At 55.3% G+C, this 57,671-nt stretch carries 48 protein-coding genes and 1 riboswitch (1 of these 49 running past the window's edge); of the genes, 34 read left to right on the top strand and 14 right to left on the bottom strand.

The annotated features are described in order from the left end of the window. The 5 genes in view from Poly51_RS24620 to Poly51_RS24640 are tightly spaced (at most 44 nt apart) and all read left to right on the top strand, a layout consistent with a single transcriptional unit that may run on beyond the window. On the top strand, window positions 1-346 hold the 3' end of the coding sequence (locus Poly51_RS24620) for a proton-conducting transporter transmembrane domain-containing protein (protein WP_146461085.1). 1,274 nt of this gene lie to the left of the window's left edge; only the last 346 of its 1,620 coding nucleotides appear in the window; its start codon lies beyond the left edge, outside the window; the stop codon is at window positions 344-346. A 44-nt stretch (window positions 347-390) separates the two neighbouring features. Further along, entirely contained in the window at window positions 391-2,982 is a 2,592-nt protein-coding gene (locus Poly51_RS24625) for a YbcC family protein (RefSeq protein WP_146461087.1), read from the top strand. A gap of 8 nt (window positions 2,983-2,990) precedes the next feature. Beyond that, window positions 2,991-5,216, top strand: coding sequence for an ATP-binding cassette domain-containing protein (locus tag Poly51_RS24630; RefSeq protein WP_146461089.1), 2,226 nt, complete (start codon window positions 2,991-2,993; stop codon window positions 5,214-5,216). A 21-nt stretch (window positions 5,217-5,237) separates the two neighbouring features. Next, window positions 5,238-6,587, top strand: coding sequence for an HlyD family secretion protein (locus Poly51_RS24635; protein WP_146461091.1), 1,350 nt, complete (start codon window positions 5,238-5,240; stop codon window positions 6,585-6,587). 17 nt (window positions 6,588-6,604) lie between these two features. Continuing rightward, the gene (locus Poly51_RS24640; RefSeq protein WP_146461092.1) at window positions 6,605-8,371 is read left to right on the top strand and encodes a TolC family protein; all 1,767 of its coding nucleotides are present in this window, start codon (window positions 6,605-6,607) and stop codon (window positions 8,369-8,371) included. A gap of 36 nt (window positions 8,372-8,407) precedes the next feature. Here the strand turns inward: Poly51_RS24640 and Poly51_RS24645 are convergent, their stop codons facing one another. Both Poly51_RS24645 and ilvA read right to left on the bottom strand, forming a co-directional pair. Beyond that, the gene (locus tag Poly51_RS24645; protein ID WP_146461094.1) at window positions 8,408-9,454 is read right to left on the bottom strand and encodes an L-threonylcarbamoyladenylate synthase; all 1,047 of its coding nucleotides are present in this window, start codon (window positions 9,452-9,454) and stop codon (window positions 8,408-8,410) included. 115 nt (window positions 9,455-9,569) lie between these two features. Then, window positions 9,570-11,117, bottom strand: coding sequence for a threonine ammonia-lyase, biosynthetic (ilvA, locus tag Poly51_RS24650; protein WP_261344130.1), 1,548 nt, complete (start codon window positions 11,115-11,117; stop codon window positions 9,570-9,572). 240 nt (window positions 11,118-11,357) lie between these two features. Between ilvA and ppc the strand changes: the two genes are divergently transcribed. Beyond that, window positions 11,358-14,135, top strand: coding sequence for a phosphoenolpyruvate carboxylase (gene ppc, locus Poly51_RS24655; RefSeq protein WP_186775786.1), 2,778 nt, complete (start codon window positions 11,358-11,360; stop codon window positions 14,133-14,135). Window positions 14,136-14,142: 7 nt separating this feature from the next. After that, window positions 14,143-15,051, top strand: coding sequence for a glycoside hydrolase family 18 protein (locus tag Poly51_RS24660; RefSeq protein WP_146461099.1), 909 nt, complete (start codon window positions 14,143-14,145; stop codon window positions 15,049-15,051). A 181-nt stretch (window positions 15,052-15,232) separates the two neighbouring features. Here the strand turns inward: Poly51_RS24660 and Poly51_RS24665 are convergent, their stop codons facing one another. Continuing rightward, a complete protein-coding gene (locus Poly51_RS24665) occupies window positions 15,233-16,126 on the bottom strand; it encodes a cobalamin B12-binding domain-containing protein (RefSeq protein ID WP_146461101.1) in 894 nt (297 codons plus the stop codon). 280 nt (window positions 16,127-16,406) lie between these two features. On the opposite strand from Poly51_RS24665, the gene Poly51_RS24670 reads away from it, so the two are divergent. Continuing rightward, window positions 16,407-17,507, top strand: a complete 1,101-nt coding sequence (locus Poly51_RS24670; RefSeq protein ID WP_246114745.1) for a sigma-70 family RNA polymerase sigma factor — start codon at window positions 16,407-16,409, stop codon at window positions 17,505-17,507. 150 nt (window positions 17,508-17,657) lie between these two features. Here the strand turns inward: Poly51_RS24670 and Poly51_RS24675 are convergent, their stop codons facing one another. The 3 genes from Poly51_RS24675 to Poly51_RS24685 all read right to left on the bottom strand — a co-directional run bounded on the left by Poly51_RS24675 (window position 17,658) and on the right by Poly51_RS24685 (window position 21,406). Then, complete coding sequence (locus Poly51_RS24675; protein WP_246114746.1) at window positions 17,658-18,167, bottom strand: ExbD/TolR family protein; 510 nt, start codon at window positions 18,165-18,167, stop codon at window positions 17,658-17,660. A 635-nt stretch (window positions 18,168-18,802) separates the two neighbouring features. Continuing rightward, on the bottom strand, window positions 18,803-19,714 hold the full coding sequence (locus Poly51_RS24680; protein WP_146461106.1) for a hypothetical protein: 912 nt from the start codon (window positions 19,712-19,714) through the stop codon (window positions 18,803-18,805). A gap of 186 nt (window positions 19,715-19,900) precedes the next feature. Further along, window positions 19,901-21,406 carry a hypothetical protein gene (locus Poly51_RS24685; protein WP_146461108.1) on the bottom strand — a complete coding sequence of 502 codons (1,506 nt, stop codon included), beginning with the start codon at window positions 21,404-21,406 and terminating at the stop codon, window positions 19,901-19,903. A gap of 591 nt (window positions 21,407-21,997) precedes the next feature. Between Poly51_RS24685 and Poly51_RS24690 the strand changes: the two genes are divergently transcribed. Both Poly51_RS24690 and Poly51_RS24695 read left to right on the top strand, forming a co-directional pair. After that, on the top strand, window positions 21,998-22,399 hold the full coding sequence (locus tag Poly51_RS24690; protein WP_146461110.1) for a BlaI/MecI/CopY family transcriptional regulator: 402 nt from the start codon (window positions 21,998-22,000) through the stop codon (window positions 22,397-22,399). Further along, window positions 22,383-26,429 carry a M56 family metallopeptidase gene (locus tag Poly51_RS24695; RefSeq protein WP_186775788.1) on the top strand — a complete coding sequence of 1,349 codons (4,047 nt, stop codon included), beginning with the start codon at window positions 22,383-22,385 and terminating at the stop codon, window positions 26,427-26,429. The genes Poly51_RS24690 and Poly51_RS24695 overlap by 17 nt, the downstream gene beginning before the upstream one ends. A gap of 11 nt (window positions 26,430-26,440) precedes the next feature. Here the strand turns inward: Poly51_RS24695 and Poly51_RS24700 are convergent, their stop codons facing one another. After that, on the bottom strand, window positions 26,441-27,088 hold the full coding sequence (locus tag Poly51_RS24700; RefSeq protein ID WP_146461113.1) for a hypothetical protein: 648 nt from the start codon (window positions 27,086-27,088) through the stop codon (window positions 26,441-26,443). A 53-nt stretch (window positions 27,089-27,141) separates the two neighbouring features. After that, a riboswitch (SAM-I-IV-variant riboswitch) is annotated at window positions 27,142-27,250 on the bottom strand. 108 nt (window positions 27,251-27,358) lie between these two features. Next, the gene (locus Poly51_RS24705) at window positions 27,359-27,823 is read right to left on the bottom strand and encodes a hypothetical protein (protein ID WP_146461115.1); all 465 of its coding nucleotides are present in this window, start codon (window positions 27,821-27,823) and stop codon (window positions 27,359-27,361) included. A gap of 179 nt (window positions 27,824-28,002) precedes the next feature. Between Poly51_RS24705 and Poly51_RS24710 the strand changes: the two genes are divergently transcribed. The 6 genes from Poly51_RS24710 to rpoN all read left to right on the top strand — a co-directional run bounded on the left by Poly51_RS24710 (window position 28,003) and on the right by rpoN (window position 33,979). Continuing rightward, window positions 28,003-29,031, top strand: coding sequence for a zinc-dependent alcohol dehydrogenase family protein (locus tag Poly51_RS24710; protein WP_146461116.1), 1,029 nt, complete (start codon window positions 28,003-28,005; stop codon window positions 29,029-29,031). Window positions 29,032-29,121: 90 nt separating this feature from the next. Continuing rightward, window positions 29,122-30,063 carry a 4-hydroxybenzoate octaprenyltransferase gene (locus tag Poly51_RS24715; RefSeq protein WP_146461118.1) on the top strand — a complete coding sequence of 314 codons (942 nt, stop codon included), beginning with the start codon at window positions 29,122-29,124 and terminating at the stop codon, window positions 30,061-30,063. Between the two features lie 82 nt (window positions 30,064-30,145). Continuing rightward, the gene (gene mqnE / locus Poly51_RS24720; protein ID WP_146461675.1) at window positions 30,146-31,288 is read left to right on the top strand and encodes an aminofutalosine synthase MqnE; all 1,143 of its coding nucleotides are present in this window, start codon (window positions 30,146-30,148) and stop codon (window positions 31,286-31,288) included. Window positions 31,289-31,366: 78 nt separating this feature from the next. Then, window positions 31,367-31,726, top strand: a complete 360-nt coding sequence (locus tag Poly51_RS24725) for a YbaB/EbfC family nucleoid-associated protein (RefSeq protein WP_146461120.1) — start codon at window positions 31,367-31,369, stop codon at window positions 31,724-31,726. 5 nt (window positions 31,727-31,731) lie between these two features. Further along, a complete protein-coding gene (gene recR, locus Poly51_RS24730) occupies window positions 31,732-32,331 on the top strand; it encodes a recombination mediator RecR (RefSeq protein WP_146461122.1) in 600 nt (199 codons plus the stop codon). Between the two features lie 148 nt (window positions 32,332-32,479). Beyond that, window positions 32,480-33,979 carry an RNA polymerase factor sigma-54 gene (gene rpoN / locus Poly51_RS24735; protein WP_146461124.1) on the top strand — a complete coding sequence of 500 codons (1,500 nt, stop codon included), beginning with the start codon at window positions 32,480-32,482 and terminating at the stop codon, window positions 33,977-33,979. A gap of 70 nt (window positions 33,980-34,049) precedes the next feature. On the opposite strand, the gene Poly51_RS24740 is transcribed toward rpoN, so the two are convergent. Both Poly51_RS24740 and Poly51_RS24745 read right to left on the bottom strand, forming a co-directional pair. Then, complete coding sequence (locus tag Poly51_RS24740; RefSeq protein ID WP_246114747.1) at window positions 34,050-34,730, bottom strand: ThuA domain-containing protein; 681 nt, start codon at window positions 34,728-34,730, stop codon at window positions 34,050-34,052. A gap of 201 nt (window positions 34,731-34,931) precedes the next feature. Continuing rightward, window positions 34,932-36,338: a DUF4912 domain-containing protein gene (locus Poly51_RS24745; RefSeq protein ID WP_146461128.1), complete on the bottom strand. Its 1,407-nt coding sequence runs from the start codon at window positions 36,336-36,338 to the stop codon at window positions 34,932-34,934. Between the two features lie 696 nt (window positions 36,339-37,034). On the opposite strand from Poly51_RS24745, the gene Poly51_RS30715 reads away from it, so the two are divergent. From Poly51_RS30715 to atpC, 10 genes are all read left to right on the top strand, one after another. Further along, window positions 37,035-37,214 carry an AtpZ/AtpI family protein gene (locus tag Poly51_RS30715; RefSeq protein WP_186775789.1) on the top strand — a complete coding sequence of 60 codons (180 nt, stop codon included), beginning with the start codon at window positions 37,035-37,037 and terminating at the stop codon, window positions 37,212-37,214. Between the two features lie 53 nt (window positions 37,215-37,267). After that, entirely contained in the window at window positions 37,268-37,840 is a 573-nt protein-coding gene (locus Poly51_RS24755) for a hypothetical protein (protein ID WP_146461132.1), read from the top strand. Further along, window positions 37,837-38,859 (top strand): F0F1 ATP synthase subunit A, encoded by a 1,023-nt coding sequence (atpB, locus tag Poly51_RS24760; RefSeq protein ID WP_146461133.1) that lies wholly within the window; start codon window positions 37,837-37,839, stop codon window positions 38,857-38,859. Before Poly51_RS24755 ends, atpB begins: the two co-directional genes overlap by 4 nt. 109 nt (window positions 38,860-38,968) lie before the next feature. Continuing rightward, window positions 38,969-39,220, top strand: coding sequence for an ATP synthase F0 subunit C (gene atpE / locus Poly51_RS24765; RefSeq protein WP_146461135.1), 252 nt, complete (start codon window positions 38,969-38,971; stop codon window positions 39,218-39,220). Window positions 39,221-39,340: 120 nt separating this feature from the next. Next, window positions 39,341-40,057: a F0F1 ATP synthase subunit B gene (gene atpF / locus Poly51_RS24770; protein WP_146461137.1), complete on the top strand. Its 717-nt coding sequence runs from the start codon at window positions 39,341-39,343 to the stop codon at window positions 40,055-40,057. 29 nt (window positions 40,058-40,086) lie between these two features. Then, the gene (gene atpH / locus Poly51_RS24775; protein ID WP_146461139.1) at window positions 40,087-40,716 is read left to right on the top strand and encodes an ATP synthase F1 subunit delta; all 630 of its coding nucleotides are present in this window, start codon (window positions 40,087-40,089) and stop codon (window positions 40,714-40,716) included. Between the two features lie 119 nt (window positions 40,717-40,835). Continuing rightward, window positions 40,836-42,359, top strand: coding sequence for a F0F1 ATP synthase subunit alpha (gene atpA / locus Poly51_RS24780; RefSeq protein WP_146461141.1), 1,524 nt, complete (start codon window positions 40,836-40,838; stop codon window positions 42,357-42,359). Between the two features lie 73 nt (window positions 42,360-42,432). Continuing rightward, window positions 42,433-43,323, top strand: coding sequence for an ATP synthase F1 subunit gamma (gene atpG / locus Poly51_RS24785; RefSeq protein ID WP_146461143.1), 891 nt, complete (start codon window positions 42,433-42,435; stop codon window positions 43,321-43,323). Between the two features lie 95 nt (window positions 43,324-43,418). Then, a complete protein-coding gene (gene atpD, locus Poly51_RS24790) occupies window positions 43,419-44,876 on the top strand; it encodes a F0F1 ATP synthase subunit beta (protein ID WP_146461144.1) in 1,458 nt (485 codons plus the stop codon). A 2-nt stretch (window positions 44,877-44,878) separates the two neighbouring features. After that, window positions 44,879-45,268 (top strand): ATP synthase F1 subunit epsilon, encoded by a 390-nt coding sequence (gene atpC, locus Poly51_RS24795; protein ID WP_146461146.1) that lies wholly within the window; start codon window positions 44,879-44,881, stop codon window positions 45,266-45,268. 50 nt (window positions 45,269-45,318) lie between these two features. On the opposite strand, the gene Poly51_RS24800 is transcribed toward atpC, so the two are convergent. The 4 genes from Poly51_RS24800 to Poly51_RS24815 all read right to left on the bottom strand — a co-directional run bounded on the left by Poly51_RS24800 (window position 45,319) and on the right by Poly51_RS24815 (window position 49,830). Continuing rightward, complete coding sequence (locus Poly51_RS24800) at window positions 45,319-46,551, bottom strand: MlaD family protein (RefSeq protein ID WP_146461148.1); 1,233 nt, start codon at window positions 46,549-46,551, stop codon at window positions 45,319-45,321. 3 nt (window positions 46,552-46,554) lie between these two features. Continuing rightward, a complete protein-coding gene (locus Poly51_RS24805) occupies window positions 46,555-47,409 on the bottom strand; it encodes an ABC transporter ATP-binding protein (RefSeq protein ID WP_146461150.1) in 855 nt (284 codons plus the stop codon). After that, window positions 47,406-48,275 (bottom strand): MlaE family ABC transporter permease, encoded by an 870-nt coding sequence (locus tag Poly51_RS24810; RefSeq protein WP_146461152.1) that lies wholly within the window; start codon window positions 48,273-48,275, stop codon window positions 47,406-47,408. Before Poly51_RS24810 ends, Poly51_RS24805 begins: the two co-directional genes overlap by 4 nt. Window positions 48,276-48,408: 133 nt before the next feature. Then, window positions 48,409-49,830 carry a sigma-54-dependent transcriptional regulator gene (locus tag Poly51_RS24815; protein ID WP_146461154.1) on the bottom strand — a complete coding sequence of 474 codons (1,422 nt, stop codon included), beginning with the start codon at window positions 49,828-49,830 and terminating at the stop codon, window positions 48,409-48,411. A gap of 387 nt (window positions 49,831-50,217) precedes the next feature. On the opposite strand from Poly51_RS24815, the gene Poly51_RS24820 reads away from it, so the two are divergent. From Poly51_RS24820 to Poly51_RS24855, 8 genes are all read left to right on the top strand, one after another. Next, the gene (locus Poly51_RS24820) at window positions 50,218-50,862 is read left to right on the top strand and encodes a response regulator (RefSeq protein WP_146461156.1); all 645 of its coding nucleotides are present in this window, start codon (window positions 50,218-50,220) and stop codon (window positions 50,860-50,862) included. A gap of 353 nt (window positions 50,863-51,215) precedes the next feature. Beyond that, entirely contained in the window at window positions 51,216-52,832 is a 1,617-nt protein-coding gene (locus Poly51_RS24825; RefSeq protein WP_146461159.1) for an ATP-binding response regulator, read from the top strand. Beyond that, window positions 52,822-53,229, top strand: coding sequence for a response regulator (locus Poly51_RS24830; RefSeq protein WP_146461162.1), 408 nt, complete (start codon window positions 52,822-52,824; stop codon window positions 53,227-53,229). Before Poly51_RS24825 ends, Poly51_RS24830 begins: the two co-directional genes overlap by 11 nt. After that, window positions 53,226-53,627, top strand: a complete 402-nt coding sequence (locus tag Poly51_RS24835) for a response regulator (protein ID WP_146461164.1) — start codon at window positions 53,226-53,228, stop codon at window positions 53,625-53,627. The genes Poly51_RS24830 and Poly51_RS24835 overlap by 4 nt, the downstream gene beginning before the upstream one ends. Before the next feature lie 95 nt (window positions 53,628-53,722). Next, window positions 53,723-54,256: a response regulator gene (locus tag Poly51_RS24840; protein WP_146461166.1), complete on the top strand. Its 534-nt coding sequence runs from the start codon at window positions 53,723-53,725 to the stop codon at window positions 54,254-54,256. A 243-nt stretch (window positions 54,257-54,499) separates the two neighbouring features. Continuing rightward, entirely contained in the window at window positions 54,500-55,351 is an 852-nt protein-coding gene (locus tag Poly51_RS24845) for an RluA family pseudouridine synthase (RefSeq protein ID WP_186775790.1), read from the top strand. Window positions 55,352-55,682: 331 nt separating this feature from the next. Further along, entirely contained in the window at window positions 55,683-56,747 is a 1,065-nt protein-coding gene (locus tag Poly51_RS24850; protein ID WP_146461170.1) for an AAA family ATPase, read from the top strand. Next, window positions 56,737-57,618: a DUF58 domain-containing protein gene (locus tag Poly51_RS24855; RefSeq protein ID WP_146461678.1), complete on the top strand. Its 882-nt coding sequence runs from the start codon at window positions 56,737-56,739 to the stop codon at window positions 57,616-57,618. Before Poly51_RS24850 ends, Poly51_RS24855 begins: the two co-directional genes overlap by 11 nt. Window positions 57,619-57,671: the final 53 nt, after the last annotated feature.

A 57,671-nucleotide genomic window follows, 5' to 3' on the forward strand; every position in this document is an offset into this window, starting at 1 on the left:
CACGTTGGCGATCGCGTTAACGTTCTGGTTGGTCCAAACCTTTGCTACCCGAAAGGCTGGCTCGATTCTGATCGGGATCGCAACAACGATTGGGTTGTCCACTCTGTATTCGGCGACGTTCTTCGCAACAGACCGTTTGGTTTCGCCATTTGTGCCGACCGTCGACTCGGCACCCTCCTGGGTCGTGGTTGTGATGGTGGCGATCACATTTGTGGGAATGTTCTATCTCAGCCACTCCGGTGCAAGCCGATCAATCGGCGGTTGGCGCTCGTCGTTGTACGTCCACGCAACCAATGGATTTTATGTCGATGCGTTCATCCGGCGAATCGTCGGATTCAGAGCTTAACGTTCAACTCCTGACCCGCACGTTCTTTCACTTCAGCAGCAATCATGTCCCCCACTTTATCGATCCCCTCGGTCGCTGACCCTAGTCTCGCAGCCTCATCCGCACATTCGGCGCCTTGGTCGGATGGCGGGGCACGGATCCGCGAAATTCTTGAACAAGTCTGCAGTTCCATGACAGCCGTTTGGCCGTTGAAGGACTATGTCGCGGTCAACCCGCTGGGAGGCTTTACCGAACATCGTTTTCTCGACGCTCGAAAGAAACTGCGAGTCTATTCGGACTGCGAGACGCTGATGCCGCTTGCGTATTACGCCAACGAACTCAAGCAAGGACGATTGACGGTCGAAGCAATCGAACTAGCGATAAAGGAACTTGCAACCGATGAATCGATCGCAAACGCGAACCTAACTTCGGAATCGATGGTAAAGCAACTCCGTTCATTTGATCCGTTGCCGTTGTTGGTTCAGCCGACGGGTACGTCAACCAACAAAGATCGGTCGCTTCGAACCATCTCGGAATTCGTCGACGGTCAAAAGGGGACGGATTGGACAACGACCATCCGCGAGGAAGTATCAAAACACTGCGCCGCTCACTACGATGACGGTCAAGCGGCATGGCAAAGCCCATGGAAAGATCTGCCGCTGTATCAGGCATGGTTATCCGCAGCATCACGAGATCGCAAAATTGAGATCCTGGGACTGCAAGGATTTCGAAAATTTGTGACCGCGATGCCAGCGACGCCGGAGGAATCGATCGCGATGTGCCTGAACTCGCTCGGCGTTCCATCGCCGTTGTGGGAAGGCTTTCTGAGTTGTCAGATGCAATCCGTGTCAGGGTGGGCTGCGTGGGCAAAGTTCCAAGTTGACATGGCAAGTCGAAAGGATGAGCTGTCGACCGACTTGATTGCATTGATCGCGATGCGACTTGCCTATGACGTTGTCCTTGCCAATCAAGCGACGGTTTCCGTGCCGTGGGACGCGATGGCGGCGGGCGATCAAGATCAAGTCGACGTGAGTTCGTCAGGGGCATGGTCGAACCGAGACGATATTGCCCTTCGACACCTGTTACTTCGCGCTTGCGAAATCGAATTTCGCGAGCGACTTCTCCTTCGGTTGAACGTTTTGCCCGATGTACCGGACACCGCAGTTCCGTCGTCGACGGTTGCCCAAATGGTATTCTGTATCGATGTTCGGTCCGAGCGGATGCGACGCCACCTGGAAGCGACCAGCAACCGTGAAATCGAGACATTTGGCTTTGCGGGCTTCTTCGGCTTGCCGATCGAGTTTGTTCCGATCGGATCCTCATCGGGGAACGCGCAGGTACCGCTTTTGTTGTCCCCGAAATTCCAGGTTCACGAAGGACTGCGGGGCTCTGGTGAACAAGCAGCGTTGGACTCGATTGCTCACCGAACCACCATTCGCGGTTTCCGTCAGGCGTGGAAGCGATTCAGCACTTCGGCGGTCGGGTGTTTCGCGGCCGTTGAAACAGCAGGGTTGCTGAATGGTTTCTCACTTTTGAAACGCACGCTTCGTTGGGATCTTGGCTTGTCCGACGGCCACCGTTTTGACGGAGTTGCGAAGGCGGACCGCGAACATTTGGGGCCGATGCTGTGTGGGCTCAACGCACAGGGCATCACAACCACTCACCAAGCCGATATGGCGGAAGGCGTCTTGCGAGGAATCGGCCTGACCAAAAACTTCGCTCCGCTTGTCGTCTTCTGTGGCCACGGCAGCCGAACGGACAACAATCCATTGGCCGCCGGACTTGACTGTGGCGCGTGTGGCGGGCATACCGGTGAATCGAACGCGCGATTCGCCGCGATGCTGTTGAACCAACCGTTCATTCGAACGAATTTGGCCGAGCGAGGTATCGAGATTCCCGACGGCACCCGTTTCGTTGCCGCGTTGCATAACACGACCAACGACGAGATCGCATTCTTTGAAACCGACGAGCTGCCGGAGGAATCGCTTGGCGACTTCCAGCAACTGGCGAAGATGACACGATCGGCATCCGAGCGAAATCGGGCCGAACGTCTTCCCATCATCGCTTCGAAATCAGTCGCGGACCTGATGGACCGCTGTACGGATTGGTCGGAAGTTCGTCCCGAATGGGGTTTGGCGGGAAATGCGGCATTCATCGTCGGCTCCCGACGAATGACCGAGTCGACGGACTTGGACGGTCGAACTTTCCTTCACACGTATGATCATAAAGACGATCCATCGGGCTCGATTTTGGAATCGATCATGACGGCACCCATGGTGGTGGCTCACCTGATCAACATGCAATATTACGCATCAACGGTGGACAATCTTCATTTCGGCAGCGGGACGAAAACGGTTCACAACGTGGTCGGGCGGTTCGGGCTGTTTTCAGGCAATGGAGGTGACTTGATGACCGGATTGCCTTGGCAGTCACTGCACACCGGCACGTCGTTTCAACACCATCCGCTGCGGTTGCTTTCGGTGATTGCCGCGCCCCGAGCGTCCATAGAGCGGGTCCTGGCAAAACATGCCGGGGTCGCCCAATTGTTGACAAACCAATGGCTACATTTGGTCGCGATTGATGAAAGTCAGCTTTTCCGCTACACCGACTCTAGTACCTGGGAACCGATCACGTCAGTTTCCGCCCTGTCGAACTGAAAATATAGATGACTGCAGACTCAGAATCCAACGACCAGCCTTCGGCGAACCCGTCCTCGGCTGACGAAGCGACCTACACCGAAGAAGTGCTCTACGGTGCGATCACTCGCATCGCCTCGGCACTTGGGTTTGGGATCGACCGTAGCACCGTGGACTTGTACGAAGCCAAGTTGTTGGTGCATCCCGACCGCGAAATCCCCGCATCGTGCGGCGGGTTGGTCGAGGGTTGCAAACAGGCCGGGATCTATTTGAAGCTGATCGAATTGTCGGACGTCGACGAAGTCTACGACCTGATTGGCGAAGGATTTCCCGTCGTTTCGGCAAACCAGGATGGATCGATCGCGGTGCTGGAGAAGCTTGCCGGTCGCAAGATCGATATAAGTATCGTGGGTGGTCCGGTTGCGCCTCGCGCGATCGGAAAGTCTCGCCTCCGACAGATGCTTTTCGGTTCGGAGCCGCAGGCCGTGTTTGTCGCGAAGAAAGAATTGGAATGCGACTCGTTCGCCGCAGGCGGTCATGCCGGAAAAGGCCACGGTGGCGGTGGGCATAGCGGCGGTGGGCATGGTGGCGGGGGCCACGGTGATTCGGCCCATGGCGCGCACCATCACGACCATCCCAAACCGCTGCGCCGATTCATCGGGATGCTGCAGTTGGACTTACGAGACATTCTGACCATCTCGCTGTTCGCTTTTGTCGCTGGGGGCCTCTCGCTCGCAACGCCGCTTGCCATCGAATCGATGGTCAACGTTGTCAGCTGGGGCACCTATGTGCAGCCGCTGTTGGTGATCGCGATGATGTTATTGGCGTGCTTGGGGATCAGTGGCTTTCTAAAGGTCTTGCAAACCGTGCTTGTGGAAACGATTCAGCGACGACAATTGGTTCGGATCGTTGGCGATCTGGCGCACCGGTTCCCGCGCGCAAACCGCGAATCGCTTGCCGGCGAATACCCTCGCGAGTTGGCCAACCGAGTCTTCGACATCATGACGATCCAGAAAGCAACCGCGGTGCTGTTGATGGACGGTGTCTCGATCATCTTGACGACCGTTTTGGGATTGGTATTGCTGGCGTTCTATCACCCGTTTTTATTGGGATTCGACATCGTGTTGGTGATTAGCATGATTTCGATCACCTGGATTCTGGGACGCGGCGGCGTTCGGACCGCGATTGATGAATCGATCGTGAAGTATCGGATCGCGCATTGGTTACAGGATGTGATTGCGTCGCCGTCGGCATTCAAGATCAACGGCGGCGAAGGTCTGGCCGTTTCTCGCGCCAACCGATTGGTGTCGCTCTATCTGGAACAGCGGCGCAAACAGTTTCGTGTGGTTCTTCGTCAAGTCACGTTTGCCATTGGGTTGCAAGTCATTGCGTCGACGGCCGTGCTCGGGTTGGGCGGATGGTTGGTCATCCAAGGCCAATTGACGCTCGGACAATTGGTGGCCAGCGAGTTGGTCGTCACCGTGGTTGTGGGCGCTTTTGCCAAAGCGGGCAAGTCGCTTGAGAAGTTCTATGACTTGATGGCCGGAATCGACAAGGTCGGTCACTTGCTGGACGTCCCGGTTGATCCTCGATCGTCGATCGGAGTGAGTCCCGATGGTCCGGCCAGTGTCCGTTGGGACGATCTTGAATTTCATTTCGCGACGGGAACATCAAAGATTTCAGCGACTGAAATTTCGGCGGGTTCGCGTGTCGCGATCGTTGGAGATGACGTCAGTGGAAAGTCTTCGCTGGCAAAATCTTTGGTGGGACTGGTCGCACCAAATCACGGTGTCGCCGAAGTGGCAGGATGGGACGCGGGTGACGCCGGTCGAGCCAGCGCCGGTCAAATGATTGCCTATGCCGGTGACGTCGAAGTCTTCCATTCGACATTGGCTGAAAATATCGACTTGGGTCGATCCGGGATTGGGCAAAATCGAGTGCGGGAGGTACTGCATTTGGTCGGCCTTTGGGAGGATGTCTTGCGACTTCCCGATGGCATTCAAACCAAGTTGCAATCCAATGCCTATCCGCTCAGCCGCACCCAGTCTGAGAAATTGATGGTGGCAAGAGCGATCAGTAGCCATCCAAAACTATTGGTCATTGACGGGATTCTCGATCACCTTGACGCAGACTCTCGCGACTCGCTTTTCCAAGTCCTGGCCGATCCGAATGCGCCGTGGACGCTCGTCATCGTGACCAATGATGACGCGTTGGCTTCTAAGTGCGACCAACAAATATCCGTCCGAACAAATTGATGCACCGGAATTGAACCTGACATGCCGAATTCAACCGAATTGGTTTCCGACTTTCCTGCGTTGCAATTGGTGCGAACCGGACGCTTCATACGAACGTTGGGGCGTTTGACGTTTTTCCTTTTGACGATCTCGATCGTCGCGATGGTTTTCGCGCCGTGGCGGCAAACAGCGCGTGGCACGGGATCCGTCGTGGCCATCGATCCCCAGGACCGCCCCCAACCGGTGATGAGCCCTACGAAGGGAGTGATCCGATTCGTGCGACCCGACTTGCGCGAAGGCAGCTATGTCGAGAAAGATGAACTGCTGATGCGATTAGCGCCCTTTGCTGAAGGCGGCGTATTGCAAATCGATACGCAGATTTTCGCAATCGACCAGAAACGGGAAGCAGCCGAACTTAGCCTTTCCGTCGCCGAGCAAGCGGAGCAATTGCAGCAAGCCAGCGGACTCAACCTGACCGAATCACTGAACCAGGACTATCGCGCCGCGAATCAGAAATGGGAACAGGCGAAGAACGAAGTGCAGGCGATGCAAGCTGAATTGAATGATAAACGCAACCAACTTCGCATCGCCGAAGCCGTTGCCAGCAAAGGCTTGATTCCGCAGGAAGAGTTATTCTCCAAAAGACAGGCTGTTGAAGGCCAGCAAGCCAAGGTGTTCAAAGCAGAAAGTGGCGCCGAGGAAGCGTACGCGGCCCTGAAGTCGAAAGAGGAAGAGATCGAATCGAAAAAGCGTGACATCGACATCAAAAACCGCGAAGCCAATCAAAAGGTTCTCGAATCCATCCAAAAGTTAAGAACGATCGAGAAAGAAGCGATCGATTTGGAAACCAAACGCGACGAATTCGATCGACTGGACATTACCGCGCCCCGGTCCGGCTTCATCCAGCAGTGGAGCGGATTGGTGGGTAGCGACGCGATCAAAGAGGGAGATCAGTTGTTCACCATCGTGCCGGACACGGACGAATTGGGCGTGGAAATGAAAGTGACCGGCAACGACATGCCGCTGATTCATGAAGGCGATCGTGTACGACTGCAGTTTGAGGGATGGCCGGCCGTCCAGTTCGTCGGATGGCCTTCGGTGGCAATCGGAACATTTGGCGGTAAAGTCAACCGAGTCTTCCCAACCGACGACGGGAAGGGTAATTTCAGAGTGTTGATTGTTCCAGAGGAACCGAATGGGCAAGAGAATGCATGGCCGGATGACCGATACCTTCGTCAGGGAGTGCGTGCCAACGGTTGGGTGCTCTTAAAGCAAGTTCCGCTCGGTTACGAAATATGGCGTCAACTCAATGGTTTTCCGCCGGTCATCGCCAACGACGAACCTGGAAAATCGAAAGACAAAGGCGGAAAAGTAAAGCTGCCCAAAGGGTAGTTTTGCATCGGCTTTGGATGGCGCGTTTGGTCGCCGGGTTCGTCACCACAATCGCGACATATTCGCCTTCCGCCGTTGTCGCACAGACGCCCCCAGAGCAACCAGCCTGGGTTTCGTTTCCGGCACTGTTCGTCGCACAGCAGGAAGTCGCTGAACCGATTGTGCCTGAGGGCGACGCAGCGGTTCCCCAGATTCCGAATGACCCAGAATCTGCGGCGGTTTTGGATAGCGAGCCGACGTCGTCACCGCGATACACGCCGGATCCAGATGCCAGTTCATCAGGCGAAGCCGCGGTCACGCGAGGCGAAGGCGATCTAAGGTTGGCAGACGTCATCGCCAGCCTGTACCGCGACTACCCATCGATAGCCGCCGCACGCCAACAGAATGCGTTGGCGAACGGCTTATTGGTCGAAGCCTATGGCGCCTTCGACACCAAACTGCAGGGCTACTCGCTGAACGAACCGGTTGGGTTCTACCAGAACTATCGACATGGCATTGGCGTGGCCCGTGATACGTGGTGGGGAGGCTACGTTTCGGCTGGCTATCAAATCGGACGTGGTGAATTCGAGCCTTGGTATCAGGAACGTGATACCAACGATGGTGGCGAATTCAAAGTCGCGATCGTGACGCCGCTGCTGCAAGGACGGGCCATCGACCCGCGACGTGTCGCCGTCTTTCAAGCATCGATCGATCGCCAGATGGCCGAGCCTATCGTTCAGCAATCGATCCTGGACGCTTCTCGCGACGCCGTCAACGCCTATTGGCAATGGGTTGCCGTCGGTGCGATGGTCGAAGCGCAGCGCGAACTCTTGAAGTTGGCAGAACTGCGAGGCGAACAATTCGAAGTCGGCTTCGAGGCGGGCAAGTTTGCCGAAATCGATCTGATTCTTAACCGGCAATTGATCGCCGAGCGACGCGCGAAGGTACTGGAAACGGAACAGAAGTTTCGTTCCACAGCATTCAAGTTGTCGTTGTACTTGCGAAACGAAACCGGCCAACCGTTGGTGCCACCGGATAGTTGGTTGCCGATGCACTTTCCGGTCATCGAATTGCCCGAGCTGAACGATTTCGAATCCGACTTGGCCGCGGCGCTGGCACGTCGCCCCGAGCCGCGACTGCTGCAGCTAGAGATTCGACAGATCCAATTTGATCGTCAATTGGCTTGCAATCAAATGCTGCCGCGACTGGATTTTGTTGCCGATGGTTCGCAAGACATGGGAGCGGCCGCATCCTCAAAGAGAGACAAAGGCGACTTTGAATTGGTCATCGGCATTCAAGGCGAAGTACCGATTCAGCGGCGCAAAGCACGCGGGAAGATTCAATCGACAACCGCCAAAATCTTTCAATTGAACGAGAAGCTTCGGCTTCAGCAGAACCGAATTGGCGCCGAACTGCAAACGGCTTACAACGCGCTAGTGTTGTCTTCCCAAGTCGTCGAACAGGCCGAAATTTCACTGCGGGCCGCCTTCGATTCGCTGGAAAGGTACCGGTTTGCTTTTGAGCGTGGAAAGATCGACTTGATCTACTTGAACCTGCTGGAATCGAAAGCTAACGAAACAGAAATCAAGCTGGTCGAAGCGCAACAGCGCTGGTTCGCAGCCCTGGCCGACATGCAGCTTGCGCTCGGTCTCGATCCTCTGGATCAGGCGATGATTGTGTCACAGTTGCCCGCATCAAGTCGGCCCGGCCCACGCAATCTGCCGCCGGCCAAGGACCTAAAACTTGATCAGTTCGAAGAAGACTGGAAGATGCACACCCAGCCTCGCGGAGCGGACGCCGAGTGATTGACGAAGCAGGTTCCACAACCAGGAGCCATCGCTTCAATGTTCCGAAGTGTCGCCTTCGCAGTGCCCCGCCGCCGCGCGATGGATCCGATCCATGATGGCTCGCCCAAGTCCCACCGGTTCGCATTGATCGATCAGAATGACTTGCAGTCCGGATTGATCAAGCCGGCGCAGCGCCGCGAAAAGATTGTGACTGACTTCGGCAAGGACACCGTTTTGGCTGAGCGTTTCGACGCGTTCATATCGCGATGCAATTTCCGACGTCAGTGCGCGAAACGCGATCCTGCCCGTTCCGGGCGGCACAACCGAATTGACTTCGTCGTCACCAATCAATCGCAGCGGCGTTCGCGGTGAATAATGTTCGCGCATCGTTCCGGGCGAAATGAACGATGGATCGCTTTCGGACTTGTCGTTGTCGACGACGATTAAATCTGACACCTCGACCTTCAACCGGCTGGCCAGATCTTCCGCGCAAATCGTGCCGGGACGCAGGAGTCGCGGCCCCCTTTCATCGAGCAACAGGATTGTCGACTCAAGCCCCAGGTCGCAGGGGCCTCCGTCAAGAACCAGGGCGACATCATCTCCCAATCCCGATACGCAATGGTCCGCGGTCGTCGGGCTGACATACTTCGATTTGTTGGCGCTGGGTGCCGCGATCGGAAACGGACACCGTCGCAGTAGTGCCGACGCAACCGGATGTGACGGCACACGAACGGCAACCGTGTTTCGACCAGCCGTGACCAGCGATGGGATTCTTTCGTTCACCGGCAATACCACGGTAAACGGTCCTGGCCAAAGATCGACCAACGAATCGAGTTGCTTTTGCAACGGCCTCGACAATGGCATCCGAACCGCCCGCCCGATTTCGTCGGCCGAAGCAACGTGGACAATCAAAGGATTGCTCGAGGGTCTTCCCTTGGCCAAAAAAATCTTGGCAACGGCATCCGCATCCCAAGCATTGGCGGCCAAACCGTATACCGTCTCCGTAGGAATCGCCACCAGTTCGCCGCTGCTTAGCAATTCGCAGGCTCGATCAAGCGAATCATCGTTGGCCGGCAGGATGGTCGCTCGGATCGGTACCATTGGCGGAACAAACAGCGTAGAAAGGCAAGTGAATTGAAAACGCAAGGACAAGGCTACTGACTATCGTAGGCCAGCGCCGCGCCACGCGACAGCATCGAGACGACAATTGCGTCGTTCATCGCAAGAACATTTGGTAGACGGGATTTTGCGTTTCTTCGACGCATCGATAACCAATTCGACCGAGAAACTCTTCCAGCACGTCTTGCCCACTTCGCCCCATCTGTACGCCAACAAGAATGCGCCCGAAATCGGCGCCCTGATTTCGATAGTGAAACAGGCTGATGTTCCAATTCGGTGGCATGCAGGAAAGGAATCGCATCAAGGCACCCGGTCGCTCCGGAAACTCGAAACGGAACAGACGCTCGGTATCGGTTTCCGCCGTTAACGGGCTTCGACCGCCGACCATGTATCGCAGATGTTCTTTCGACAATTCATCGTCGACCAAGTCGATCGATTCGAAACCGGCATCGGCGAGCGTCTTTTGGATCGTACGGGCTTCATCGCGTCCGTCGGTCACCAATCCGACCAACACATGAGCTTCGCCGTGACTAGAAAAGCGATAATTGAACTCCGTGACACTGCGATCGCCTATCGCTTGGCAGAGATCTTTGAAACTTCCGCGCTCTTCGGGGATCGTTACCGCCAACAACGCCTCGCGATCTTCGCCGACTTCGGCCCTTTCAGCAACAAATCGCAACCGGTCGAAGTTCATGTTCGCGCCGCAGGTGATCGCGATCAGGCTTTCGTCTTTCAGGTTGTGAAGGGCGGCGTACTGTTTCAGCCCTGCGATGCCGATCGCTCCGGCCGGTTCAAGGATGCTGCGTGTGTCTTCGAAGGCGTCTTTGATCGCTGCGCAAACGTCGTCGGTGTCGACGACAATAAAATCGTCGACCAATTCGCGAGTCAATCGAAACGTCTCTTCGCCGACAACCTTCACGGCGGTTCCGTCGGAAAACAATCCAACTTCGCCAAGCGAAACGCGTATTCCCGCTTTTACGGAACGGATCATCGCATCAGAGTCTGTCATTTGGACACCGATGATGCGAATATCGGGGCGGACGGCTTTGACGTAAGCGGCAACACCCGATATCAATCCGCCGCCGCCGATCGCAACGAACAGAGCATGTATCGGATGTTGATGCTGACGCAGGATCTCCATCCCGATCGTTCCTTGGCCTGCGATCACATCGGGATCGTCAAACGGGTGAACGAAAACCAATTGGTCGCGCTGGGCCAGGACCATCGCGTGGCCATGGGCCTCGGAGTAGCTCTCGCCGAAAAAAATGACGTCACCGCCGAGTGCTTTCACCGCATCGGACTTCAATTTCGGCGTCGTGACGGGCATCACGATGGTTGCGCGGCATTCCAACCGCGCTGCGGCCAGCGCGACCCCCTGGGCATGATTGCCAGCCGAAGCGCACACGACACCGCGCGCCCTCTGATCGGGCGACAACCGAATCATCTTGTTGTACGCCCCGCGCAGCTTGAAACTGAAGACAGGCTGAGTGTCCTCGCGTTTCAGCCAGACGCGATTGCCCAGTCTTGAAGAAAGCTTTGGAGCAATCTCGAGCGCAGACTCAATGGCGACGTCGTATACCGGAGCTGTGAGGATCCGTTGCAAATAGTCGAGAAGTGTGTTTTCCATCACTGCTATTTTCGCCACCCGCGATGCTTCCGCAATGGTGATCCGTGCGGAAAACCGCCGATCTTAGTCGACGAAACTCGTACCGTCTGGAAATCACGTCTCGAAGTCGGGGGTGTCAGGTGCCGCCAGCGGCGTTTGTGGTCAAAACAGACGACGCTAGTAATGCGCCCGACTTGCCTTTTGGCCGCGTCAAAAGGAAACTGCAGTTCCGTTCGCCCATGCAAGCTACATCTTCCCGCCACAATCTTGGATAGTGAAATGCCAACCGAGTCGAAATCGTCGGAACGCCTACGTGATGAAATCGCCATGTTGGGGCATCTGCTGGGCGAGACGATTCGCGAGGTCGCGGGCGATAATGCACTTTACATCGTGGAAGATTTGCGTCGGTTGGCGTGGGACAATCGCACCGGCCAGCCCGCCGCAGCGAGTCGGCTGAGCGGATCGATCGCGTCGTTGAAGCCGCCCCAACTTCGCGTGGTCATTCGAGCCTTCAGTATATTCTTGGATTTGTTAAACCTGTCCGAGGACCGCCAACGCGTCCGAGTGCTTCGGGCACGAGAGCAAAATACATTGGCGAGCGAACGGGGCGAAACGATCGCCAGCGCGATGATGCAATTGAAAGCAGCCGGTCGGACGGAAGGCGAGATCCAGCACCTGTTGGATCAACTGCACGTCGAATTGGTGTTCACGGCGCACCCCACCGAAGCGAAGCGACGAAGCGTCAGAAGCAAGTTGAAGACAATTCGCGAACTGTTGAGCGAACATGACGTCGAAACACGGCCGGACAAAATCGCTCGTATTGAACGGTTGATTCAAACGGAGCTGGCAAAGCTGTGGCAGACCAACTTCATTCGCCCCTGGCGACCGTCGGTGATTCAAGAGGTCCAGCGCGCGCTTTCGATCAAGCCCATCCTGTGGGAAGTCGTGCCGCAAAACTTGAGCGAGCTTCGTCAGTCGCTTGCCGAGGCCTACCCCGGTCACAAATTCAAAATCAAACCGTGCGTCACGTATGGTTCGTGGATCGGCGGCGACCGCGATGGGCACCCGGGTGTTACGGCGGAGGTTACCGAGCAAACATTTCAGTGGCTAAGAGAAGCCGCGTTCGAATTTCATTCGTCCACCCATCATGATTTGTATGACTCGTTGAGTTTGTCGGATTTGCAAACGACTTGGGGACATGATTTGGGCCAACGGATCACCGAGGCGGTGGTGCGATGGCCGGAAGTGGAGGCGCGCATTTCAAAAATCCCACCCGATGAACTGTGTCGTCGTTGGCTATCCGTCATGAAATGGCGACTCGACAAGACGGCAAAGATCGCACTGGGCGGCGAGCCCGTCTTTGGCAGCTACGCGGATCCAGACGAGATGATCGAAGACGTCGACGCGTTGCTTGAATCGGTCACCAAGTACCCGGGCGGTGATCTATTGGCGGAAGAAGTCAACGTTTGGCGAGATCAGATCGCGGCGTTCGGTTTCCATTTGACGTGTTTAGATGTGCGCCAAGATGCGAGACAGTATCGCGGTGTCATGAACGAAATCCTTGCCGCATGCGGATTGGGCGCCAGCGCCGAGGCCGTGGATGCTCTCGACGAAAAACAGCGTCAGAAACTGTTGATCGAATCGCTCGATCGAGACTTGGTTTTTGGCAAAGATCCGATGGATGCGGCGACGCTGTCGCCGGAAGCTCGTGATACGTTGGAATTGTTTCGCGTTTTGCACCAAGTGATGCGATCCTATGGTCAACGTGCGATCGGCGAACACGTCATCAGCATGACGCAGACGCCCAGCGACGTGCTGACGGTCCTTTGGTTGTGGCGTCAAACAGGAAAGAATTTTTCCGATTGCGACGAGTACAAAACGCGATTGCCGATATCGCCATTGTTCGAAACGATCGAAGACCTGCAGAACGGACCTGCGATTTTGAAGGACCTGTTTGCCATTCCCGAATACCGCGATCACATCACGGCCCAGGGAAATCAACAACCGGTTATGCTGGGGTATTCCGACAGCACGAAAGACGGCGGCTATCTGTCGGCATGTTGGTCCCTGTACCGGGCACAGCAGCAGTTGCAGTGCGTTGCGTCAGAGCTGGGCGTTGAGCTGACGTTTTTCCATGGTCGCGGAGGATCGCTGGGCCGAGGGGGCGGACCGACCGCGCGAGCGATTCGGTCGTTGCCCGTCGGCACGTTCCGCGGTGCGTTGCGATTGACCGAGCAAGGCGAAGTGTTGGCGGATCGTTACGACGACAAGCACATCGCCCATCGACACCTCGAACAAGTCGTTTGGTCGTCATTGCTGGCCGGCGGCGATCCGCCGACGGCTGACCCGAACGAGTGGACGGACATGCTAGACGGGATGGCGAAACAATCGTTCGCGCATTACCGCAAGTTGATCGAACAGCCCGATTTCGTTCGCTTCTTTCGGCTGGCAACTCCGGTTGATGAAGTCGAACAACTGCCGATCGGCTCGCGTCCGTCGCGACGACGCGGGGGTGCCAGCCTATCGGATTTGCGAGCGATTCCGTGGGTGTTCTCTTGGACGCAGTGTCGATGCTTGATTCCCGCCTGGTACGGATTGGGCACCGCAACGGCGACGGTGCTGGAAACGCCCGGTGCTGTTGAGCAGTTGCAAGCGATGTACAAGCAATGGCCCTTCTTTCAAGCAACCATCGACAACGCAGAGCTGGCAATCGCGAAATCCGACATGGAGATTTCAGGATACTATGCGTCGTTGGCGGACCAGAGCGAGAACCTGAAGACGATCAGTGAAATGATCAAAGACGAACACGCGCGGTCGCTGGGTGCGATTCTGCACATCACCGGGCGCGAGTCTTTGCTGGCGGGAACGCCTTGGTTGAAGGAATCGATCCGAGTTCGAAATCGTTACATCGATCCGCTGAACTTGATCCAAGTCGAACTTCTCAGCCGGTTGCGAGCTGGATCACAGGACCCAGACGACGAGAGCCAAAAAGAACTGCAACACCTGGCAAGGCTTTCGATCAACGGTCTCGCGTCGGGGATGCGGACGAGTGGCTAGGGCGACAATGCGATTGCTGCTCTTGATCGGTTACGGGATTATCGCGGTGACGACGCGAGCCGAGGATCATGCTGTCGTTGGTTACCTTCCCGATTACCGAATCGATGCATGGTTGGGTGATCCGGGGCCGGTCACTGACCTTGTCTATTTCGGGCTGCAACCGAACGAAGATGGCACACTCAGCGATGATGTGATCAGTGATAAAGTTGTCGAAAAGCTTCGACGAATCAAAAGCCGATCGAGTGTCACGCTTTGGTTGACCGTGGGCGGCTGGGGACGATCGACGGGCTTTTCAAAGCTGGCGGCTGATCCTGCCGATCGGAAACGTTTCATCGACGCTTTGCGCAGACTTTGCTTACGAACGGGTTTTGACGGCGTCGATTACGACTGGGAACATCCACAGAATGACGCCGAGTCTCAGTCGTATTCAGCCTTGATTTGCGAAACGAAAAGTACGCTGGGCCCCATCGGATTGCGGGTCTCGGTCGCGCAGGCGGGATGGCAGGATTTGGGTGCCGCAACTTACCGATGCCTCGATCGCGTTCATTTGATGGCCTACGATCATGATTTCCCACAAGCGACTCTGGAGAAAGCGAAAGAAGACGTCCAGAAGCTCATCGACTTTGGGTGTCCCAGATCAAAAATCTGCTTGGGCATCCCTTTCTACGGTCGCAACGCAGCAAGGCAGTCGCGAACCTATGCGGAGCTGACGTCTGCGGGCGCCGTGAATTCCAAGGTATCGACGATCAACGGGTTCGCATTCAATTCCGTCGGCGATGTTTGCGAGAAGGTTGGATACGCGAGTCGCGAGGGATTGGCCGGAATCATGATTTGGGAGATAACGCAAGATTCGAACGGGTCGCTATCGTTGCTTGACGCGATCGAGAAGGAATACGCAGCGCAACCGCGACGTTAACGGTGGCCGCGACGAATCGAGCTACCGATTTGATGTCGGCCGTCTTCCGTTCCGCGAAAGTTCGCTTCCGAAACATGGTTTCGCGGGGCGAGAGCGAACCAGTGATTTCCGAAAAAGAACGGATAGGCCGTTGACGACTTACGCTACAGCTTCGGCCCGTACAACGCGTTGCCGTGGAAAGCTAGTTTCCAGCGAGGTCCAACAGCATTACCGCCGCGAGAGCGGACAACTGCTGCAGGTTGTCACAGTGGGCCGTGTATCGCATCCGTGAACGAATCGAGTCCGTCAACGCGCGGCCGCCCATAATCAGCGTAACATCGTCGTTCAACTGACCGGCAAACCGAACTTCTTCGGCAACGAACGTCGTGGCATTGGAGATCGACGAAACGCTCATCCAAACCAACTTTGCATCATGATCGAATGCCGCCTGACGAAAACTCTCTAGCGGCAGATCACTGCCAAGGTTGATCGTGTTCCAACCCGATTCCCGCAGCGCCAAGTCGACGAGCGCCGTCGGAACTTGGTACGGGTCACCAGATGGTGTTCCACCTATGGCGGTAGGAGCCGACTCACTGCAGGAAGGCAATTCTGATTTCATTTCGTCAATCAAGCGTATGCAAATTGCGCATGCACGTCGCTCTTGGTAGGGATCCACTTCCTTGGATTTCCAAGCATCTCCCATTTCATGCATGGCTTCGGTGACCAAACCGCCGACTACTTCGGATCGACTGCCCCCGTCCTGAAGCCGCTTCCTCAATAGTCGGCGGCAACCGGCTTCATCGCCGACAGAAATCATTCGGCAAAAATCGGCCGAATCGGACGTCGACTCGCCCGGAATGGATTGGCAGCGAGCAACGCCCAACATCGGAAGTCCGAGTACTTCCGGCGCCACCAAGGCTCGCCCCGATGTCCGCAAATAATGCTGCAAGCCGTCCAGGGTGATCCTGCGATGGCCACCCGCTGTGCGAACCGTTGGAATCGCGCCCGAATCACACCATCGCTTTACCGACGACTCACTCGATAAAAGAGCCTCGGAAATCTGCTTGGGCGAATATTGCGGCTGGTGAGCGGCCATGGGTCCCCGACTACTAAATGAACGTTTTGAATGCTTTATTCGTTTTGCGAGTATAGCTGCCAAGACAAGACATGTTGCGAATCGAGTAAAAAAACGGCCAAAAAACGATAAAGAACGACTCTTTTCAATGTTTTTACGATTTTCATCGACGGCAACCATTGATGAGCAGCCTCCCCGCCGATATAACTACATGGACGTTTTGGACCCCTAAAACGTCCACTCGCCTCGCGGATCATTCCGCTGGCGATCCAAGCCTCACTCTCGCGAAGGAATCTTTGAAATGCCTACGATCATGACTGAGCCATCGGCAATCCAGCCTCCCTCCTCCGAAGCTGTCGCCAAGCGATCTCTGGCAGGAGAGCCGGCGAAGACGGCATCGGACATCCCCGCAAGATTCCCCGGGTGGCTCAAGTCACCCGAACTCGCCGTGGCGAACCGAGATGTCGACCAGATTCTTTCGTCATTGAAAGGATTGGATACGGACGAACTGAAAGTCAGGACGAAGTCGTGGCTGAAGCGAGAAATCGGCTTCATGACCAACCCTTCCTTCTCCAGTCGCGGCGCAGGTCGGGTAATGTTTGGCGACGCTCTGGAACTAGCCCCGCGAAAGAGCGAACTCGGCTTAGCCGCGCTGCGAAAAAGCGGAGTCGATTTGCCGATTCACCTCAGCCGTTTATGCGAGGCAGCTCTATTGAAACCGGAACAAGAGGTGATGCTGTTTCGCCGTATGAACTTTTTGCTGCACCAAGCTTCAGTGCATCGAAGTCTGCTTAATAGCGATCGTCCGTCGCGAATCAGACTGGAATTGGTCGAAAGGTTCGTTGCCCTGGCCGAATGGCATCGCGACCGAATCGTCGAAGCTAATCTGCGTCTGGTCTTTTCGATCGTTAAGAAGTTCGTGAATGCCAATAACACATTTGACGATTTGTTGAGCGATGGGATCGTGGGTTTGATCCGCGCGGTCGAGAAGTTCGACTTTGATCGTGGCTTCCGGTTCAGCACTTACGCGACCCAAGTTGTTCGCAGGAATTCGTACCGCACGGTCGTGCTGAATCAACAGGATCGCCAACGGGTCATCGGCGGCTTGCAAGATATGGATGTCGAGATTTGCGAAGAAGATCGTTCGTCCGCTATCAGCGAAAAGCGTTGGCACGAACTGAGAAGCCGAATGGCTGTGATGCTGGACGACCTGGATCGTCGCGAGAAGCTGATCATTCGTGCGCGGTTTTCACTCGGTTCACATAGCAAGGTACATACCTTGCAATCCCTGGCCGATCGCCTTGGTATTTCCAAAGAACGGGTTCGCCAACTCGAACGCCGCGCAATGGAGAAACTGCGTGACATGGCGAGCGACATTCAGTTCGCGCCGCTGGACGCGTAGCATCTGAAAGTCACGACCCCATTCGCCCAAGCGAAAGAATATCTTGCCACCTCCAGCGGCGTCTGAATCGGGGCGCCATTAATCAGGGCCAGATTCTAGAACCGGCCATTCCCGTAGACGAGTGGCTGGCCCTTACAAGCGAATTGGCATTCAATCGAGGTGAAAAAATTGCGATACCTGCATCTGGGAGTAGCCCGCGATGGTGCCGGCGTCGAGGCAGTCGACGAGTGACTTTAGTTTTGCGTCTTCGTGAACTCTCACGATTAACCGCATGTCACCGCTCGCTCCCACCATTGCATCGCTAAGCGAACCGAGCAGACTCTGCTTACTTGGCGTCTCACGTTCCCAGTTCGGTCCCAGCAATAAAAAGTTGCCGCGATCATCGATCTGGACTTCGACGGACTCGAGTTGATCGACGGTCATAGGATCAATGCTCGGACTTGGCGCGTCGGATTGTTGCCGCGGCATTTGAATTGATTTCTGCAGACTAAACGAAGCCGTCACCATAAAAAAGATCAGCATTAAGAACGTGACGTCGACCATCGGAGTCATATCCAATTCGCTGCCGTCGCAATTTGGTCGCTTGGGTGAATCCATCTTCGTTTCCAACAGTCGAACACCAGCAGCACTAGCCAACATCAACGCCTCGCGTTTCGTCATAGAGTCTCGCACCCGATCCAGAACCAAGACGGGCGGGACACTCCGGTAGACCATCTCAATGAATGACCGCCGTACAGAACAGATACACGACAAATTCAGCGGCCGGCGAACAACTGACGTTCGCTCACGAACAGATTCCAGCAAATAGCGGCTCAAACATCATTTCGCCGAATCACTCGACTTACACGCGCGCACGATCAACTCCTCAAAACAGCCATGTCGAACGAGTTGATCTGATTCGCCCTAGATCAGGAGGACAGGCTTGAGCGAACGCCTACTCCCACCGGCTTTTGACCGACCACCCGCCACGGCATGTCCTGCAGCGAACACTTCGACCAATCTAGGATTGTCGCTTCGCAATCATCACTCCGCTTGCAAAGAGCGGCAGGTTCAAAATGGACACGAGACGTGCCTAAGTGGTTCCCTTGAAAGCACTCCATGGCACGCTGGTAGTCGAGCCAGACAAGCCGAGCAACGCGGAGTAGTTTGAACAGATCGACAAGCCGTCAGGACTTTCGGCAGGCTTCGAAAGGGAACTCCGCGACGCAGCTGGATTCGCCTCAGCCCGGTGATTCGTTAGACGCGCTGAAGTCTGGCGACTGATGAAACCCGTAAGACTCAAATTGGTCGAAGATCTAATTCGATTCCAGATTCAGACCTAGTTTTTCAAGGTCCGCGACACGCTTCGACCAATCGATTTGGCAGGGCTCGCCAATGGGTTGGTCAAAACTGTAGACGCCCAGCGACAAAGTGCGAATTCGGTCGTGGCGCACTTGCTTGTCGACCAACGGCATAGACGACGATTGGTCGTGCTGGGCTTCCAGTTGTTGCTGCTCGACTTCGGCGAGCCACGCAATCGCGATGCGGTGCAGTGCGACTATCCGGAACCAATGCCAAGGCTTTTCGACCGAGACGCTTTGCCGACACCATTTCCAATCTGCGAACCGCCCCAAATCATCAGGGCGAATCAGGAAACAACGCACACACTTTTTACGGACCACCGTTCGATCCTCGCACGTCATTGCGAACAGCCAGGGTTCGCGGGGTATCGACGTAACGGCGAACAGACCGGCGATGTGCCCCATCGCGTCGTTGACCAGTTCAAAACCAAGAGTCCCTTCCGTCCTTAGAATGGGGTCGGCGAGCGTGCAACTGTTGGCCGCTTTCTCAACGGCCTCCCGCACGGCAATGTTGTCGTACAGATCATTCAGTGTCGTCTTCGGAGCTAAGTTACGAAACAACAGCACCCAACGCTGTGCTGTCGGATCATCGGCATGCGTCGCGGTTGCCTCGGAGTTGTCGGCGGACGAGACATCGCCACTGTGACCAGGATTGGATTGCGTGCCATCGGGCGACAAATGATGCACTTGAAACACGAAGTCGTCAGAGTCACCGGATTGCAGACGCTGGATCGCATTGAGCCGACGCCGAAACAACAAGAACCAACTGACAAAAATTCCCGCCAGAAAGCCGCCTGCCTTCCCAATGAACTCAGGGAGCAATCGCTCCCACTGCAGCGTCATGAGCCAGTCGATGAAAGGTTGCAAATTTCTATCCATCCGTTGGTGAGGGAGTCGCTGACACACGAAGACCGAGATTCGCTAAGCGTCAAAAAACCACGTTGCCAGTGCAATCCGCCGATAGCCAACAGCAAGGTAAATGGGCACAGCGAATCGAGGGAAATTCGCTTTAACTGGAACGAAGCAAAGCCAGCCACCGACTGAACTGGTTCATTAGACGTTTGGTCCAGACCGTCGTTTCCGAAGCGCCGCAATGATCACGGCGCTGACGAACGTCGTCAATAGGAAAGACGACGGCTCGGGAACGGCCACCAATCGAAGGACGCCGCCAGTTCCGGCAAGACTCGATGTCTTCACCACCCGAAGATCCCAGCCAAGTCCCGACGGCAGAACGATCGCGCCAAGATCGCCGATGATTTGATCTGCGATCAACAGGTCAAAAGCCATCGAGACATCGGGTGAGAAGCCATCGAGGAGGCGAATATTTATAGCACTGGACGATCCGAGACTCAGAATGCCATCGACGTTGATCGAATCGAAACGACCAACACCGGCAAGCTCCATTATTATTGCACCGTTGATGAGGACGTCGCCGGTGAAATCAAGATGGCCAACCGAGAGCCCGGGGCTTAGCGTTGATGCGGATCCGAAGCTGACGGCCCCTGTAACGGCGCCATTCCCACTGAAACTTCCGCCCGCAATATCGACCGTCGAAGCATGGAGGGTTCCATCTGCAATCGTTTCACCATCGGTTTGTAGGTAACTCCCGTCGCCGGAAATAGCGCCCGCATAAAACTGCCCACTATTCGCAATCGATCCAGAGTTATAGAGAGCGCTGTCGTTGCGAAAGACTCCGCCGGCCAAATTGTTGATCGAGCCTCCCGCGCTGTTTTCGAGACCGATTCCGGATGGGTGATTGTCGAAGACACCGGCGTTGTTCAATTCGCCAGTGTTGAACCACCGCTGACGGTTCGTGACTGTGCCGTCGGCAAAGTTATTCAACGTTCCTCCGTTTCGGAACACGCCTCGATTGACGCCAGAGTTGAAGTTCACCGTGTTTGAGATGTCGCCATGGTTATTGATCGTGGCCACATTCAGAACTTCGCCATGATTCAGAAACGTTGCGGCCGCTTGGTTGTCAAAGTCGCCTCGCTGCACCAGGTAACCGCCCGCGCCGCTGCCCGGTGTTGCATTTTGGAACGTCCCGAAATTCGTTAGCGTCCCGTTAAACGCTGCGCCTTGCTTATTGGTAAAGATGCCACCAACGGCATTGGTGAACTGGCTCCCCTCGGCCAATTGAATTGACCAGTCCGCACTGATATCGCCCAGGTTGGTCACGACACCACTGACATTGAAGTGCGAGACGGAATCGAAATTCATTTTCGATCCTGCCGTCGTTTCCAGCAGGCCACCCGCTCCAATGTTCACGGTCGATAGACTGCCACCCACTTCTTGGAACAAGATGTCCATTTGGCCAACGTTCCGAAGCGTGCCTCCACTGACGACATTGATGGCTCCGAAGTTTTCAAACGGGTCTGCGTTGTTCGTGCCAACGTCTCCGGACAACACAGTAATCGTGTTGTTCCCTACGTTCGGGTTTGGAAAAATCTCGTACTCGATAGCCGTTGAACGCGAGGCAAAAAGACACGCGGCGATCGCGGCAGATACAAGCGGCTTTCGGTACCAACCGACGGAGTATCCATTAGCCATGGCATTCATCGATCAAATAAAAGTTTGGTTGTGTGACTACCCTAAAATATAGCGATCGTCGCGGCGAGTTGAAACGGTTTCCGCCCCAAAACAAGTCGTGCAAACAACAGACGCACTCGTACGTTGCAAACATATGTGAACGGTGCAAACCATCTGCACATGTTTCAACTGTTGCACATGTGTCGCCGTGGCGCGCTTGCCAATTTTGTCCGCAAGTCTATTCGGCGCCGAAATCATTCGGGATGCGAAATCCACGTCGCCGACCGCGGTTGATTTGGCGCCCTGCATCCCAAGAACGATGTCCCCATTCACCGAATGGTTGGATCGGTGACAGCAACACGTACTCTGAGCACGTCGTGGCAGCCGATACTGCAATGCCAATGAACAATTACGACGCAATCGATTCAAGAGCTTTGCTCAATCCGATGCGTCGACGTTCGGTACACAGGACGGGACACTGCTGATTCGGGGCAGGTTGGCTGCATCGCGCCAACGCGAAATCCGCCTGTTCAGGAACAGCGAAAAACCTTCCTTGACAGCAATCCCTGGATGTCAATACATTAGCACGTGTCAGTGGATTGACACACGAGCGGGTTTCCGATGGCAAAGAAAAGACAGAAGGCTGAGCCGCTGAAGTTGGGGGCTCGCGAGCGTCAGATTTTGGATGCGGTCTATCACGTGGGCCGGGCTTCGGTTTCGGATGTGCGGTCTTTGTTGAAGGACCCGCCCAGCTATTCGTCCGTCCGCACGATGATGGGAATACTGGAAGAAAAAGGGTTCCTGCGCCGACATCGCGACGGAATTCGACATCGGTATTCAGCGACGAAATCGCGTGAGAGTGCTGGTCGAAGTGCGATTGCACATTTGATGTCCACGTTCTTCGAAGGCTCGGCCAGCAAAATGTTTGCGGCACTGCTGGACGAATCGGCATCGCAGTTGACGGATGACGAACTTGCTCAATTGCAGCAGGCCATCGACAAAGCTCGTGAACAGGAATCCTAAGATGCTGTGGCAATTGTTTTTTTTGGACGTCGCTTTGAAGTCGTTTGTCGTGATGGCTGTCATCGCGATTTTGGTGGGCGTCAGCACACGATCATCCGCGGCGATCAAGCACCGAATGTGGACTCTCGGAATCGTGGGTGTCATGTTGGTTCCGTTGTGGAGTGCGTTGCTGCCGACCTGTCAACTTGCTCTCTTGCCCGCTGATGTGGTGACCGACGCGGACTCCATCGCGATGCAATCGGTTGCACCGGATCCTCAGGCGGCCAAGGTTTCGCGAGCCGAAATTGCGCCAGACTTTCCGCCCGCAAACGCCAACCCGATGATGCATGAATCGCCTGCCGCGAATCTTGCTGGCCAAACCGATCCGTTCGCTTCGGTCGAACCGTCTCTCGCATCCACGACTCGAGAACTTTTACAAGCCGACTCGGATACTCCCGTCGCAAAGACTTCGCCGGATCAGTGGACGTCACGGTTACTGGTCGTTTGGACGATGGGCACCGTTGTCTTCATTCTGCCTTGGATCGTTCGAGGGATACGAACTCAGCGTTGGATCGCCAGCGGAGTTCCGGTTCAGGACACGGTCCTGAACTCACTGCACGACGAGGTTTGCCGCAGCTTGCATGTAAGTGGCTGTCCTGGACTGCTACAGTGCCCCGACTTGACGATGCCGTGCGCTGCGGGATGGTTTCGCCCGGTCGTAATGTTGCCCAGCGCCGCGATCGCTTGGCCGGTCGGTCGTTTGCGACCGGTTCTATTGCACGAAACGGCTCATGTGGTTCGCCATGATATGTTGATCCAATCGTTGGCGGAGCTTTGCCGAGCAGTTTACTGGTTCAACCCGCTCGTATGGCTTGCCGTTTCGCGAATGCCACTGGAGCGTGAACAAGCTTGTGACGATCACGTGCTTCAATCGGGAGTCGAAGCAAGCGACTATGCCCAGGTTTTGCTGGATGTCGCCAAAGACTTTCGACGCGATCAACGTGGCGTCGGCTTGGCGATGGCTCGCCCAAACGACTTGCCCCGTCGAATGAAATCGCTACTCGACAAAACGCGGTCCCACATTCCGTTGAGACGATCCACTGCGATTCTAATGTTGATCGCAACGCTATGGGTCAGCGGCGCGACATCCGCAGTTCGATTGGTAGCCAAGGCCCAAGATGCCACGGCGGATCCCACCCTTGTCGAAGGATCCGATCAATGGATCGAAGGTGCCGGCGAATCCTTAAAGATTCGTGTGCGTGGCGAAGTGGTGAATGCCGAGGGTCAGCCCGTGATGGATCCTGATGTCAAATTCACTCTGCGAACAGCAAACAACGACACAACGGTCATCCAGCCCATCATTCGAGGCAGCCAATTCGAGATTTGGATCCCAGCCGCGAAATCTGACTGGTACGGATTGAATGTCGAGTGCCAGCAAGGCGACGAACTGTCAAATCAGTATTTTGGCCGTAATCAGATTCGGAAGTTGGCAGCCGATCCGATGCGACTCAGGCTCAGGAAACCAGACCGTGCCGTTTCCATTTTGGTGACGCATGAAGACAAGCCGGTCGCGAACGCGAAAGTGAAACTGGCGATCGAAGTCAATCGCTCAACGACGGCGACGACCGACGACCAAGGCTTGGTGGATGTGGATCTGTATCCCAACGAGAACCTCGGCGCGATTACCGCTTGGACAGACGACGCAACGAATGGCACCCTCATCGGCGGTTATCAATTCGATCGTCAGCCAATCCGCGATCGAAACGAGTCAATTCAAACGGTTGAATTGCACCGTTGCCGCGATCAAGTCATCCGCATGATTGATGTTGGTGGCAAGCCAATCGAAGGCGTCAAGTTCCGAATGCAAGTTGCAACGCCGCCGCCCAACTTCAACTATCTGGGCATTGTGGAAGACGAAAACTTGACGACCGATGACAAGGGCGAGGCAACCGCTCGTTGGTTTCCGGATTGGCCGGATGTGCATCGCTATGCGGAAATCATTGGGGACAAATGGTTCGTTTTCAAAAAGGCAGAGCTGGTTGATGACACCTTGGTCGTGACGCTCAAGCCGCGGGTGTCGCGAAAACGAGTGAAGGGAAAGCTAGTATCGGGTGACGCGAACGTTGATCCGTCCAGGCTTGCCGGAGTTTCGGTCTACGCCAGCAGCTTTCAAGCAGAACGCGAGGACGAATTTGATGCCCGTTACGCTCTAACGAACGAGGAGGGTGAATTTTGGATCGACGCGTTACCGGGATCAACGTATTCCATCTGCGTGACCGACCCTGATCTGGTGAGCGATTACGCCGATGCTGTTCTGTTTGATCCCGATACGAATCAGGCGAATTCACCAACGCTCAAACTGCTACGCGGCGTCTTGGCTACCGTCAAGCTTACCTCGGGTCCGGACATGTCTCCGATCGCCAACCAATACGTTCAATTCCGTGCCAATCACAGTTTCAAGTGGATCGAAGATGGCAAAGAAAGGTCTGGCACAGGTGGCCGAGGAAACAGTGCGACCACAGATGCCGACGGCGTTGCAACGGCTTTGTTCGCGCCGGGGATGGTTGCAGTCAACGTTTACCAGCCGGAGTGGCGATCATCCGGGTCCTTGGAGCTTTCCGAAGGCGGTGAGAATTCGATCACCCTGCATCGCGAAATTTCCGAGTCGCGTGAGGTGACTGGGCGTGTCGTGATGGCGGGCCAGGGATCGGAAGAATCGCTCGCTCCGCCGGGACCATGCGAACTAACGATCGGAGCTTTGGATGGGAAGACGCGTGACGAACGAACCATGAAAACGAATGCAGTCGGCATGTTTTCGCTCAACACGATTGCCACAAAACTGGGAGCATTTGCGATCACGGAAGATCAAGCTTTCGCGGGGTCCGTTGTTTCGGATCGACTGGCGGAACCTCTCAAGATCACGATGCGGCCGACGAAACATTTCATCGCTCGACTGGTCGACGCCGACGGAAAACCTGTCATCGGACGCAAGGTCACTGCATTGGTTCGAATGAAAGACACACGCGATGTTCAAAAAACCAACGCGATGGGAATGATTGAGTTTCCAACTTCATTTACAGGGATCAAGCGAATCGGAACAACAAACCAACGGGGGGAAGTCTCGTTGCCTGCCTTACCCACAAGTTTGCCAATCACCTTTTACGCTGACGGCCAAGATTGGCAGGTTGGCGAGGCATTCCTGGAATCGAGCGAGACGCGGCCGGTAGCGCAATGGAAACTACAAGGAGTAGGCGCGAACTCATCAACGACACCCAAATCGAATGCGAAGCGTTGGTCGGAAATACTACGCAACGGCAGGCTCGGCGGCTATCGTCCGCTGCTGATTGCCTGGGAGGATTCGGATGAAGTCAAGCATTTCGTCAATGAAAATCTCGTCGGCCCCCGCAAGCATCCCGTCGCTGCTCGGTTCATGTCGATGACCTACGAAGTTGGCAACGACACTGATTTTGAAACGGAGCTAAACGTGCAAAGACCGGGTGCCGGAACGGTGACCGCAATCGCGTTTGACCAGAAGGGAACAGAAATCGATCGCCACACGTTTGTGGTCGACGATGCAAATAGTGTGGAACAAACGAAAGAGTTCCTGAACGCGAATGCCGGCCCCAAAGCAGACGTCCAGCAGGCTTGGGATCGGGCGTTTACGATTGCAAAGAAAACAGATCGCCGAGTCTGGGTACGCATCGGCGGTCGTTACTGTGGCCCTTGTTTCGCGTTGTCACGATTGCTTGACGATCACAAGTTAGCGTTGAGCAAGGATTTCGTGATGCTGAAGCTGGATGACGGGGACCGTACGGACCACCCCGACATCTTTGATCGTCTGACGCGGGGCCAACACTACGGCATCCCATTTCATGTGATCTATGATGCCAACGGCAAGCGGTTGATCGACAGCGACGGTCCAATGGGCAACATCGGATCGCCATCCAGCTTCGAAGGCATCAAGCATTTCAAACGCATGCTTGATGCCGGCCGTCAGCGGATGGCTGACGATCAAATCGATGCGATCGTTTCTAGTATCGAAGAGTCCTAGCGACCGAGACATCAATTGCTTTGCTGCGATGCGACGCGAGCGATGATTGAGGCGGGTACGGAGCGCCGTTCCAGCAATTGCTGTATCCGCCGTGGTCGAAGCAGAACGTCTGCTTGGACGCGTCTTACGTAGTGGCCCGCCGCGGGATGATGGTCGCCCAGTCCCACGTCGGCACAGTTGGATCGAACCGCTTCAACCAAGTGCTCGCCGAGCAGACCGATCGACGCGAACGTTTGCTTCAGACTCTCGACGACTTGACTCAAGTCTTGCCGGGAACCTTCGACGTCGCCAGTCTCGGCAGTTGTTTCCCCCGATAACTTGACGATCGCAAGTCGGCCGACGGGAACGACACTGGCACGACATTCCGCATTCACATCGCGGATGATTTGAACGCAAGTCGAGCACAACCATTGTGAAAAACGCGATCCACTACGAAGTGGAACTGCGGCACACGCATGACACAGTGTTGTCGCTTCGTTGTAATCGTACTGCGTCCAACGGTTGTCGCTGGTTCGGCGGCAACGGCACGACTGGTCAACACTTTGACCTCGCGAAAAAAATTGCCCGAACAATCCGCCGCAGTCGCGGCAGATCTTCATCAGCGACACCTGCGCCCAACTGTGTTCCCAATGCCCCGTGTCGCAGAAATTGTTACTCATCAAAACCCTTCTTCCAGTCAAAGTTAGAAAGAGAGGGGAGAACGCCTGATGCGGTGAGTCCGTTTTGTTGCCGGCCGGCCGCATGTCTGTTTCGCAACAGAATCCACCTTGCCCGGACGGGGCAGGTTGGAGAGGGCGTTCACCCTGCTCAACATGTCATCGATGCTCAAGACGTGTGAACATCGGCGTCGTACACCGCGTCACTACGCAGGTGCCGTACAGAAAGAGGGAGCCGCAACTTCACGACAAGGTTCACGAATCGATCGGAGATTAGTAACCGCAGGCTGTCCAGATCAGCGCGTCGTCACGAACGCAGGAGTACCCTTTGCCGATCAATTGGCGAACCAGGATTTCCTGGTGGTCGACGTCGAACTGCAAGATACTGCCGTCGTGGGCCGTATCCAGCAGAACACCATATTGCTTTTGCAAATCATGAGGGAACCAATCCGCTAGGTCACGTTCAGGAAAAGCGGGCCAAAACCCGTCGTGATAACCGGGAATCTGGTCATCCGAAAACGGAGTTTGGTCGTCGATCGATGCCAACTCGTCTTCCAAATATTCAAGCAGCGATTTCGGACACCGCTCGCGGAACTCGCCCCAGGTTTCGGACGAGCTTGCAGCTGCGTAGGCCATCGCGTTTTCACGAGCGTCGTTTTCGAGGATGAAGACGACGGACTCGACTCCATCGATCGGCATCACACCAAAAACAATTGCTAATTTCTCAGTTTTGCTCATGTGCCTTGGTTTGACGAAAGGGTTGGTTTGGAATCGCTCACAGTCCATTATCGACCATGATGACCAGGGGCTTTGCATCGACCAGTAAAACTTATCCGGTTTTGTGGACAAAAAATCCTCCCCCCAATGTGGACCGAAGAGTGATTCGCCCAGGCTCCGGTTTTTGTTATGTTCAAAAGATGATTACTTATCATCTCAAAGGCCCTGGCGGGTTGGCATCGTTGCAGCCCATTGTCGTCGACGATCCGTCACCGGGTTCGGACGACGTTGTGATTCAATCGCGGGCTTGGTCGCTGAACTACCGAGACCTAGCCATGCCTTCGGGTGGCTACGTTCGAAACGACAAGATCAAGCATTCGCCACCGCTTGTACCGCTTTCGGATGTTGCCGGACAGGTCGTCGCGGTTGGCTCGGGCGTCACTCGGTTTCGTGTTGGCGATCGCGTGATGGCCAGTTTTTTTCGTGACTGGGTCGATGGAGATCTAGATCACGAACAGATCGGTTCGGCACTTGGCGGTGCGATCGACGGCGTCCTGTCCGAGAAGGTTTGCTTGCCCCAGCGTGCCTGGGTCCAAACGCCCGCGAATCTTACGGACGTGCAAGCGGCGACACTCCCATGCGCCGCGGTGACGGCATGGCACGCCTTTGAGCTGGGACCTTTGCGAATGGGTCAGACGGTATTGCTGCTGGGCACCGGCGGCGTTTCCATTTTCGCGCTGCAATTGGCCAAGATCGCTGGCGCCAAGGTCATCATCACCAGCAGCAGCGACGAAAAGCTTGCCCGTGCGAAGTCCATGGGCGCCGACGAAACGATCAACTACCGCGACATCCCAGACTGGGACAAACGGGTCCGCGAATTGACCGATGACGTCGGCGTCGACCATGTGATCGAAGTCGGTGGCGCCGGTACCCTAGAAAAATCGCTTCGGTCCGCCCGGGTCAGCGGTACGATTTCGCTGATCGGCATCCTGTCGGGGCGTGTGGATCAGAATCCGTCGATGCTTCCCGCCCTTTTCAACCGCATTACTGTCCGCGGGATCTATGTGGGCAGCCGTCGGATGTTCGAAGACCTTTGTCGATCGATTGACGTCAATGGGTTGGTTCCGGTTGTCGATCGAACGTTCGCGTTTGAGGACGCGCGGGCGGCCTACGAGTATCTGCAAAGTGGAAAGCACTTCGGCAAGGTCGTGATCGAAGCGCCGAAGTGAATCGGCTGATGTTGCGGCGGTTATTCAGATCGTCACGCTCGACCTCTCGTTCGAATCCACCGCAGATTTTCCGTTCACGAAATTTCAACCATGAATCAATCACGTTCCCCAAGCCGGACGCCCGCTAGGTTTGCCGACTGGTTGGGTCTGATCCGATTCAGCCACACGATCTTTGCGCTTCCGTTTGCCGCGTTGGCGACTGTGCTGGCCATGACTTCGCCACTTTCGTCGGGGTCGACTCCGGCGTTTCGGCTGCGGGATATTTTGGGCATTTTGTTTTGCATGGTTTTCGCGCGCAGCGCCGCCATGGCGTTCAACCGCCTGGTGGACCAAGCAATCGATGCGAAAAACCCTCGCACGGCAGGCCGCCATTTGCCGGCGGGTATTTTGGGGCGTGGCCAGGTTTGGTTTTTTACGCTCTTATGCGCCGCCGGCTTTGTGGGCTCGACCTTACTGTTCCTACCCAATCGAGCACCTCTGATTGCGTCGATTCCAGTTCTTTTGTTTTTGTGCGGCTATAGCTTGGCGAAGCGATTCACGTCCGCGGCGCACCTGTGGCTAGGCGTCGCCCTTAGCCTTTCGCCCATTTGCGTTTGGTTGGCCATTCGCGGCGGGGAAGTGCTCCTTCATCCGGCGGACTGGATTTGTCCGCTCGTATTGGCGTCGGTCGTGGCGGCCTGGGTTACCGGTTTCGACATCATCTATGCATGCCAGGATGCCGATTTCGATTCGCAAACGGGGCTGTTCAGTGTTCCGGCTCGGTTCGGAATCGAGGGTGCGTTTCGCATCGCTCGAGCGTCGCACATCGTGATGCTAGTCTTGCTGGCGGTGCTGTTGTGGGCGGGACGGCCCAGCGGGCTCGGGGGGCTGTTCGGAATCGCATGCTTGGTGGTCGCGGGATTGGTTTGGCGTCAGCACACGTTGGTACGGCCCGGCGATCTCGATCGAGTCAATCAAGCTTTTTTCGACACCAATGCGTCGATCAGCGTATTGTTGCTGGTGGCGGGAACCATCGATTGCCTGTGGCTGTGAACTTGCTAGTTGCCTGAGCGCAGCGCAATCCGGTTGCTAGACTAGGCCGGCAAAACGCATCCCACGAAGATTTTGGAAGATGATGAACGCGACTGAACGTGCTGCCCGATTTCGAGAAATTCGCGATAAGGTCGAAGCCGACCAGCGATTGAGCCTCGACGATGGCATCTTTCTTTACGATCCACAGGTTTCACTGCAAGCGGTCGGCGAGTTGGCCAATTTCGTTCGCGAGCGAAAAAACGGGAACGTCGGCTACTTCAACATCAACACGCACCTGAATCCGACCAACGTGTGCGTGTACCGATGCCGGTTTTGCGCGTTTCGAAGCGATCTGCGTGACCCCAAGGGGTACGTGATGAGCGACGACCAGATCATCGCTCGCGGGCGTGAAGCGACGGAAAACGGTTGCACCGAGATGCACATCGTCGGCGGGCTTCACCACCAAAAACCGTACGAGTGGTATCGCCATCTGATCGAGTTGCTGCACGAAAATTTCCCGCAGATTCACCTGAAGGGCTGGACCGCGGTTGAAATCAATTGGTTCGAGTTTCAGACCAAAAAATCCGTGCGCTGGGTATTAGAAGATTTGCGTTCGGCCGGACTGGGCAGCATGCCCGGCGGAGGCGCGGAGATTTTTCACCCGGAAGTTCGTGACCAATTGTGCGAACACAAAGCCAACACGCACGCGTGGTTGGACATTCACCGAACGGCGCACCAAATCGGACTGCGAACGAATTGCACAATGCTTTATGGTCACGTCGAGAATGCGTTTCATCGCATCGACCACCTGCTGCGTCTACGCGAACTCCAAGACGAAACGGGCGGCTTCCAAGTTTTCATTCCGTTGGCATTTCACCCCGAAAACACCAAGCTTTCGGATCTCAAGAAACCATCGGCGCTGATGGATCTGCGAACGATGGCGATCAGCCGACTGATGCTGGATAACGTCCAACACGTCAAGGCATACTGGATCATGCTGGGGATCGAGACGGCCCAAACGGCACTCGCTTACGGTGCCGATGACATCGACGGAACGGTTCGTCACGAGTTGATTTACCATGATGCCGGCGCGACGACACCAGAGTGCTTGTCGGTCGATGACATCAAGCAATTGATCGTCGAAGCGGGTCGGGATCCCGTCGAACGCGACACTGTCTACAACCGGGTGCAACGGGACCCGAGCGACTTTACGAAATGGTCGATCGATGAGTTGGCGACTGTCTAGGCGATGCGTATCGGCAGGCTGATTTCGCGATACAATTCGGCTTCGCAAACCGCCTCATCCCAATCAAGGTAACCACCCATGTTCAAAGGACTCGGAAATATCGGCAACATCGCGTCGATGATGGGGTCGATCCAACAATTGCCCGATCGCATCAAAGAACTGAACGATCGAATGAAATCCGAATCAGTCAGCGCGTCGTCGGGCTGTGGTGCCGTTCACGTGACGATGTCGGGCACCGGCCATGTCCAATCTGTAAAAATCGCCGACGGCTCGCTGTCGGGCGAACCATTGGAATTAGCAATTGCCGATGCGACCAACGCCGCCGGCGCGGCCGCCAAACAGCTGTATGCTGAATCGATTAGCCATCTGGTCAACGACCTCGACCTGAAGATCCCAGGGTTGGACAGCATCATTACGACGTTGACCGGAGGCGGCTGATCGCGATGAGCAAGCATGCCGGCGCGGTCGCCGAACTGGTCGAACAATTGGGACGATTACCGGGGGTCGGCCGCAAGAGCGCCGAACGCTTGGCGTTTCATTTGTTGCGTGTCAGCGAATCGGAGGCACTGGCGCTAGCCGAATCGATCCGACGCGTGCGACAAGACGTCCGCTATTGTGCGACGTGCTTCAATTTGGCCGAGTCGGAAACCTGTTCGATCTGTGCCGATTCGGGTCGAGACCTGACCCGACTGTGTGTGGTCGAGCAACCCCGCGACCTGATGAGCCTGGAACAGGCATCCATCTTCAAGGGGGTTTACCACGTCCTGCTTGGACGGATCGCTCCCCTGGACGGCATCGGCCCTGACCAACTGACCATCGACGATCTGGTCGAAAGGGTCCGAGTTGGAAATTTTGTCGAAATAATTATGGCGACCAATCCGACCGTCGAAGGTGACGGGACGTCGCTGTACATCAGCAACCTTTTGAGCGAATTTCCCGTGGAAATCACTCGTTTGGCGCGGGGTATCACGGCCGGCAGCGTCCTCGAATATGCGAATCGAGAGATGATTGCTGATGCGTTGACCGGTCGACAAAAGCTATAAGCGGCAATCTTTCCTACCGCAGCCGGTAAAATCCGACTACATCGGAACGAAATTCGCTCTGGTGGCGCTTCGTTGCGGTATGATGTTTGGGGTGTGTCGATTTTTGGTCGACAGCCGACGCGCAACTTTCCAACGAAGAGAACTTCCAATGCGGATGTCGATGGGCCTGCAGGCCCGACAATTGCAAACCCAAAAACTGGCTCCTCGGATGATCCAGTCGATGGAGATTCTGCAGCTTCCGACAATGGCGCTCCAAGAACGCGTCGAACAGGAAATGAGCGAGAATCCGCTTCTGGAACAGCTTGAATCTGACCCACTTGCCCATGATGAGGGCGACGACGACTATCCGCCCGACAAAGACGCGCGCAGTGAGAATGAGAAAGAGTTAGTGGTCGACAACGACCACAGCAATCAAGAGGATTTCGAGCGGCTTCAGAACATGATTTCGGAGCTGCCCAACACGTTCGACGAGTCGTTCAAGCGTTCGGCAAACCGAGTTTCTGAAGACGCCGACCGTCGCCATGACTTGATGGCTAACGCCGTTTCGCGCCCGGAATCCTTGAACGATTTTTTACTGCACCAATTGGCTGAATTGGACATCGACGACGATGTCGAACAAATGGCCGAACGGATCATCAGCACGCTGGATGCCCGCGATGGCGGTTACCTGCGTTCACCGCTCGCCGACTTGATGCCGGCGGGACACACCGCCGATGACTTGGCCACGGCCGACAAGGCGCTTGCCATTGTGCAATCGCTCGAGCCGACGGGAATTGCGGCGCGTGATTTGAGCGAATGCTTGCTGATGCAAATCAAACCTTCGTTCCCGCATTTCGAAGAAATGCGCAGGCTGATCAAAGATCATCTTTCCGATCTTGCCGAGAACCGCTTGCCGCAAATTGCCAAGAAGACCAGCTATTCGATCGAGCTGATCCAAACGGTACGCGATGAGTTGCACGGCCTGAACCCGAAACCGGGCGCGGCATTCATGGAAACCTACGTCCCCAATGTCACGCCGGACATCATCCTGGAAGTGGATGAGGCCGGCGACTACACCGTTCGCCTTGACGACGATCGCGTACCTCAACTTTACATCAGCGAGTACTATCGCCGTCGCCTGCAGGACCCGAACAGTTCGGCCGAAGAACGCGAGTTCATCAAGAATAAGATCAACAGCGCCCAGTGGTTGATCGATTCGATCGAACAGCGACGCAGCACGCTGACCAAGGTCGCCGAAGCCATCGTTGCACACCAAAAACGTTTTTTGGACGAAGGCCCGGAAGCCATCGAGCCACTGAAAATGCAACAAATTGCAGACAAGGTCGGCGTACACGTCACCACGGTCAGCCGAGCGGTCGACGACAAATGGATCCAGACCCCGCGAGGAATCCTGCCATTGAAGCGGTTTTTCGTCGGCGGAACACAAACGGAAGACGGCGACGATGTCGCCTGGGATACGATCCGGCTAAAACTGCAAGAATTGATCGACAAGGAAGACAAGAGCGATCCGCACAGCGACGAAAAACTTGTCGATGAATTGAAGAAAGCCGGCATGACGGTCGCGCGGCGAACCGTCACGAAGTACCGAAAGAAAATGGGCATCCCCAGCAGTCGCCAACGACGCGATTGGTCGCTGGTAAAAAAATAGCGATCGAGCGACGATCGGATGGAGGGACGCTATTTGGCGAGCATTGCCGAGGCCACTTGCCCGCTGCCCGTCACTTTCCAGCAGCCCACCGGGTACCCTGGACCAACGCCCGCAGGAACACTTCGTCCTCGAACGTCTCGTTGGAATGTCCATAGGTGGTCCCGAAAACACGGGCTTTGCCGTACTGGTTTGTCCAAAGCACGGGATGAACTTTGCCGTCGTTTTCGCTGACCGAGGTCGCCAACGCGGTCGCATTGGGCCATAGCTTTTCGATCACGTAGAGCTCGTCCATTGCGCTGACGTGGTCGCTCGGGTATCCCGCCATGATGGGATGGTCCTTTTCGATCACGTCAATCTTGTAATGGCTTTGGTGATCATGCCGGCGGCTGGTGACTCCCAAGAATTCCCGCCAATCATCGATTTCGGCTTCGCGGTACGTGTGCATCGCACAGTGGATCACGACCGCATTCACACCCCCTTGATGTGTCTTTGTGATCGACCGGATGTAGTCAGGATCCGTTGTGGCGGCGAAGCACTCGTTGTGAATCACGACATCGAATCCGTCAGCCCAATCTGACTTTTTGTACATATCGATCTGCGCCTGGGTCCCGTTTCCACCATCATTCACCACCGTCCATGTGGCGTCGACGCCGTGTTTTGCAAACGCCAACTGCATCGCCTTGGTTTGAAAGTCATAGTCGTGGCAGCAGCCACCCGTGACGACCAAGATCTTTAGCGACGAATTTCTCACGCCTTCAGCGCGACAGAGACCAGCGGAAACCACCAACGCAACCACACAACAGGACAAAAACCGCAACATGAACGACCAACTTACAAAGGCGAAAGGGTGTAAAAGACACAGGCCAGGGATCGGTGGGCGTGATCAGCACGCCGCAACGATTCCTGGCCTTTCCGATGCGGTCAAACCGCAAAGTGACGTCTGCGAATCATGTTAGAAACGGTCTTCTAATTCGACCGGCTCCATGACTTTCGTATTGCGTTCGACGGCAACAACAGTCGTTCGTTGACGCAATCCGTCGCGGCTTTCGGCGGTGACGGGCAACACCTGGCGCTTATCGGGCAGCTGCATACGAACGGTAAACGAACCGTCGGGCTGCAACTTGACCGGGCGACCGGAAACTAAAACGGATGCCGACGGCAGAGTCTTTCCGAAAATGATCAACTCAGCATCGACTTCGAATGGCAATTGGGACTGACGAAGAAGCGACGGATCGCCAACGGTTTGCCCCTTGTCACCGCGAATGGGCATCGGCCTTCGCAGCCGCTCTTCAAAGACTTCTTTCAAGTCACCCGCGTCGGTGTCGTATCCACCGCTGAGCGAGTAGATCCGCTCGTAATCTTCCGCGATGTCATGCCAATGTTCGTCCAAACGCTCGCAATCATTGGGTTGAGGCGTTTCGACCACATTGCTGCGGCAAAGGGTATGAAACTCGCCCGTGGATGTGACATAACCGACCGCGACGCGGAACCGCGACGGTGGCTCGTCGACATCGATGTACCAGTTGTTGACACCACCGTGGATTGGAATGTCACGCTCGGTCCGCTCAGCCCCGTTGGAGTCCACCTCACTGACCGCCAACAATCGCAGTACTGGCATCGCCGTGTGCCATCGTTCGGCGAGCGAGGACTGAGCCCGCTGGACACTTGCACGCGTGATTTCCCAAGTCGCTTGCAACCAGAACGAATCGCGGACCATCAGAACGACTCGGTCCTGGTGCGGTTCGTCGCCGCGTGTCCGCTGGGCACCATGGTTGACCGCGGCACCAGCAACAAGCATTCCCGTCGACAGATCCTTGTTCTTCATCATGGTTTCGCGACGCTTCCGCATTTGAGCGCGAATGCGAGCGGTCTTCGGATCAATACGCGGCTCGGGCAACTTCGGCACGGGCTTGTTGAGCCGCTGCTGATCCGATTTGTAGGACGTTGATTTCGTTGTTCGCGCGGCCTGCTTGGCGACGGTTTCAACCTTGCCGGCATCCGAAGCGACAGCGTTTCGCTTCGACGCGGAAGCCTTCAATGTTGCCGATTTTGATGTCGCTGACTTCGCATCTAAAGGCTTCGATGTTGCCGTCTTGGACGCGACAGGACTGGAGGCCTTTTTCGCCTTGGCAGACACCTTTTGAGGCGTCTTCCGAGTCGTCGCCTTCGCGGAAGCGAGCTTTGATTCTGAGGTGCTGTTACTCGACGTTGATTTACGTCGAAGCCGTCGCTGGACCTTACGAATTTCCTCGACCAACTCGTCTTTCTTCATGCCATGCCAGCCCGGCACATTGTAGTTTCGGGCTAAATCCGCCAGCTCGCGACGCGTCTGTGCCTTCAAGTCTGCGGTAGTAATCATGTGCACCTCCCAGGATTTCAAGACTCGGCCGTAGCCGCGTCGATCGATGATATGTAATCAGCTGGCTGTCTCGTCCTGCTCGCAAGCTGTGTTTCCCGTGTCAAGTTGGCGTCCCAGCGGGTTTCGATCTCGCTGACGCAGCAACTGCAAAGGCAGGCTGTGACTGGCGGGGGTGCCCAAACTTGGTCTGAACCTACGACTTTACCACTCTGCCTCAGGCTTTGCCTATGACAACCGAGGGTTCGGTTCGTGTCCGTTCAATACGCGGTAATGGCACAATCGTCACCTGAATCATTATTGCAAGGGTTGTTAGAAAGTTCTAGATGCGAGGGGGGGTTTTCGACCACATTGGCTGGAAAATAGACACTCACGGCCGTTTCCCGCGACTCAATCTGCATATTTTCACTTCCCCGATCTGACGACGACCGCGACATTTCGACCAGCCGGGGCATTTCTTCCAACGGGCGGCAAGGAGCACAAGTTGACCAGGCGGCCCAGGTGCGGCGATCCGTCGCTGCCTCTGGTGGCAAACCGATCTGCAGTCACACTGTCCCTCAAAGATCCCAAGACCAACGTTTGACTTCAGTCCTCAAAGAAACGGCGAGTGAAGCGATGGCAGGAAACCCGAGCGAGGTTGACGGCGAGCCACATCTCCCCGCTCGTAAACCATCCTCGTCGAAGACCTGGACGAAATTTGTGAGCGCCGGCTTAGAGCTGTCCGGTGTTTCGCTCGGCATGGCGGCCGTTGGTTATGGCTTCGATCGATACTTTGATTCATCGCGTCCAATCGCTACTGCGATCGGACTGCTGATCGGATTTTCGTTCGGCATGTTTCGTTTCATACAACGGGCGACCAGCGCCAACGATGCTTCCTAGCGACGATGAAGTTGCATTTTTTCACAACGACTTTTCAAAACCTTTAGACCCACGTGTTCGATTCGCCCGAAGACCGAAAACCCATCTTGAGTGTCGGCAGGATTTTTGCCGACGCACTACGTGGCTCCATGCTGGTCTGGGTGGCAATGACTTGCGTGATTTGCGTATTGGAAGCTTTTTACGCTCCCGGTTGGATCGAGCCCACTTTAACAGTGTCGCTCGCCAGCGGAATTATCACGATTGCTTCGCTTTTACCGGGGCTGATGTTGAAGTCGCCCGCCGCGACTCGAACATCCCATGCCGCCGAGGTATCGCCAGATTTGGCACAGACCCAACAAACCACACATCTGTTCATCATCGGCGCGGCGGCGGCGATGGCAATTCGCTTCGCAGGCACCGTTGCACTGTTCGTCGCGTGCCGTTATCAATCTAGCTTGCCGGCGACAACTGCTGCGATTTTTGTCTGCGGTTGGTATATTTTGCTGACAGCGACCGAGATTGCACTGCTTGCGCGCGGCGCATCTGGAATCGACCTGACACATGGGCAACGCCACGATAGTGGTGACACCCCCTATCAAGCTTTTCAAACTCTACATTCACCTTCGACGGAATCCACGCTCGGATGAATTTGCTGATTGCCGCCGCCGATAATCCTGTCACACACGTGGTGCCGCACGCGTTGACCAAAGAGCCGCTCTTCAGCATCGCGACGGGCGGTGGTGACATTCCGGCCTTGAACATTTATGACGGCGTGTACAATTTTCACATCACCAACCACCTGATGATGTCGGCCGTTGCCGCGATCATGGTGATCTTGGTTTTTTGGTGGGTATCACGTCGCGTGCGAGTCAAGGGCGAAGGCTTGACTGCCTATCAAACCCGGGGCCGCGTTGCTCAGCTTTTTGAAACCATGTGCACGTTCATTCGCGACGAAGTCGTGCGACCGAACCTGCATGAAAAAACTGATAAATACATCTACTACATCTGGACGATCTTCTTCTTCGTCCTGTTTGCAAACCTGCTTGGTTTGATTCCGATCGGATCGATCATGTACCTGATCAGCGGTGACCCTCATGATATGCATTATGGGGGCACGGCCACGGGGAACCTGTCGCTTAACGTCATCTTGGCGCTCGGAAGCTTCATCGCGATTCTCTACATCGGCATCAAAGAGACGGGTGCAAAAGCGTTCTTCGCGCACTTCAACCCGATCGGCTGGGATGATCCCAAGATGCTCGCGATCGGTATTCCGCTTTACATTTTGGAGTGGATCGGACTGGTCATCAAATGCGTCGTCCTTGCGATGCGATTATTCGGAACCATGATGGCCGGTCACTTGGTGATTGCGGCGTTCATCGGCTTGATTTTCATGGCCGTGAAGGTATCACTCGGACTCGGTTACGGAGTCCAGTTGGCTGTGATCGGTGGCGGCATCGTCTTGACTTTACTCGAGCTGTTCATTTGCTTCCTGCAAGCGTTCATCTTCACGTTCTTGACTGTGCTGTTCATTTCGCAGGTTGCGACTGTTCACCACCATGACGATCATTCTGAAGACGAGCATCCGTTTAGCGACGAAAATCAAATGGACCTCGACAAACTTCTGTCACCCGAACGCATCACGCCGATGCACGACCCGGCTGGCTAAGCGAAATTTCACGAACTAACCCCTTTCCCCTTTAGTAATCACTCGCCAATCCGAATCGTTTCGTGTGCGGTGAGAATCAAACGAGATTTTTCTCAGGAGCAATTTGAAGATGTTAGAAATGGCAACGTTGTTGGCGCAGGCTACGGTTGACTCTGGTTTCGGCACCCTCGGTGTTGGTATCGGAATGGGTTTGGCAATCGTCGGTGCTGGTCTTGGCATCGGCAGAATCGGGGGCTCGGCTGTTGAAGCGATCTCGCGTCAACCCGAAGCCAGCGGAACCATCGCGACTCAAATGCTGATTTCGGCCGCACTGATCGAAGGTGCTACCGTTATCGCGTTGATCCTGTTGCTGATCCGCTAATTGTGCTCGCACTCGCTTCGTCGTCCGCACGATCAGATTCGCTCCGTCAAGTTGCGAATACTGGTGGGCGGCAAAGCGGCTCGCTTCGAAAGTTTACCAATGATCTTGAAAGGCCAATCGATGTTGTCCGCTATGGGACGTCTGCTCGTCGTGATGTCGTTGTTTTTGTTCGTGTCGTTGCCCTCGCCGCCGGCAAATGCCGACGATGCTGTGAAGACAGCGGAGGCTGATCACGATCACGATGGTCATGACCATGATGGACACGATCTCGCCAACCATGATCACGACGATGGCTCGGTGGCCAACGCCGGTCACGACTCGCATGCTGACGAAGCGGGGACGCCTCCGCTTTTGCAGTTTGACTTCGGTTCGGCAATCTGCAACTTGGCGATCTTTCTTGGCGTTTTGGCAATCCTGTCGAAATTCGTATGGCCCGTGCTCCTTGGTGGGTTGAAGGCTCGCGAAGAGAAAATCTTCGGCGAATTGGAACAGGCCGCCAAGGCCAACGCGGAAGCGAAAGCACTCTTGGACGACTACCAGTCCAAGATCGACGAAGCGTCGACCAAGGTCCAAACGATGCTTGCTGACGCTCGCAAAGATTCGGAAACGGCGGGACAAAAGATCGTTGATGAAGCGAAAGCAGAAGCGGACCGGCAACGTGTCCGCGCAATCAGTGATATCGAAACAGCGAAGAAAGTAGCGTTGTCCGACTTGGCTGGCCAAACGTCGGACATGGCGATCAACGTTGCCAAAGCGATCGTTGGACGCGAGCTGAATTCAGGCGATCACGCAGAACTGATTCGTCAGTCGCTCGAGCGTCTCCCCAGCAACAACTAAGTCGCAACAAATAGGTTACCGCGAATCCCATGACTGAAAACGTCAAACACGATACGGTGCTCGACACCGGCGCCGAACAGCTAGGAAAAACCTATGCTCGGGCGCTGATCGCGGCCGCGAAGGGCCAAGGCGATGGAGTTGCCGATACGATCGTCGGTCAATTGTCCATGATTGTGGACGAATACTTGGCAGGCAGCCCCCAACTACAATCTGCGTTTGCATCGCCTCGTGTCAGCCAGGCAGAAAAGTTTCGCATCATCGACCGTGTCTTTGCTGACGAACTTCATCCGACGCTGTTACGTTTTTTGAAAGTCATGGCAACCCGAGATCGACTCGGGTACGTCGGTGCCGTTCGCAACGCCGCGGACAAAATTTTTGACGACATGATGGGACGTGTGGTGGCATCGGTCCGAACCGCAGTCCCATTAGATGACCAAACGCGTTCGCAAATCGTTGATCGTCTTGGCTCGGTGATGAATGCCCAGATCAAGCTGAACGAATCGGTCGATCCCGAACTGGTCGGCGGTATGGTGATTCGCATCGGAGACAGGGTTTTTGACAGCAGCGTTCAGAACCGATTGAATAAATTGGCGACGAAAGCTCGACAAGGTTTTTCGAGTCAGATACTCGAACGTTTTTCGCAGTTCACGTCCGAGTGAACCTTATCGTTTCATGCCCCGCCGAAGGCACCGGCTTGCCTTCGGAAAGCCAACAACCAGACAAGCCGGCGCCTTCGCCTAGGCGTTAAACGAAACACAGTTAACACACCTGAAATATCATGAAATTTAGCAGCGACGAAATTGCTTCGGTTTTGCAACAAGAAATCGAACAGTTCGATAACAAGACGGACGTCCGCGAAGTCGGTACCGTTCTGGAAGTCGGTGACGGTATCGCTCGCGTGTACGGGCTATCGGGCGTCATGGCCGGCGAGATGGTTGAATTCCGAAACGGTGCGATTGGGCTGGCCTTCAACCTGGAAGAAAACTCCGTCGGAGTCATCATTCTTGGCAACTACCTGACTATCGAAGAGGGTGAAGAAGTCAAAGCCCTCGGCACGTTGCTGTCGGTGCCGGCCGGCGACGCAGTCGTTGGTCGCGTGCTTGATCCGCTGGGCAACCCGCTCGACGGCAAAGGTCCGGTTCAAACCGATATCACTCGCCCTGTTGAAATCATTGCGACCGGTGTTGCAGAACGCCAACCGGTCACCGAGCCGATGCAAACAGGTGTCAAGGCGATCGACGCCATGACACCAATCGGACGGGGTCAACGCGAACTGATTATCGGTGACCGCAAGACGGGCAAGACCGCCATCGCCATCGATGCAATCATCAACCAAAAAGGGAAGGGCGTTAAGTGCTTCTATGTTGCCATCGGCCAAAAAGACTCGGCCGTTGCCAGTATCGTTGACGTTCTTGAGCGAAACGGGGCGATGGAATACACGACGATCATCGTCGCGGGTGCGTCGTCGCCAGCTCCGATGCAGTACGTTGCACCTTACGCCGGAACCGCCATGGCGGAACAGTTCATGTTCAACGGCGGCCACGCGTTGATCGTTTATGATGACTTGTCGAAGCAAGCGACTGCTTACCGACAAATGAGCTTGTTGATGCGTCGCCCACCAGGCCGCGAAGCTTACCCTGGTGACGTGTTTTACTGTCACAGTCGATTGCTCGAACGTTCGGCCAAGTTGTCGGACGCACTCGGCGGCGGATCGATCACCAGCTTGCCCATCATCGAAACGCTCGAAGGTGAAGTTTCGGCTTATATCCCGACGAACGTGATTTCGATCACGGACGGACAGATCTATCTGCAACCCGACTTGTTCTTTGCCGGGATTCGTCCTGCGATGAACGCCGGTATTTCGGTTTCTCGCGTCGGTGGTGCAGCTCAAGTCAAAGCGATGAAGAAGGTCGCCGGCGGTTTGCGTTTGGACTTGGCGGCTTTCCGTGCATTGGAAGCGTTTGCCCAATTGGGCACAGACCTAGACGCCGCGACTCAATCGCAACTCGATCGCGGTTACCGAATGGTAGAACTGCTCAAGCAGCCTCAATACCGACCGATGGGCGTCACCGAACAAGTGCTCAGCCTGTATGCCGGTACCCGCGGCTTCTTGGATGATGTGCCGGTCAAGGCAGTTTCGCAATGGGAAATTGATTTCCTTCAGTTTGCCCAAGACAAACACCCCGCGTTGATTTCAATGTTGGAAGAGAAAATGGACCTGACCGATGAAGTCACCGCAAAAATCGAGGCCTGCATCAAGGACTTCAAGAGCGGTTACAAACCCGTCGAATCGGCTATCTAGTCGGAACGGCGCTGAACCAACTAACGAATTTCAAAGCTGAAGTTTTTCATTTCGAATTTGCCTGTAAAGATCCATGGCCAACGCTCGCGCCCTTGATAAACGTCGAAAATCGATCCGCAACATCCGCAAGATCACGCGGACGATGGAGTTGATTGCGACGGCTCGCTATAAAAAAGCGATGGACCGTGCCGCGGCGGTGACCGCTTACACAGATCGGCTTTCGCAAATCGTCGCCAGCTTGGCAGCGGCGGGGACGGAAGTGCAGCACCCGCTGTTGGAAAAACGCGATAACCCGAAAGCTGTTCGGGTCCTGGTGTTGTCCAGTAATCGAGGCCTGTGCGGTGGTTACAACGCAAGTGTTCTTCGAACCACGATGCCGCTGATTAAGGAACTGCAAAGTTCGATCGGCAACGTCGATATCGATGTCTGCGGTAAACGAGGCATCAACGGATTGAAGTTCCGCGGTGTCAAAACGGATCAAACTTATCAGCAATTCGAAGACCAACCGGCCTATGCCGAAGTCGAGAAGATCGCCGATCGTTATCTGGAACAGTACATCTCGGGCGACATCGATCGCCTGGACATCGTTTACACCAGATTCATCAGCACCAGTCGGCAGATCGCGACGGTACAAACGCTGCTTCCCCTGGGTTCATTGTCGGATGACGATGCGGACGCCGCACCAATGACCGGCGGCCATAACAAGGAATACGAATTCCTGCCGTCCGCCGAAAGCATTTTAGAAGAAGTGGTCCCGACCAGCTTCAAGGCTAAGTTGTTCAAGTGCTTCTTGGATTCAGCCGTCAGCGAGCAGGTTGCACGGATGATCGCCATGAAGGGCGCCACCGAGAGTGCTGGCGACATGATCAAACAGTTGTCGATGACTTACAACCGAGCTCGCCAAAGTCAAATCACAGGCGAGATCATGGAAATCATCGGTGGCGTGGAAGCTCTCGAAGGATAGGCTTCATAGCCGAATCCAATCCGCGGTTCGCTGCGGCCAAACGATACGAATCAAAACGAATACCCAATACCTAACCCCTAAAACCTACTCTCCCCATGTCCATCGCAACTGAAAATGGTGTCGGCCGCGTAACTCAGGTCATCGGGTCGACCTTCGACGTCGAATTCCCCGAAGGCAAGTTGCCGCCGATCTACAACGCGGTCACGATCAATTCCGAGCACAAAGGCATTACGATCCGATTGACGGGTGAAGTGCAACAGCACCTCGGCGGCGGTCGCGTTCGTGCGATCGCGTTGGGCAGTACCGAAGGCATGATGCGTGGAATGGACGTTGTCGACACGGGCCGACCAGTGACCGTGCCAGTCGGTCAAGCGACTCTCGGCCGCGTTTTCAATGTTCTTGGCGAAACCATCGACGGCCGTGGCCCAGTCGAGGCCGAAGACTATCGCCCGATCCACCGCCAAGCTCCTGCGGTCAACGAACTGTCGACGAACACCGAAGTGTTCGAGACGGGCATCAAAGTTGTCGACCTCCTGACTCCGTTTGTTCGCGGTGGGAAAGCGGGTTTGTTCGGCGGTGCGGGACTGGGCAAGACGGTTATTTTGACCGAGATGATCGCCCGGATCGCAAGTGCGCATGGTGGTTACTCGGTGTTCGCCGGTGTGGGTGAACGTACCCGTGAAGGCACCGACCTTTGGTTGGAAATGCAAGAAGCGGTCATCGGCGATACCGGCCGCAAAGTTATCGAACAAACATGCATGGTGTTCGGTCAAATGAACGAGCCACCAGGGTCGCGTCTTCGTGTTGCTCTTTCGGCACTGACGATGGCTGAATTCTTCCGTGATTCGACAGGTGCCGACACGTTGTTGTTCGTGGACAACATTTTCCGCTTCTCACAAGCCGGTTCGGAAGTTTCGGCATTGTTGGGCCGGATGCCTTCGGCCGTGGGTTACCAACCCACGCTTGCGACCGAGATGGGAGCCCTGCAAGAGCGAATCACATCGACCAAGAACGGGGCTATCACATCGGTGCAAGCCGTTTATGTTCCGGCCGATGATCCGACCGACCCAGCACCGGCAACGGCGTTCGGACAATTGGACGCGTTCATTTACTTGGAACGATCGATTTCGGAAAAAGGTATTTACCCGGCCATCGACCCGTTGGCTTCGAACTCGCGGATCTTGGATCCCCAGTACGTCGGCGATCGTCACTATGCGATCGCACGTCGGGTCCAAACGATTCTTCAACGATACCGCGAACTGCAAGACATCATCGCGATTCTCGGTGTGGATGAATTGAGCGAAGAAGACAAGATGATCGTTCACCGTGCACGCCGCATCGAACGGTTCATGTCACAACCATTCTTGGTCGCCGAAGTCTTCACCGGCAAGAAGGGTGAAATCACCTCGTTGGCAGACACCATTCGCAGCTTTGAAGAAATTTGCGACGGCAAGTGGGATCACTTGCGAGAACAAGCATTCATGTACGTCGGTGCGATCGAGCAAGCCGAAGCACAGGACAAGAAGATGGCCGAGAAAGAAAAGGCGAAGTAATCATGGCATCCCTTCGCTGCGTCGTTGTGACGCCCGAAAAAACCGCGCTCAACCGCGAAGCCGACTACATCTCGTTGCCGATGGACGACGGTGAATTGGGCGTTTTGAAAGGCAGAGCTCCGATGATTGGTCGGCTCGGATTCGGAACGCTGCGTCTGCAAACGGCCGCCGGCCCTGAACGCTACTACGTTGACGGTGGCTTTGCGCAAGTCGAAGATAACGTCGTCAATATCCTGACCGGGAAACTGATCCCGGTGGATTTGATCGACAACGACAAGGCTCGCGAAGAACTCAACGAAGCGCGAACGTTGCCGAGTTCGAAACTGGAAGACATGGCGATCAAGCAACTAGCGATCCGAAAAGCACGCGGCAAAGTGCGGGCTTCAAGCTAGGCCTGTTCGTCGCTTTTAGGTTGACTACCGATTGCTCGCTCGGCGGGCAATCATTTCAAACCGGAACCGCTGGGGCGTTTGCCAAGCGCACCTCGGACCCCGAGTTCCCTTGGATCGCGTGCGATCTTGTCGGTAAACACTCTCACATCGTCCATGATCGGGCGGATCCGTGCCGTTGCCATCTCGATATTTTCGACGGTTCGTCGGATCTGGTAGTAGAGCTCGTCGTCTTCAAGCAGGCGCTTGACCGTTCCGTTGCTGTTGTTCAGCGATCCGGCAAACGTTTCGACTTGACTGAGCGTCCGTTCCACCGACCCCAGGGTTTGCAGCACTTCTTCGACCAACTCATCACCCCGATTGGCCAGCGGTGCGGTGAACTGTTCCAAATTGGCGAACGTTTTCTCTGCGTTACCGATCACACCGCTTGCCCCTTCGACCGTCTTCTTGGCAGTATTCACGGTTTCTTCCGCCACCTGGCCGACACGCTCGAATTGATTGCCAACACGTTCGAAGCTCTTGAAAGTTTCCTGCGTGACTTCCAGCGTCTGACGCGCATCATTTAGCAGCACCGGCAACTCGGCGATCGACGCTTCCAAGTCGGCCCGCGTTTCGGGATTTCCGATGATGGCGCGTGCGTCTTGAATCGCGCCCTGAAATTCTTCGAGCGCTTTGACGGCTTCTTGCGAAACCGCATCGATCCTGCCGTCGGTTCCGCCGACGACCTGGCGAACCTCCATCGCCAATTGATTGACGCTGTCGCCGGCCGAAGCGATCGACTGTGCGGCCATCTGGATCGCATCGACGCTGGATTGAATTCCGTTCTGCATTTCGAACAGACTCGGTGTCTTGCTGCCGTACTCCAAAAACTCACCATCCGAAAACGGTTCTTCGAGCAGTTGCAGATCCTGTTGGATTTTGAGCGGCAATTTATTCATTTCGGTGCGAACGAACTCCAATTTGGAGTCGCCCGTGACGAAGTTGCCGGACCCGATTTGGGGAACGTAGTGATGGTTCAAACGTTGATCACTCTTCATCGCAAGCGTCACCAATACGCCACCTTCGGGCCGAAGCTCGATACCGGACACGCGGCCGATGGGAACACCGTCTCGATAGACGGCCGTGTTCAGCCCAATGCCTTCGGCCGATTCGAACACAACATTGAGCGCATAGTCATTGTTGAAGGCGCTCGGAAAAGCGCCAAACAAAAACGTCAAGATGATGCCGACCCCGATCGATGAGATCACCAGAACGCCGACGCCGAATTTAAGTTTGTTCTCGTCCATGATTTAGTCTTCTAACCCCTGCGCCATTTCGCTGAGTCGTTCGCCCGCTTCGCCACGGACGAATTGCCGGACTCGATGGTCAACGGCATGTTCGAGATCACTCGGTGAACCGTCAAAGAGAATTTGCGAATCATGTTCACCCAAACGACGACGCGGATAGAACATCAGCACCCGATCGGATACTTTGCGCGCCGTGTGCATGTCGTGTGTTACCACGACACTGGTGACTGGGTATCGCCGACGCGTATCCAAGATCAGTTCATTGATCACGTCGCTCATGATCGGATCCAATCCGGTTGTCGGCTCGTCGTAAACCAAGAGATCGGGACGCAAAATCAGCGCACGCGCCAACCCGACTCGCTTTCGCATACCGCCCGACAATTCGGCTGGGCGTTTACGAGTCACGTCCTTTGGCAAACCGACTTCGGCAAGGTGTTGCATCACACGATCACGGACCTCCGCCTCACCGACGGACGCGTCATTTTGCCGAAGCGGAAACGCAACGTTGTCAAAGATGGACATGCTGTCAAACAGCGCCGCGTTTTGAAAGACGAAACCGATGCGACTTCGCACGGTGGCCAACTGGGAATGACTCAGTTGGTTCAGCGTCAGCCCGTCGAAGGCGACCGTCCCGATCGTCGGGGTGATCAACCCGACCAAGGTTTTCATAAAAACCGTTTTCCCGCACCCGCTTTCGCCAATGATCGAAATGGTTTGCCCTCGGGCAATCGACAAGCTAATGTCGCGAAGAATCCACTGGGTACCGAACTGAACGGAAACACGATCCACATCGATCAGGTTGTCGACCACTGCCAATTCACCTTCGCTATTGTCGCTTTCATGGGAGTGCTGGCTCATATGAATGACGCTCCCGACGGATAAAGCGAATAGTAAATCGAATTCAGTACGATGGTCAAAAACAGGTCAACGGTAAGAATCAGAACGAACGAGTACACAAACGCAGTCGTCGCGGCCTTGCCGACACCTTCGGCACCGGGTTCACAATGGAAGCCGCGATAGCACGAAACCACCGCAATGATGCCACCAAAAAAGATGCTCTTGAAGATACCGCTGAACAAATCGAAGCCCGCGACACCTTCGCGCGAGTGGTTCAGGTAAGCCGCATGGTCGATCCCCAAAATGATGACGCTGTAAAAGTATCCGCCGACAATGCCCATGAAGTCAGCCATGATTGTGAGCGCCGGGATCAGCAAGATACAAGCGAGGAACCGGGGCACAACCAGATAGTGAATCGGATCGGCCCCCATGGTGGTTAGCGCGTCGATCTGTTCGGTGACTCGCATCGTTCCCAGCACCGCTGCCATCGCACTGCCCACTCGACCGGCAAGCATCGTCGCCGCCAAGACAGGCCCAAGCTCTTTGACCAACGAACTGTTGATGACAACACCCAACCGCGTTTCCAAACCGATCGCATGAAACTGGGCGTAGCTCTGAACCGCCAACACCATTCCGATGAAGGTCCCCGTCAATGCGACCACCGGAAGACTGAGCGCGCCAACTTGATAGAAGTTGATCAGCAGCGTTCCCCGCGAGGGTAAGCGAGTGAACATCCATCGCAACATCCGCCACGTGAACAGCGTCAAATCGCCGATCGTTACGATCGCGTCCACGACCGCAGATCCCCATTCGGTGACCCAACGACGAAGCGGTGACGTGACGTCACGGCGTGGCAGGCTAGAGATGGAGGCTGCCGACTCGGACACGGGGTTCGATCCTCAGATGGGAGATGCACGTCGATACACAGCAATATGTATGCTTTGTATCGGTCAGCATGACCTTGAGGATTAAGAAAGATTGCCTGCCGCGTTTCATGCTTTGTGAAACACGATCCGCCAGCTAGGCGTACTGCAGCCGCGGATCATCAAGTCCCAAGCGCTTCATCTTTTTGTAAAGCGTCGTGCGATTGATATCCAACGTATCGGCCGTGGCAGCGCGATTCCAATTATGAGCTCGTAGCGACTGCAAAATGATTTGTCGCTCGGGACCTTCCAGAGCATCACGCAGCGTCTTCCCATCGATGTCGCCCAGACTGACCGCCCGCGACGCTCCGGCAATGGAGCTTTCCTGCTGATCGCTGGCTCGACCGGTCAATTCCGGTGGCAGATCGTCGACCGTCAAGACCGGGCCGCGACCGAGCAGCACGGCGCGTTCGACCACGTTTTCGAGTTGACGAATGTTTCCCGGCCAAGCGTAGGCCTGCATCGCTTTGATTGCGTCTTTATCGAAACTTTCCGCTTCGCGGCCGCACGTTTCCGACGCCTCTCGTAAGAAGTGGTCCACCAGCAGTGGCAGGTCGCCGATCCGCTCTCGCAGCGACGGCAACACGATGTTGACGACGTTGATTCGATAGTACAGATCTTGTCGGAATCGGCCGGTATCGACCGCATTGGATAGGTTTTCGTTCGTGGCCAAAATCACCCGCGTATCGACGGAGTGCGTTTCGGTACCACCGAGTTGTTCGAACTGAAATTCTTGTAGCACGCGAAGCAGTTTCACTTGCATCGCGGGCGTCGCAGTCGCGATTTCGTCCAAAAACAATGTGCCTCCATCGGCCAGTTGAAACTTGCCCGCACGATTCGTGTTCGCACCCGTGTAGGCGCCCGCGACGTGTCCGAATAGCTCGCTTTCAAGCAGGGTGTCGGGCAACGCGCCACAGGCGACTTCCACGAAAGGACCATTTCGCCGTGTGCTTCGAGCGTGAATCGCGCGTGCGATCATGCTCTTACCGGTACCGTTTTCGCCGGTGATCAAAACCGAGGCACGGGCGTTCGCGATGCTGTCGACGACGTCGAAGATTTTCATCATTCGATAGTCGTGGCTGAGAATGTTCTCAAGACCGCTACGTCGATCAAGTTGCTTTCGAAGCTCTTCGTTTTGACGGGTGATCTCGCGTTGGCTGATCGCACGTTCTATCGACAGCGAAAGTTCGTCATCGATTAAAGGCTTGGTCAACAGATCGTAAGCACCCGCACGCACGGCCTCGACGGCGGTATCGGGTGTCGCGTAGCCCGTGATCACAAGGACCGCAGTTTCGGGATGCTTTTTCTTGATATGCCCGATCAGATCGAAGCCATCGTCGTTGCCCAATCGCAAATCGGTCATCACCAAGTCGTATTGACCGGCAATCAACGACTGTTTTGCTTCCGCGAGCGTCGCGACCGTTTCGACACGATGCGACATCTCGCGCAGCCAAGCCGCCATGGATTCGGCGAGATGGCGATCGTCGTCAACGAGCAGGATCGAAGCGGAGACTGTCATGGGAATTTCCGAGACTCATACGCTAAATGCGGGCAAATCGTCACAGCGGCGGATTCCGCCGAGGATCGGCGGTCTCGTTTCGGGACTGCGTGCATTTCCGCCGTCCAACCTCCTTTATTTAGGTCACAGTTCATTCCACGTCCAAAAAACGCTGCATTTTGCACCAAATGCGGTTTTCAAGCGGCTTCACCGCGTATTGGAGTACGAGCGAAGTGCACCCAGCGTCTTCAAAACGATCACAAGCTTTTTGTAGGAATTGGATTTTTGCGTGCACCCCACCGGCTGGTGCAATTTCATGCACTAGTGAACAATCGTGACTGTAATTCAGCGCAGGGGTGTCCGTATGATTGACGGCGCTGCGAAACCAATTGGATAGGCAGAGACTGGATGATTTCGAGAGTGTTGATCGTGGACGATCACGACGTAGCCCGAATGGGCTTAGCATGCATGCTAGAAACCGAGGGGTTTTCTATCGCAGGATCCGTTGCAACCGGGGGCGAAGCAGTGACATTCCTCGCCGGTACGGATTCCGTTGAACTCGTCATTTTGGACATCCAGATGCCGGCGTCGGATGGACTGGCAACGCTACAAAAAATACGCGAGTCTCATCCTGACATGAAGGTTGTCGTTTTAAGCTCCTATGACAATCCGACGTATATCGCGCGTGCGACGGCTCTCGGCGCCCAGGACTACATCCTCAAGGGCGTCTCGTTCGGTTCGGTTCTAAATTCGTTGAAGCGAGCCATCGAAGGCCAGCCCCCACCCGAGGACAGCCGGCTCTCGCGAATTTCAAAGATCATGCAACGGGTCATCAACCCAGAAGAACTGCCGGCGGAAATGCCCCTCACCGGCCGCGAGGCTCAGGTACTGCGCCATGTGGCGTTGGGACTGAGCAACAAAGAGGTCGCCAGATCACTTTCCATCAGCGTCGAGACGGTGAAAGAGCACGTCCAGAACATTCTGCGCAAAACCAACGCGAATGACCGAACCGACGCAGCCGTCCGCGCCGTAAAACTTGGCTTAGCTGATTAGCGTTGGCGATTCGCCGATGTGCGTTTGTCTCGGTTGCCCGCCCTTGAATCGCCGCTAGCCCGGTGCGGCAGGCAAAAACGAGCCGTCCGTTGACGTGCTCCGTTGCGTGAATTCACCAGATCTCAGCGGCTAGCGATGGCTACGTAAGCGATCACTGCGTAACGATTTCGCGGATTGCGACGGCCTGCGCGAATGAATCGTCTACCGGCGGCCGTCGACCCATTGAATACGCCAATTGGATCTTTGTAAGGTTTTCCCCATCTCAATGGCAAAGTCCTGACCTAGCGTTTTAAGTCGTCCGAATGCCGGGCACGCATTCCTCAACGAACGACGACTTATAAACGGGGCACGAAATGAATAACGATCCAACAAAAGTTCTCTTGATTGAGGACGAACCGGGCGACGCAACACTTGTCAAGATCTCGCTTGGTCGATCGGCTGGCGAATACGAAGTTCATCATGCGACGACGCTCAATGCCGGAATCGCAATGTTTGAACACGAACAGTTTCAAGTCATCATCACGGATCTCGGCCTGCCCGATTCCGAAGGCTTGTCCGCCGTCAGCCGCCTGAGCTCCGAATTCCGTTCGGCTGCGATCATTGTGCTGTCGGGTTTGGATGATGAGGATCTCTACATACAAGCCATCTCCAGTGGCGCTGACAATTTCCTCTGCAAATCAGACCTCCAATTCATTCACCGAACCGTCCAGCAGAGCATCCAGCGCCAACTGCACCGCAACGAAATCAAACGCCTCGTCGATGCCGTCCAGAACCAAAAATCAGTACTCCAGCAACAAAGCGTGGAGCTCGAAGAGAAAAACGCTCACTTAAAAAATCTTTGTGATTCGTCACAAACGTTTGTCAACAACGTCTCGCACGAATTTCGCACGCCACTTTGCGTGGTCAAGCAATACGCAAACCTTCTCGCAGATGGAGTCGTTGGCCCGATTGCGCCGGACCAATGCCGAATGTTAAGAGTGATCGAGGATCGTGTTGACGACTTGAACAACATGGTTGACGACATGCTTGACATCAGCCGACACGAATCGGGATTGTTGGCTGCAAAGCGAGACTGTTGCGACCCGAACGAAATTGTCGAGCGGATTCTTTCGGGACTTCGGCAGCGAGCCGCGATTCGTGGCGTGGAGCTTTCCTACACTCCGGACGAAACGAAACGCACGCTGTTCGGCGATGCCGAAAAAATATCGCGGACACTGATCAATCTGATCGTCAACGCGATCAAGTTTTCGGCTACCGGAGATACTGTGACGATCCAAGTCAACGCAAGCGATACCCAGCGTGAGTGCTGCTTTTCGGTGACGGATCGTGGACCGGGAATCGAAGAAGAGCAGCAAGCACTGATTTTCCAACGATTCGGCCAAGTCAACACGAGTTTGCACCAGTCGATTGATGGCGTCGGACTGGGGCTGAACATCGCCAAAGAATTGGTTGACCTGAATCTGGGAACACTTTCGCTGGTGAGTGAAGTGGGTGTGGGAAGCACGTTTTCCTTCACGGTTCCCTACGACGACGACGCCGAAGTTGCCAAACGGTACTTCGCGCGTCTCAGCGCAACGGAAACAACTGAGCCGATCACGATATTTTCGATTTCGTCTGCAGAACAAGACATCACGGACGAAACGGCGCGAGAGATCAAGCTGTTGCTCAACTTTCTGGTTCGTGCACCTGATTTGCTTTTGCACCCTCAACCGACCGAGTGGATTTTGATCCTGCGAGCGAATCGAAAACAATCGATGGAGTTCCTAGCCCGCGTGACCGCCGAGATTGAATCGATCAATCGGAATCGGCCGCAAGGACCGCTGCCGTGCATTCAGTTCAGACCCGAAGGATGCTTCGAACTCGAAGAAGCGATCGCGATGATGACTCGTCGTTTTGATTCGAAACATCAAGGCCCGAAACTCTCCAGCGGACGTACCGCCGAAGTGAAGGGAGTCTACTATGCGAACTAAGAGACACGTCCTTGTTGTGGACGATGATGAAGCGATTCGTCATGGAACTGGATTGCGTATCGCCTTCAATGGCTATGAGGTTTCCACGGCAAAAAATGGGCTCGAAGCGTTCGACATGGCCGTCGAACGAATGCCCGATGCGATTTTGATGGACGTGCGAATGCCTGTGATGGACGGACTGGCCGCTTTGGCGAAACTCAAAGCCGATCCACGTACCACCGCCATCCCCGTCGTGATTGCTTCCGCAAGTCTTGGCGACAAAAACACATCGCTTGAATCGGGCGCGAGATTCTTCCTTACCAAGCCCTACACCAATGACGTCATGCTATCTGCGATTTCCGCAAGCATGGCATTGCAACTGTCCGACAGCATCAAATTGAAAGCCATCGAAGCATGAACATCCTACTGATCGACGACGATATCGACTTTGGCGAAACCATGCGGCTGACTTTGTCCAGCTGGGGACACCGCGTCACTCTGAATCGCAATTGGCTGTCGCTGATGCGAAGTCTAAAGGAAGATTCTTACGACCTGATCATTGCCGACATTGAGACGCCGACCGGAAACGGCTTGACGGCATTTCGATTCCTTAACGAAGACGAAAGTGTTCGGGAGATCGAATTGATTTTCGTGAGCGGCCTGAACGACGCGGAAACACTGCGATCGTGTCAGGAACTCGGCGCCGGACACATTCATAAATCGAGCTCGGTGTTTGAAGACGTTCGTCGAGCACTCACAAAAATCACCGACTCGCACGTCACGACACTTGATCCAGTCGGTGTTTCAATTCCCTAGCCATCGCCATCCGTAACGCTGGCGAAATCCGTTTTTTCTCTTACCACGATCGCCCTCCCAACTCCCTACCTACCTACCTACCAGTCGCAAAAACGATGAACCATCTCAATAATTCCTGCAACCAAGATCCTCAGTTCGACTCACCGGACTTTTCAGCGGTCCCTGAATCGGTACTCGCCACTTTGATCGCCATCGATGCGACCGAGGAACGGCGTCTACGCGCACATGGTGCCCATGAAGTGGCTGAGTATCCTGTCGATCGACCATGGGTTTTGTGCATCGACGATGATGCCGAATTCCTGCACGGATTGAAACTAAAACTGCAACAGCGTGGCTATGACGTCGTCCGCGCCCATGAAGGCGATGAAGGATACAAGTTTGCTTTCAAGTTCAATCCGGTGATGATCCTGCTGGACTTGCACATGCCCAACACCAGCGGCGAAGAAGTGTTGGCGCAACTGCGACAACACCCTGACACGGCGCAAATCCCGGTCGTGATTATGACCGGACTGAACGAACACGGACTCGAATTGCGAATGCATTCTTTGGGTGCGCATCAAGTCTTTCGCAAACCCGTCCCGCTTGACGTCCTTGCCGACGCGGTTGATCGCTATTTGGCCGACGCTTGATCCATGGATGAGTGACGACTCGCGCCGCGGACAGATCGTCCGCGGCGTTTTTTCGTCCGTATCCACGGCCTTCGGCAAGGCAGGCCAACCGAACACCTTGATCGCCCGCGTTCGATTACCTTCGCGCGGTCGCTTGCAGTGGTATAACGTCCTACGTTGAGCGGCGGATTTGTCTTGCCCAACCGGCACGAAAGGCGACAAGCTTGCGTGTTGCAAATGGGTTCGAGACTAGCTGAGTTTGCGATGGCCAATCGAACGTTGACCAGCCCGCCCCAGCCAACGGGTTTGCTTCTTTATCTCTGTTCCACACTGAGCGACACCAAACGCACACGAGTGAAAGAACTGCTGCGCAGCGGTTTGGTTCATGTGAACGAGGAATCGGTCACACAGCACGATATTCAAGTTGGCCCACGCGATACCGTCGAAATTCGCGACGAACGGGCAACCGCCAAACGCTCGTTTCCGTTCGACGTGCTGTTCGAAGATGCGACGCTATTGGTGATCAATAAACCGAACGGCTTGCTGACCGTTGGTAACAAGCGGGAAAAGAAGCGGACCGTCGAATCGATCGTCAATGAAGCTCTCCGCCCAGAACGTCAGCGATGCTATATCGTTCAACGTCTGGATCTCTTCACGTCGGGAGTCCTGCTGCTGGCCAAGACCGAGGCGGCGCAAAAACAGATCAAAGCCAAGTGGGGTGCTTCAAGCAAGCTGTACCACGCCGTCGTCGAAGGAATTCCCGATCCGCCGCAAGCGACTCTGACTCATTTCCTGACCGAGGACGAACGTCTTGTTGTCCACGCCGGTGAAACACCAAGTCGCGAAGCCATCGAAGCAACGCTTTCCTTCGAAACGCTCAAATCACGTGACGCTCTTACGTTGGTTTTGGTCCGACTGAAGACCGGCAAGAAGAACCAGATCCGCGCGCAAATGTCCGCCATTGGGCACCCCATTGCTGGCGACGCCAAGTACGGGGCCACGTCGAATCCGATCGGGCGACTCTGTTTGCACGCATCAAGTCTTTCCCTGACGCACCCCAAAACCAACCAACTCATGAGTTTCCAGGCACCGATTCCCGACGGCATGGACTTATGAGCTTGCCAGCCATCGGAATTGGTGAGTCCAAGCACTCAAATATCGGATACCGGTTCGATTCGAATGGATCGTCCAACGGCGGAAGCCAAAACGCTTTGGGCGCCTAAAACGGACGCTATTGCGTTAGTTTTTGGCTGTCGAGTGTCGGCATCCCGACTCGCGAACATTGACTTTGGTGGGCTGGGTAGAATTGGCATGCCGTTCAATTGAGATTCCGGTTGTCGCCGCCACCCCGTCACGGCGGGCCGTACTCCTTTGCGGAGCCTGGGCGGCATCGTAGAATTAGGCGTCGGGCCACCCACATGATTGATTCACCATTGAAAGAGAATGCATGTCCCATGATGCCGCCGCGAACGGAGAAATGCTCAGCGAGGCCGATGCTTCGCGTTTGCACGAAGCCCGTAGACGGATTCTGGAACAACTCGGAAAAGTCATTGTCGGTCAAGAACACGTCATCGACGAAATTCTGATCTGCTTGTTCAGCCGCGGCCACGTGATGCTTGAAGGCGTACCAGGCCTTGCCAAGACGTTGATGATCAGCACGTTGGCGAAAACGCTTGATCTTTCGTTCAGCCGCATTCAATTCACGCCTGACTTGATGCCCGCGGACGTCACCGGTACCGAGATCATCGAAGAAGACAAATCGACGGGTCACCGCGAATTTCGGTTCATGCAGGGCCCTTTGTTTGCCAACGTTGTCCTTGCCGACGAGATCAACCGGACACCCCCAAAAACCCAGGCCGCTCTGCTTGAAGCGATGCAAGAACGGCAAGTCACCGTCGGTCGCAATCGTCACGTATTGTCGGATCCGTTCTTTGTGTTAGCGACGCAAAATCCGATCGAGCAGGAAGGCACCTATCCGCTGCCCGAAGCCCAGCAAGACCGATTCATGTTCAAGGTCTTCGTCGAATATCCAAGCTTCGACGAAGAATTCGAGGTTGCGCGTCGCACAACGGGTACTCAAACTGGCGTCGTCGAACCCGTATTGGCTGCCGAAGAGATTCTGCGTCTACAACAATTGGTTCGCCAAGTCCCGATCAGTGATCACGTCGTCCGATACGCGTTGTCGTTGGTTCGCCAGACACGGGTCGGCTCGGACGGTGTGCCTGATTTCGTCAACGATCTGGTCGGATGGGGCGCGGGTCCGCGTGCGGTCCAGTTTCTGATTTTGGGCGGAAAGGCGCGGGCGCTTTTGGAAGGTCGTTTCCACGTCCAAGTCGAAGACATTCAAGCTCTCGCCAAAGCGGTTTTACGTCACCGCGTGGTGGTCAACTTTGCCGCCGAAAGTGACGGAATCTCAAGCGATGATCTGATCGAACGCATCATCGCAGCCACGCCAACGACCGAAGACGAGCTTTCACGCGATGCCCGATTCCAAAAGATATTTGCGTCCTGAGGTTACCGGTCGCATCCGCCGATTGGAATTAACGGCCCGACGTGTGGTCGAAGGTTTCTTGTCGGGGATGCACCGCAGCCCCTATTTCGGACAGTCGATCGAATTTCTACAACACCGTAATTACACCGCCGGTGACGAGATTCGTCATATCGATTGGAAGGTGTACGCGCGGCAGGACAAACTGCACATCAAGCAGTACGAAGAAGAAACAAACCTTCGCCTTACCTTGATGGTCGATCGCAGCGCTTCGATGGCATACGGAAACGGCGACTCGAACAAGTTCGACTACTCCGCTTCGATCGCCGCGTCCCTTGCCTACCTTGCCCTTCGACAAAAAGATGCCGTTGGACTGGTCACGTTTGACACCGAAATGCGTGCCAGCGTTCAGGCGAAGAGCAACCAACAACAACTCACTCGCATCTTGACCCTGCTGGACACCGTTGGTGCCGACGGTCGAACGGATCTACCCAAAGTTGCCAAGCAGATCGCCCAGGGCATTCCCAAACGTGGCGTGGTTGTGGTGATTTCTGATTTGCTGGGCGTGGATGACCTGCGAGAAGGGTTACAGGTGCTTCGCCGCCGAGGCCATGACGTCGTCCTGTTCCACGTCTTGCATGATGACGAAATGGATTTCGAGTTCAACGGCTCGACCCGCTTTGAGGGCCTTGAAGGCGAAGACTTCCTCAACTGCAACCCCCGTGCTTTGCGTGATGGATACATCGAAGCTCTGAACCAGTTCTTGGACCAAACCAAGAAAGCGTGCGGTCGGTTGTCGATCGACTATGTCCAGGTTCGAACCAGCGAACCACTCGATGCCGTTCTAGCGAAGTTTCTAGCCGCCCGAAACTCGCTGCCCAAGCTGAAACGTTAGCCGAGCTTTGAATCAAATCCGTCCGCTTCAACCTGCCAACTGAAACCAATTTC

The sequence above is a fragment of the Rubripirellula tenax genome (assembly GCF_007860125.1).
In the GTDB taxonomy this organism is placed as follows: domain Bacteria; phylum Planctomycetota; class Planctomycetia; order Pirellulales; family Pirellulaceae; genus Rubripirellula; species Rubripirellula tenax.

Coding starts and splice junctions, on each gene's coding strand:
- Poly51_RS24630 (WP_146461089.1), top strand. CDS start 2,991: ATGACTGCAGACTCAGAATCCAACGACCAGCCTTCGGCGAACCCGTCC.
- Poly51_RS24830 (WP_146461162.1), top strand. CDS start 52,822: ATGCGAACTAAGAGACACGTCCTTGTTGTGGACGATGATGAAGCGATT.
- Poly51_RS24725 (WP_146461120.1), top strand. CDS start 31,367: ATGTTCAAAGGACTCGGAAATATCGGCAACATCGCGTCGATGATGGGG.
- Poly51_RS24800 (WP_146461148.1), bottom strand. CDS start 46,551: ATGGACGAGAACAAACTTAAATTCGGCGTCGGCGTTCTGGTGATCTCA.
- atpE (WP_146461135.1), top strand. CDS start 38,969: ATGTTAGAAATGGCAACGTTGTTGGCGCAGGCTACGGTTGACTCTGGT.
- Poly51_RS24845 (WP_186775790.1), top strand. CDS start 54,500: ATGGCCAATCGAACGTTGACCAGCCCGCCCCAGCCAACGGGTTTGCTT.
- Poly51_RS24645 (WP_146461094.1), bottom strand. CDS start 9,454: ATGGTACCGATCCGAGCGACCATCCTGCCGGCCAACGATGATTCGCTT.
- Poly51_RS24675 (WP_246114746.1), bottom strand. CDS start 18,167: ATGACGAAACGCGAGGCGTTGATGTTGGCTAGTGCTGCTGGTGTTCGA.
- Poly51_RS24625 (WP_146461087.1), top strand. CDS start 391: ATGTCCCCCACTTTATCGATCCCCTCGGTCGCTGACCCTAGTCTCGCA.
- atpA (WP_146461141.1), top strand. CDS start 40,836: ATGAAATTTAGCAGCGACGAAATTGCTTCGGTTTTGCAACAAGAAATC.
- atpC (WP_146461146.1), top strand. CDS start 44,879: ATGGCATCCCTTCGCTGCGTCGTTGTGACGCCCGAAAAAACCGCGCTC.
- atpH (WP_146461139.1), top strand. CDS start 40,087: ATGACTGAAAACGTCAAACACGATACGGTGCTCGACACCGGCGCCGAA.
- Poly51_RS24640 (WP_146461092.1), top strand. CDS start 6,605: ATGGCGCGTTTGGTCGCCGGGTTCGTCACCACAATCGCGACATATTCG.
- Poly51_RS24745 (WP_146461128.1), bottom strand. CDS start 36,338: ATGATTACTACCGCAGACTTGAAGGCACAGACGCGTCGCGAGCTGGCG.
- Poly51_RS24700 (WP_146461113.1), bottom strand. CDS start 27,088: ATGAGTAACAATTTCTGCGACACGGGGCATTGGGAACACAGTTGGGCG.
- Poly51_RS24660 (WP_146461099.1), top strand. CDS start 14,143: ATGCGATTGCTGCTCTTGATCGGTTACGGGATTATCGCGGTGACGACG.
- Poly51_RS24840 (WP_146461166.1), top strand. CDS start 53,723: ATGAACCATCTCAATAATTCCTGCAACCAAGATCCTCAGTTCGACTCA.
- mqnE (WP_146461675.1), top strand. CDS start 30,146: ATGAACGCGACTGAACGTGCTGCCCGATTTCGAGAAATTCGCGATAAG.
- atpG (WP_146461143.1), top strand. CDS start 42,433: ATGGCCAACGCTCGCGCCCTTGATAAACGTCGAAAATCGATCCGCAAC.
- Poly51_RS24820 (WP_146461156.1), top strand. CDS start 50,218: ATGATTTCGAGAGTGTTGATCGTGGACGATCACGACGTAGCCCGAATG.
- Poly51_RS24815 (WP_146461154.1), bottom strand. CDS start 49,830: ATGACAGTCTCCGCTTCGATCCTGCTCGTTGACGACGATCGCCATCTC.
- atpB (WP_146461133.1), top strand. CDS start 37,837: ATGAATTTGCTGATTGCCGCCGCCGATAATCCTGTCACACACGTGGTG.
- Poly51_RS24670 (WP_246114745.1), top strand. CDS start 16,407: ATGCCTACGATCATGACTGAGCCATCGGCAATCCAGCCTCCCTCCTCC.
- Poly51_RS24635 (WP_146461091.1), top strand. CDS start 5,238: ATGCCGAATTCAACCGAATTGGTTTCCGACTTTCCTGCGTTGCAATTG.
- Poly51_RS24705 (WP_146461115.1), bottom strand. CDS start 27,823: ATGAGCAAAACTGAGAAATTAGCAATTGTTTTTGGTGTGATGCCGATC.
- ppc (WP_186775786.1), top strand. CDS start 11,358: ATGCCAACCGAGTCGAAATCGTCGGAACGCCTACGTGATGAAATCGCC.
- Poly51_RS24710 (WP_146461116.1), top strand. CDS start 28,003: ATGATTACTTATCATCTCAAAGGCCCTGGCGGGTTGGCATCGTTGCAG.
- Poly51_RS24715 (WP_146461118.1), top strand. CDS start 29,122: ATGAATCAATCACGTTCCCCAAGCCGGACGCCCGCTAGGTTTGCCGAC.
- Poly51_RS24835 (WP_146461164.1), top strand. CDS start 53,226: ATGAACATCCTACTGATCGACGACGATATCGACTTTGGCGAAACCATG.
- Poly51_RS24685 (WP_146461108.1), bottom strand. CDS start 21,406: ATGAATGCCATGGCTAATGGATACTCCGTCGGTTGGTACCGAAAGCCG.
- recR (WP_146461122.1), top strand. CDS start 31,732: ATGAGCAAGCATGCCGGCGCGGTCGCCGAACTGGTCGAACAATTGGGA.
- atpD (WP_146461144.1), top strand. CDS start 43,419: ATGTCCATCGCAACTGAAAATGGTGTCGGCCGCGTAACTCAGGTCATC.
- atpF (WP_146461137.1), top strand. CDS start 39,341: ATGTTGTCCGCTATGGGACGTCTGCTCGTCGTGATGTCGTTGTTTTTG.
- Poly51_RS24665 (WP_146461101.1), bottom strand. CDS start 16,126: ATGGCCGCTCACCAGCCGCAATATTCGCCCAAGCAGATTTCCGAGGCT.
- Poly51_RS24805 (WP_146461150.1), bottom strand. CDS start 47,409: ATGAGCCAGCACTCCCATGAAAGCGACAATAGCGAAGGTGAATTGGCA.
- Poly51_RS24825 (WP_146461159.1), top strand. CDS start 51,216: ATGAATAACGATCCAACAAAAGTTCTCTTGATTGAGGACGAACCGGGC.
- Poly51_RS24850 (WP_146461170.1), top strand. CDS start 55,683: ATGTCCCATGATGCCGCCGCGAACGGAGAAATGCTCAGCGAGGCCGAT.
- rpoN (WP_146461124.1), top strand. CDS start 32,480: ATGCGGATGTCGATGGGCCTGCAGGCCCGACAATTGCAAACCCAAAAA.
- Poly51_RS24690 (WP_146461110.1), top strand. CDS start 21,998: ATGGCAAAGAAAAGACAGAAGGCTGAGCCGCTGAAGTTGGGGGCTCGC.